The sequence below is a fragment of the Caldimonas taiwanensis NBRC 104434 genome, assembly GCF_001592165.1.
Classification (GTDB): Bacteria; Pseudomonadota; Gammaproteobacteria; order Burkholderiales; family Burkholderiaceae_C; genus Caldimonas; species Caldimonas manganoxidans.
In genome coordinates this window covers 1-54,710 of the sequence record NZ_BCWK01000015.1, presented here as the reverse complement: position 1 = coordinate 54,710, position 54,710 = coordinate 1, and the positions used below count along the sequence as shown (strand labels likewise).

Sequence of the window (54,710 nt, the reverse complement as noted above, 5' to 3'; positions counted from 1 at the left end):
CGCAAAGACGCCTGCGGGTGCACCCGCAAAGCCTCGATGTCCAAGCGGACCCAATGCGCCGTGGCCCCGTCGCGGCCGGGCATCAACAACAAGGGCTGGCCCTCGATGTGACCCACGTGCCACCAGCCCAAGACCTCGTCGATACGGACTTCACAGGGCAAGCCGGGGGCCGAGGCGCATTCGACGACGATCTTGGCGCGGGTGGGGCTGCCATCGGGGGACTGCTGTGGCGCAAGTCGTGCAGCCAAACGCGGTCGGCTCTGGCGCAACGGGAGGACGTCGCCGATGGGCGCCAGCTGCAGCCAGGGATCGACGCTCAAGCCATCGCGCGTGCGATACACCTCGATCAGCTCCGTGGGCAGGGAGGCGCCCAGGCGCTGTTGCAAGGTGGCCAGGCCCAAAGGCGTGGCCGCGTGGCGGGCGGTGGGATCGGTCGGTGACAGTGCCAAGACCAGCTCACCCACGCTCCACTGACGCACCAAGGCTTCGTGCTCTCGTGAGCGCAGCGCCTGCCGTTCGGGTTCGCTCATGAAGGCGGCGCGGCCGACCTGCACCAGCTGCGGGCCAAGGGCCAAAGGCAAGGCCAGCGCGGCCAGATGAAGGGCCGCCACGCCCAGCGCCCAAGGGCCCTTCAGGGGCCGTGACCTCAGCTGGGTGATCAACTCGTCGACCATGCCGATGCGCTGCCGCAGCGAGGCCCGGGCAGGCACCACTCGCTCCAGGGTTTGGAACGCCAGTCGTGCCAGGGCGCGAGCATCGGCGGGCTTGCGCGCGCGGGCCGTGCGGGCATAGAGCCGCTCGAAGCGCATTTGGCGCCACAGACCTCGCCAGCTCAGCGCTTTGAGCAGGATCAGCGCCCAGGCGATGGTCCAGCCGACGAACCACCACAGCGCCAGCAGACCCAGCACGGCCAAGCCTTCCAGCGCGATGCGCACCACCACATGGCGCGCCGGCAGCAGGGCTTCGAGGACGCGCCCGCCATCGAAGGGGTGCAAGGGCAGCAGGTTCAAGGCATTGACCAGCAACAGGAGCCAGCCCAGTTGCACGAGCTCGGGGCGTGCCGGCGGCCAGCCAAGCAGCGCAGCGCCCAGCAGCAAGCCCGGCAGCGGGCCGGCCAGGCTCACGATGACTCGGTGCCAGGCAGGGGGGTGACTCGACTCGCCGAAGGCCACGCCACCGATCAGTGGCAGCATCAGCATCTGCATGTGGCGGTAGCCCAGAGCGCGCAGGGCCAGATAGTGGCCGGCTTCGTGCAGCGCAATGACCACCAGCAGCAGACCCGCGAAGGGCCAGCCCAACAGCCCTCCTCCGAGCACGAGGCACAGCGCGAGGCTCAGGCCGTACAGCGTCCACTGCACCACCGCAGGAGGGCTGTGCTTGGGCCGCGCATGCGTGGCGATGTAGAGCATCAGGCTGCGCTCCAGCGGCGCCGAGGTCTTTCGCGCCGGCGATTGCGGCGGCAGTTGCTGGAGGGTGTGCACCAGGCGCTTGATCTGGCGGGTCAGGAAATACCCCAGAGCCGGCAGCTTGCGCGGTGCGATGCGCAAGGACTCGCCTTCGGGCTCGCACCAACCGGCTTGCACCACAGCCTGCAGGCAGCGCTGCTCATAGGCCCCGAGCCGGGCCTCGATGTCCTCGGGGTCGCCCCAGGGCAGGAAGTCCTGCAAGCCTTCGGCGCGCATCGCATCGAGCTGGGCTGCATACTGGTCTTTCACCGACGGGAAGCTGTCGCCTGCGAGGCGCTGCACTTTGGGATCGGCCGGGAACAAATGCATCGGCACGTTCGAGGTGAGCACCATCGGCCCGTCTTTCAATTCGGCCAGCAAGCTCAGGATGGGCACATTGGGCAACTCCGGCAGGCTGGGGCCGGTCAGCTGCGCGACGATGGGGAAGTGGAAGTGGCGAAATACCCGTATCGGCTGCCAGGGGGTCCATTCGCTGGGGGTGGCCAGCGCTTGCGCCGCATGCGAGAAGCGAAAGCCCAGCTCGGCCAGTTCGGCTTCGATCGGGCTGAACAAGTCCTCGATCGCCGCCTGCAGCCTCGGTGGGGCGGGGCGGCGCCTCAAGTGGCTGGGCAGCCGCAGGCTGGCCAACGCACGGATCCTGGCCACCACCGGCGCCAGCAACCCGATCCCCGCGATGGCCACTGCCAACACTGCCCAACTCATGCTCGCTCCTCGGTGTGGTCCGTGCGCGCTCGTCGATGGCCGCATCAGGCCGGATGCGTCAGCTTCAGATATTCCCACAAGGCTTGGGCCGCGGGCCGCACATGTTTGGCGGCTTCAGGGCGCTCGCGGTAAATCCGCACGTCCATGGTCACTTCATAGAGGGCCGGGTCGGTCGCTGCGCTCACCAGACGTCGGCTACGGGCTTCTTTGCGCACCGAACTGCCAGGCAGGAAGGCCAGCCCATGGCCTTCGAGCGCCATGGCCTTCAGGCCCTCGGCCATGTCGGTCTCGTAAATGGTTTCCAGGTGCAGCGGCACGGGCGAGCGCTGCTTGATCGATTCGACCAGGCGGCCCAGGTAGGCGCCAGCGGCATATCCGAGCAAGGGCACGGGCCGCTGCGGCGTGCCCTGAGTGAGCAGGAACAGCGGCCGACCGTCCGGGCCGGCTTTGGCATATGGTGCCAGCGTCTCCACGCCCAAGGTCAGCATTTCGTAACGCTCCGGGTTGATCTGCAAGGGCTGCGAGGCATGGTGGTAGGCAATCAGCAGATCGCAGCTGCCTTCGGTCAAGCGCAGCACCGCGTCGTGCACGTTGAGGGCGATCAGTCGGCTCTTGATCGGCGCGAAGCGCTCGCGCAGGCGGGTGATCCAATGCGGAAAGAAGGTGAAGGCCAAGGTGTGGGGCACGGCAAACTCGATCAGGTCCTGCCCCGTGGCGCGGTGCGCGCGCATCAGGTTGCGCGTGGCTTGCAGCGTGCCGAGAATCTCCAAGGCCTGCGCCAGAAAAGTTTCTCCGGCCGGCGTCAGTCGCGTCGGGTACGAGGATCGGTCCACCAAGTCCACGCCGATCCATGCCTCCAGCGCTTGGATGCGGCGCGAGAAGGCCGGTTGTGTCACGTGTCGCAACTGTGCCGAGCGCGAGAAGCTGCGTGTCTCGGCCAGGCTCACGAAGTCTTCAAGCCATTTCGTTTCCACGGCGCGCAATGTCCTCGGGGGGGCAAGATCATAGGTCGGTCCGCAGCTTCCAGATCTCGGGGAAAAGCACCACGTCGAGCATCTTGCGCAAGTAAGCCACGCCCGAGGTGCCACCCGTGCCGCGTTTGAAGCCGATCACGCGCTCGACCGTGGTCACATGGCGAAAGCGCCACAAGCGGAAGGCGTCTTCCAGATCGGTGAGTTTTTCGCCGAGCTGGTACAGATCCCAGTGCTGCGCAGGTTGGCGATAGACCTGCAGCCAGGCCTGTTCGACCTGGGCACTTTCCACGTAAGGCTGGGTCCAGTCGCGCTCGACGTGGCTGGCCGGCACTGGCAAGCCGCGCCGCGCCAGCAAGCGCAGCGATTCGTCATACAGGGACGGCGCCCGCCAAGCCGCTTCCACCTCGGCCAGACGGCGCGGGTTGTGGGCATGCGGCTTGAGCATGGCCACGTTCTTGTTGCCCAACGCAAACTCGATGCAGCGGTACTGCCAACTCTGAAAGCCGCTGGAGTTCGACAGATACGGGCGGATGGCCGAATATTCCGGCGGGGTCATCGTGGCCAACACGTCCCACGCATGCACGAGCTGCTCCATGATCTTGCTCACCCGCGCCAGCATCTTGAAGGCCGCAGGCAGTTCGTCACGGGCCACGCAGGCGATGGCCGCGTGCAGCTCGTGCAGCATCAGCTTCATCCACAGCTCGCTGGTTTGATGCTGCACGATGAACAGCATTTCATTGTGGTCGGGCGACAGTGGATGCTGAGCACTGAGGATCTCGTCCAAGTGCAGGTAGTCGCCATAGCTCATGTCTTTGGAGAAATCGAGCTGGGCGCCTTCGGCGCGCACGATGTCTTCGGGTCGCTCAGTCATGGGGACGTTCTCAGGTCACCGCGGCACGCTGATGGAAGCGGGCTTCACGCCATTGCCCGCTGTCCATCACCTGAACCAACTGTTCCACCGCATCCCATACATCGACGAAGCGGGTGTACAGCGGCGTGAAGCCGAAGCGCAGGATGTCGGGCATGCGCGGGTCGCCGGCGCGGAAGTCGCCCACCACCTGTCGACTGATCAGCGCCTGCACGATGGCGTAGCCCCCTTCCGCGCGGGTCAGGCAGACTTGGCTGCCACGATGCTCGGGCTCGCGTGGGGACACCACGGTCAGGCCATGCCCCGCGCAGCGCGCCTCGACGAGTTCCGCAAACAAGGAGGTCAGCGCGATCGACTTCTCGCGCAAGGCTGCCATGCCCCCCAAGGGTTCGGCCGCCAGCACGGTATCCACTCCGCACTCCAGCGCGCTCATGGCGATCACCGCCGGCGTGCCGCACAAGTAGCGCGCGATGCCCGGCGCGGGCTCGTAAGAGGGGCTGAAGCGGAAGGGCTCGGCATGTCCCATCCAGCCCGCCAGCGGTTGCCAGAAGCGCTGCACATGGCGCGGGTGGACCCACACGAAGGCCGGTGCGCCTGGACCGCCATTGAGATATTTATAGCCGCAGCCCACGGCGAAGTCGGCGTCGGCCCCATGCAGGTCCACCGGCACGGCCCCGGCCGAATGCGCCAAGTCCCACACCACGAGGGCGCCGGCAGCGTGCGCCGCGCGCGTGAGCGCCGCCATGTCGTGCATGTGGCCGGTGCGGTAGTTCACGTGCGTCAGCAGCAGCACGGCCACCTCCTCGGTCAGCGCCGCGGGCAGCTCCTCGGCTTCGACGAGCTCGAGCCTCCAGCCGCGTTCGTGGGCCAGGCTTTCGGCGATGTAGAGGTCGGTCGGGAAGTTGCTGCGCTCGGACAGGATCACCCGCCGCTGCGGATGGTCTTGCCCCATGATGTGGCTGGCGGCCATCAGCACCTTGTAGAGGTTCACCGAGGTCGAGTCGGCGGCCACCACCTCGCCGGCGCGCGCGCCGATGAGCCGCGCGATCTTGTCGCCGACGCGCCGCGGCAGGTCGATCCAGCCCGCGGTATTCCAGCTGCGGATCAAATCGCGCCCCCATTCCTCGCGCAGCACCTGCTGCAGCCGCCCAGGCGTGGCACGCGGCAGCACGCCCAGCGAATTGCCGTCGAGGTAGATCCAGCCTTCTGGAATGTCGAACCACTCACGCAAAGGGGCAAGGCGGTCTTGGGCGTCCAGTGCCAGGCAGTCTTGTCGTGTGATCATGTCGGCGTGTCCGGTCAGGGCAGCTCGCGCAGCACGGCGCGCACCGGGCTGGCATCGGCTTCCATCCATTTCAGGGGCAAGGCGATCAGCTCGTAATCGCCCTCGGGCACCTCGTCGAGCACGAGGTTCTCCAACACGCGCAAATCCCGCTTGAGCAGCACCTGGTGGGCGTCCAGGGTTTTGCTCGAAGCCGGGTCCACCGAAGCCGTGTCGATGCCCACGAGCCGCACCCCTTGGTCGGCCAGCCATTCCAGCGTCTGCGGCGCAAAGGCGCTGAAGTCATCGACCCAACGGTCGACCACCGCCCGCGCGCAGGTGCGCACCAGCACGCGCGCCGGCAGCTGCGCTTGCGCATGGGCCAAGTGCTCCGGACGCACCAGCGGCCCCACGCCGATGGCATGGATCACCCGGCACGGGCCCAAGTACGGCGCCAGGTCCAAGGCGCCGATGGGCGCCGCGCCGTTGGCATAGTGCAGCGGCGCATCGGCATGGGCGCCGGCATGCGGCGAGGTGGTGATGCGGCTGACGTTGACCGGACAGCCCGGCCCGAGCGTGGCGCTCCAGACCTGAGCGTAAGGCGTATCCCCGGGAAACACCGGACTGCGCGAATGCAGCGGCGGGGAGATGTCCCACAGGCGTTTCATGGCGAGCGCTTGGCATTGGAGAAGCCGGAATTTCAGCACCGCCGACCGCGGTGTGGTGTCGGTTATTTCCAACGCCACGCCAAATTCTTAGCCGATTCCAGCCAAAGGGGGAAGGCCATGACGAGCGCGAGCGCGTGTGCAAGCCTCGTCCGGCAGCCCCACAGGGGCCAAAGCGCCGAACTCGCGGCATGGCGAGGGCCGCCACTCGTAGATGCCGCAGTGCGCGTTCACGCCCACCTGGCCCACCAGGGCCGCGCAGCGGGGGCGGGCGTGGTCGGTGCCGCGCATGCGGCGGATGGTGTCGGTCACCTCCACCGTCAGCCCGGCGGGCACGCAGCCGCCAGCCTCGTCGAGCTCATCGCGCGCGAAGTCCACGCGGAAGCTGGCGCAGCAGGCGCCACAGCGGGTGCAGGGGTTGTCGGCCACCGCGCCCACCTCGGCATGGTTGCGTTCGTCGTTGTAGTCTGTGGTCATGATCTACCGCGCGCTTGCCGATCTGTTGGTCCTGTTGCACCTGGGCTTCGTCGTGTTCGTGGTGCTGGGCGGCTTTCTGGTGTGGCGCTGGCCTCGCCTGGTCTGGGCCCACCTGCCGGCGGCCGCCTGGGGCGCCTGGATCGAATTGAGCGCAGGCATCTGCCCGCTCACGCCTTTGGAGAACCATCTGCGCCAGGCTGGCGGTCAGGCGGGCTACACCACGTCATTCGTCGAGCACTACGTGATGCCACTGCTGTATCCGGTGGGGCTCACGCCGGCCGTCCAAGCCTGGCTGGGCATCGGCGTGATGGCCATCAACGCGCTGGCTTATGGCCTCTGGGGGTGGCGGCGTCTCAGCCGATCCGACCGAGCAACAGGTACTCCATGAGGACTTTTTGCACGTGCATCCGATTCTCCGCCTCGTCCCAAACGACCGATTGTGGGCCGTCGATGACCTCGGCGGCGACTTCTTCACCGCGGTGCGCCGGCAGGCAGTGCATGAACAGGGCATCGGGCTTGGCCACGGCCATCATCTCGGCGTCCACACACCAGTCGGCGAAGGCTTGGCGGCGTTGTTCGTTCTCGGCTTCGAACCCCATGCTGGTCCACACGTCGGTGGTGACCAGGTCGGCACCGCGGCAGGCATCCATCGGGTCTTTGAAGGTCTTGTAGCAGCTCGCATCGCGGATGCCGGCCACGGCCGGATCGACTTCGTAGCCGCTGGGCGTGCTCACATGCACCGTAAAGCCCAGGACTTCGGCCGCTTGCAGCCAGGTGTTGGCCATGTTGTTGCCATCGCCCACCCAGGCCACCACTTTGCCTTGGATCGAGCCGCGGTGCTCGATGTAGGTGAAGATGTCGGCCAGGATCTGGCAAGGGTGGAATTCGTTGGTCAGCCCGTTGATGACCGGTACGCGCGAATGCGCCGCAAACGCTTCGAGCTTGGCTTGCTCGTAGGTGCGGATCATCACCAAGTCCACCATGCGGCTGATCACGCGCGCGGTGTCTTCGATCGGTTCGGCACGGCCGAGCTGGCTGTCGCCGGTGGTCAGGTGCACCACCGAGCCGCCCATTTGGTACATGCCCGCTTCGAAGCTCACGCGCGTGCGGGTGCTGGCCTTCTCGAAAATCATCGCCAAGGTGCGATCGACGAGCGGCTGGTATTTTTCATAGTTCTTGAAGCGCTTCTTGATCACTGCGGCGCGCTCGAAGAGGTAGGCATATTCCTCGGCGCGGAAGTCCTTGAACTGCAAGTAGTGCTTCATCAGCGAGTCTCCGGGTTTCATGGCCGACCTCATGCTGCAGGGGCCGTCAGAAAGGACTTCACCAGCGGGGCGAGCTTGGCAACGATTTCCTCGGCTTCGGTCTCGGTGAGGATGAGCGGGGGCACGATGCGGATCACCTTGTCGGCCGTCACGCTGATCAGCAAGCCGGCGTCCATTGCCTGGCCGAGCAGGGCGCCGCAGGGGCGGTCCAACTCGATGCCCAGCATCAGGCCCTGTCCGCGGATCTCGACCACGCCGGGCACGGCGCCGAGTTCACGGATGAGGCCGGCTTTGAGCGCCGCGCCCACGCGCGTGGCTTGGTCCAGCAAGCCTTCTTCTTCCATGATGCGCAGCGTTTCGAGGCCAGCGCGCATGGCCAAGGGGTTGCCCCCGAAGGTCGTGCCGTGGTTGCCGGGTTGCAGGACGTGCGCGGCTTTCGGGCCGGCCACCACGGCGCCGATGGGCACGCCCGAGCCCAAGCCCTTGGCCAAGGGCATCACATCGGGCACGATGCCGGCCCACTGATGCGCAAACCATTTGCCGGTGCGGCCGATGCCACACTGCACCTCATCGATCATCAGCAACCAGCCGCGCTCGTCGCACACGCGGCGGACTTGCCTGAGGTATTCGGCACGGGCCGGGTTGACGCCGCCTTCACCCTGAATGGTTTCCAGGAACACCGCCACCACGTTGGGGCGGGTCTTGGCCACGTCTTCCAGAGCGGCCGCATCGTTGAGCGGGATGCGCACGAAGCCCGGCACCAGGGGGCCGAATCCGGCCTGCACCTTGGGGTTGCCGGTGGCCGACAACGTGGCGATCGAGCGGCCGTGGAACGCCTTTTCATAGACCACGATCTCGGGCAGCTCGATGCCCTGGTCGTGCCCGAACTTCCGTGCGATCTTGATCGCGGCCTCGTTGGCCTCGAGACCGGAGTTGCAGAAAAAGACATTCGTCATGCCCGACAGGGCGACCAGCTTGGCGGCCAGCTGCTCCTGCAAGGGCATTTGGTAGTAATTCGAGCAATGGATCAGGCGGGCGACCTGGTCCTGCAGGGCCGCAACGAGCCGTGGATGGGCGTGCCCCAGGGTGTTGACCGCGATGCCGCCCAAGGCGTCGAGGTACTCTCGTCCGTCGGTGTCCCAGACCCGGCAGCCTCGTCCATGCGACAACGCGATCGGCAGCCGACCGTAGGTGTTCATCACATGAGGCATCGACGAGTTTGCGGTCTGGGGAGCGTTCATGGCGTCTTTTGCAAAAGAAAATCGCGGCAGCAAGCCCTGCACCCGCAGGGCCCCCCACCGCGTCGGCCATCCCATTCTAGGGCAGGCGCTGCCCCAGCGGCATGAAAGCCGCACGACAGCTCGGCCGTGCCATCATCGCGGCGGCAGGAATCCGACGGAACCTCGGGCAAGTCTTATATAAGATATCATTCGCAAGACCTGTCGCTGCAGGAACCCGCCTACACTTCTCAGCTCAGCGCGGCCGCCACAAGCGGCATATCGAGAGTCTGTACCGCATGACCCACCCCAAACCCCGTGAGATCTTCATTCAGGGGATCACCCGCGACGGCCGCATCTTCCGTCCCAGCGACTGGGCCGAGCGTCTGGCCGGTGTGATGTCGTGTTTTCGACCGGCCGGGGGGCAGCCGGGCCGCTCAGGGCCTTTGGGGTATTCGCCCTATTGCGTGCCCACCGTGGTGGGGGGCGTCAAGTGCGTGGTGGTCAACGAGGCCATCCGGCAAATCGAGCCCATGGCCTGGGACTTCGTGATGAACTTTGCCCGCGACAACGACCTGCAGATGGTCGAAGCCTGTCTGATTCCCGATCCGCCGGACTCGCCCCGAGACTGAAGGCCCGCAACGCTGGGGATGCCCGCCAGAGGCGCCCCATGGCACGCCCCAGGCATGACCGCCAGCCAGGCATGAAAAAGGGCTCGCCATGCGAGCCCTTTGCGATCTCAACCCGGTTGGCGCTTCAGGCGGCCAGGGCCTTGATCGATGCCGACAGGCGGCTCTTGTGACGAGCGGCCTTGTTCTTGTGGAAGATGCCCTTGTCCGCGATCGAATCGATCACTTTTTGGGCGTGCTTGAACAGTTCGGCGGCGCGGGCCTTGTCGCCGGCCGCCACGGCCTTCTGAACGTTCTTGATGACCGTGCGGAACTTGGACCGCAGTGCCGTGTTCGCGGCGTTGAGTTTGACATTCTGGCGGGCGCGCTTGCGGCCCGACGCGATACGGACGGTCTTCTTGGCTTTGGACGAAGTGGCCATGGACGGATGGATCTGATTCGGGTTGAGCGAAACTCGAAGTATAGCATGGACGAGCCTGCATGCCCATGGTCCGTGCCCAGGGGTGGCCGCATCCCGCAGGAAGGGGCCAGGCATCGCTGCTGCGGCCGTCTGCGGGGCTCTCGACGGTGGGGCTCTCTATAATCGCGGCGCGTTTTCCCGAAGGCGCGCGTCCAGCGCTGCGCTGCTCACATGAATCTGCTGCGCGCCGCTTCCACCGTCTCTTTGCTGACCCTGGCCTCGCGAATCACCGGATTGGTGCGCGAGCTGTTGATGGCGACCATCTTCGGCGCCTCGGCCTGGACCGACGCCTTCAACGTGGCCTTCCGCCTGCCGAACCTGTTGCGCCGCTTGTTTGCCGAAGGGGCGTTCTCCCAGGCCTTCGTACCTCTTTTGGCCGAAAGCCGCGCGCGCCAGGGCGACGAGGCCACCCGATCCTTGGTCGATGCCGTGGCCACGGTGCTGGTCTGGGTCTTGCTGTTGACCTGCGTGCTGGGCGTGGCAGCCGCGCCGGTGCTGGTGTATGCGATCGCTGCCGGGCTGCGGCAGTCGGCCCAAGGTTTCGAGGCGGCGGTCGTGATGACCCGTTGGATGTTTCCCTACATCGGCTTCATGTCGCTGGTGGCGCTGTCCGCCGGCATCCTGAACACCTGGAAGCGTTTTGCGGTGCCGGCGGCCACGCCGGTGTTGCTCAATGTGGCGATGATCGCCGCCGCCTGGGGGCTGACGCCGCGCTTCGAGGCTTGGGGGCTGCCGGGCATTTATGCGATGGCCGCGGGCGTGATGCTGGGCGGCGCGCTGCAACTGGCCGTGCAGGTGCCGGCCTTGGCGCGCATCGGCATGCTGCCACGCTGGTGCGGGCTGGGCACGGCTTGGCGGCATGCCGGGGTGCAGCGCCTGCTGCTGATGATGGCCCCTGCCGTGCTGGGGGTGGCCGTGGCCCAGGTCTCGCTGCTCATCAACACGCAGATCGCCTCCTTTCTCGGCGAGGGCCGGGTGTCTTGGCTCACGTATGCGGATCGCCTGATGGAGTTCCCCACGGCGTTGCTCGGGGTGGCCCTGGGCGTGGTGCTGCTGCCTCAGCTGTCGGCCGCGCAAGCCGTGGGCGATACGCGCCGCTACAGTGAGTTGCTCGACTGGGGCTTGCGTTTGGTGTTGCTGCTGGCATTGCCCAGCGCCGTGGCGCTGTTGGTCTTTGGTCGGCCGCTGGTGTCGGTGCTCTACCACTACGGGGCCTTCGACGATGGCGATTTGCGCCAGACCAGTCTGGCGCTGATGGGCTACGGCGTGGGCTTGGTCGGCCTCATCGGCATCAAAGTGTTGGCGCCGGGCTTTTATGCCCGTCAGGACATCCGCACGCCGGTGCGCATCGCGATCGTGGTGCTCGTGCTCACACAGGCCATGAACCTCGTGTTCGTGCCGTGGGTGGGGCATGCAGGACTGGCCCTGTCGATCGGTGTGGCGGCCTTGATCAATGCCGGCTGGCTGCTGTGGGGCTTGCAGCGCCAGGGGGCCTACGCGCCTCGGCCGGGCTGGCGGCGCTTCGTCGTGCAGGTCATGGCCGGCTGCGCCGTGCTGGGGGTCGGATTGGCCGGCGCCGCCGAGGGGCTGGACTGGGCCGCGCTGCGCGCCACGCCGTGGCTGCGCGTGGGCTGGATGGTGCTGTGCCTGGGTGTGGCGGCCGTGGCGTACTTTGGCACGCTGGCGGCCGTGGGCGTGCAACTGCGTCAGTTCGCCCGGCGGGCTTGAACGCCGCGGCCCTCGTGATGGGAGGGCCTTGGGGGTCGGCGCGGCCGATGCGTCGGCCTACACTTGAGGTCATGCACTATGGCCCTTCGACCGCGCTGGACTACTTCGCGACCTTGGTGGCCGACGATGCCGCCTTTCCCTTGACCGAGGCGGCGCTGTCCTTGGCCCAGGACGAGTTTCCCGATTTGGACGTCCAAGGGGTCTTGGCAGAGATCGACGCACTGGCCGAGCGGCTCAAGCGTCGCTTGCCGGCCGACAGTTCTGCGCTGCATCGCCTGCGCATGCTCAACCATTACTTTTTCGGAGAGTTGGGTTTCGCGGGGAATGTGAATGATTACTACGACCCCTACAACAGCTGTTTGAACATCGTGCTGCAGTCACGCCGCGGCATTCCGATTTCCCTGGCGGTGCTGTACATCGAGCTGGCTCACCAGGTGCGCTTGCCGGCCCAAGGGGTGTCCTTTCCCGGCCATTTCCTCGTGAAGCTGCGCATGTCCGGCGGCGACGTCGTGATCGACCCGTTCAGTGGGGTGTCGCTGTCGCGCGAGGACTTGGAGGAGCGCTTGGCACCGTACAAGCGTCAGCAGGGGTTGATGGGTGAATTCGACCTGCCGCTGGGGCTGTTCCTGCAAGCCGCTTCGGGGCGGGAGGTGATCGCGCGCATGCTGCGCAACCTCAAGGAGATTCATCGCACCCAGGAAGACTGGCCGCGCCTGCTGGCGGTGATGCAGCGTTTGGTGATCCTGCTGCCCGATGCTTTGGACGAGTTGCGCGACCGTGGGCTGGTCTATGCCGAGCTGGGCCGACGCGAGGAGGCCATGGCCGATTTGGCCGATTACGTCCACAAGGCCCAGCAGGCCAGCGACCGCATGGCCATCGCCCAGCGGCTGGAGGCGCTGCGCGGCACGGGGCCGCGCTGGCATTGAGCGGGGGAAGGCGGGGTCAGACCACCTGGGTGGGCGGCTCGTCGCCTTGGCGCGCTTCGATGCGGCCGATGGTGTAGACCGTCTGGCCCTGCTGGCGCAACACCTCGGCCGCGCGGGCTGCCTCGCTGGGCGCCACGACGAGGACGAAGCCGATGCCGCAGTTGAAGGTGCGGTGCATTTCCGATTCGGCCACGGCGCCTTCGCGCTGCAGCCACTGGAAGATTTCGGGCCGCGGCCAAGCATCGCCTTGCAGCACGGCCTTGGTGTGGGCGGGCAGGCAGCGCGGGATGTTTTCCAGCAGACCGCCGCCGGTGATGTGGGCCATGCCCTTGATGCGCACGGTCTTCATGGCCTGGAGTACGGGCTTGACGTACAGGCGCGTGGGGGCCATCACGCGGTCGCGGAAGGGCTGGCCGTCCAAGGTGGCCGGCAGTCCCGCGGGGCCCACGCGCTCGACGATCTTGCGCACCAAGGAGTAGCCGTTCGAATGGACGCCGCTGGAGCTCAGGCCCAGCACCACGTCGCCCGGGGCGATGTCGCGCCCGTCGACGATGCCGCTCTTTTCGACCACCCCGACGCAAAAACCGGCAAGGTCGTACTCGCCCGGGGGGTACATGCCCGGCATCTCGGCGGTTTCACCGCCGATGAGCGCACAGCCCGATTCCTCACAGCCGCGGGCGATGCCGCCCACCACACGGGCGGTGGTGTCCACGTCGAGCTTGCCGCAAGCGAAATAGTCCAGGAAGAACAGCGGTTCGGCGCCTTGCACCAGCACGTCATTGACGCTCATGGCCACCAGATCGATGCCCACGGTGTCGTGCATCCCCCACTCGAACGCCAGTTTGAGCTTGGTGCCCACCCCGTCGGTGCCGGAGACGAGCACGGGCTCGCGGTAACGCTTGGGGATCTCGAACAGGGCGCCGAAGCCCCCAATGCCGCCGAGCACGCCTTCGCGCAGCGTGCGGCGCGCCAGGGGTTTGATGCGTTCGACGAGGGCATCGCCCGCGTCGATGTCGACGCCGGCGTCACGGTAAGACAGGGAGGTGTGGGACATGGTCGGTGCGCGGGCGGCGTCGTGCCGGCCCGATAGAATTTGGGCGGATTTTACCGGCCAGCCCCGACACCGAAGGTGTGGCGCTGGCCGTCTTTGATGTTGGATCCCCTGCGAGTCTGAGATGACCTTGCGTCCTTGCCTGTTGGCGTGTGCGCGTCCATGAGGCAGCTGCCCCTGGGCCTGGGGCCCGCCGACCCCTGCAGTTTCGATAACTTTCACGCGCTCGGCAACGAGGCCGTGGTGGCGCATCTGCGCGCGCTGGCCAACGCGCCGGTGGCCAGCGCGCCGGTCTATCTTTGGGGGGCGCGCGGCACGGGCAAGACCCATTTGCTGCGTGCCTGGACCGAAGCGGTGAGTGCGCCGGGCGGTCGGGTGGGCTGGTTCGATGCGACCACCCCGCTGCCTTGGGAGCACGACGAGGATTGGCGGGGCGTGGTGTTCGATGGCGTGCACGCATTCGACGCGGGCCGCCAGCACGCCGCGTTCGTCTTGTTCGCGCAGGCCACTGCCATGGGGCAGCAGGTCGTGGCCGCCGGCGCCGTGCCGCCGGTGGACTTGGCCGTGCGAGAGGATTTGCGCAGCCGCCTGGGCTGGGGCCCCGTGTTTCAGCTGCAAGCCTTGCCCGAGGAGCATTGCCGCGCGGCCTTGCGGCGCGAGGCCGACCGCCGGGGCATTTTTCTGTCCGACGAAGTGATGAGCTATCTGATGACGCGCTTCGAGCGCGACCTGGGCAGCCTGATGAGTCTGCTCGATCGTCTGGATCGTTTCGCGCTGGCGCAGCAGCGGGGCGTGACCATTCCTTTGCTCAAGCGCATGCTGGCCGAGGAGGCCTTGTGACGCATTTCCGCAATTTGTGCCTGTTCGATCTGGATCACACGTTGTTGCCGATCGATTCAGACCATGCCTTTGGGGAGTTCTTGGTGCGCATCGGCTGGGCCGACGGCGACACCTTCCGGCGTGGCAATGACCACTACTACGCCCAATACCTGGCCGGCCGCCTGAACTTGGACGAATACATCGACTTCAGCACGGCGCCATGGCGCTGCCGCCGACCTGAGGAGCAGCGGGCCGTGCAGCAGCGCTTCGTCGAGGAGGTGGTGCGGCCGATGCTGCATCCGAAGGCTGTGGCGCTGGTGCGTGAGCATCAGGCGCGCGGCGACTTGGTGGCCATCGTGACGGCGACCAACGAGTTCGTCACCACGCCGATTGCGGCGGCCTTCGGCGTGGAGCATCTGTTGGCCGTGCAGTTGGAACGCGATGCAAGCGGTACCATCACGGGCCGCATCCACGGTGTGCCGTCCTACCGTGAAGGCAAGGTGACCCGTGTGGATCAGTGGCTGGCCGGTCTGGGGGCGCACTGGTCGCAGTTCGAGCGCACGAGCTTCTACAGCGATTCGCCCAACGATTTGCCCCTCCTGGAGCGGGCCAGCGACCCGGTGGCGACCAATCCGTCGCCGGCGCTGGAATCCCTGGCCCGCCAGCGGGGCTGGCGCATATTGAAACTTTTCGAATGATCAAAAAGCTGATCGACAAGCTGCTGGGCAAGACCGGCGGCCGGCAGGCCGCCCCCCGGCCGGGCATGCCGGTGCTGGGCCGACGGGTGGAAGTGCCCAAGTCCGTGCACGGCATCGACCCTGCTTGGGTGGACGAGCGCGCCGTGAAGGTGGTGCGCACGCTCACCGAGGCGGGCTACGAGGCTTATATCGTCGGCGGTGCCGTGCGCGACTTGCTGCTGGGCTTGCGTCCCAAGGATTTCGATGTGGCCACCAATGCCACGCCGGAGCAGGTCAAGGCGCTGTTTCGACGTGCTTTCATCGTCGGTCGGCGCTTTCGCATCGTGCATGTGGTGTTCGGCCGCGGGCGCGACCACGAGGTGATCGAGGTCTCGACATTTCGCGCCTATGTCGATGCCGCCTCTGCCGAGCAAGTGCAGGGCAATGAAAAAACATCGAAATCACAGATCGCCGACAAAAACCACGTGGTCGATGCCAGCGGGCGGGTGCTGCGCGACAATGTCTGGGGTCCGCAGATCGAAGACGCCGCGCGCCGCGATTTCACGATCAACGCGATGTACTACGACCCGCAGCGCGAGATCGTGGTCGATTACCACGGCGGCATTGCCGATGTGAAAAAGCGTGTGCTGCGCATGATTGGCGATCCGCCCACCCGCTACCGCGAGGATCCGGTGCGCATCATCCGTGTGGTGCGCTTTGCGGCCAAGCTGGGTTTCGAGATCGAACCCAAAACGCGCGAGCCCATTCAGCGCATGGCCCACCTGCTCGACAATGTGCCGGCCTCGCGCCTGTTCGACGAGATGATCAAGCTGCTGCAGACCGGCCATGCGCTGGCCAGCCTGCAGGAGCTGCGCAAACATGGTTTGCACCGCGGCGTCTTTCCCATTCTCGATGTGGTGCTCGATGAGCAGCAACGGCACGACGGGCGCGAAAAGTTCGTGCAGCTGGCGCTGGCCGACACCGATCGCCGTGTGGCCGAAGGCAAGCCGGTGGCGCCCAGTTTCATGTTGGCCTGCATGCTCTGGCATGACGTGCAGGACCGCTGGCAGCGTCGCCAGGCACAGGGCGAATCGGCCTCCCAGGCCTTGGGGCTGGCCATCGATGAGGTCTTCGATGCCCGCATCGGCGACATTTCCGGCCGCGGCAAGCTGGCGGCGGACATGCGCGAGATCTGGATGATGCAGCCGCGCTTCGAGCGGCGCAGCGGCCATGGCCCCTTCACGCTGGTGCAGCAGCCGCGTTTTCGAGCGGGCTTTGACTTCCTCAGATTGCGTGCAGAGGCTGGCGAGGTCGACCCGGCGCTGGCCCGCTGGTGGGAAGAGTTCTCCCAGGCCGACGAGTCGGGCCGGCACAGCCTGCTGGAGGCGGTGCGCGAGCAGCAGCGCGCCGCCCAGCGCAGCCGGGGCCGCCGCAAGCCGGCGCACTTAGAGGCTCATGGCGATGCGCTGGCCGAAGCGCAGGGCGCTGGTGCGTCGGTGGCGCCTTCGGGCGAGGAGGCTGCGCCAGCGCGCAAGCGCCGGCGTCGCCGTCGCAAGAGCGCTGCCGCAGCAGCCGCCCCGGCGGGCGATGCGTCGCATGAGCCCTGACCGCTGCGTGCGACGCGCCTACGTCGGGTTGGGCGCCAATTTGGGCGATCCTCTGGACAGCTTGCGCCGGGCGGCTGCCGCCTTGCGCGCTCGTGCCGGGGTGTCGGGCTGGGCGGCTTCGCCGATCTACCGCACCCGGCCGCTGGATGCCGACGGCCCGGACTACTTGAATGCGGTCGTCGCCTTCGACACCGCTGAAACCCCGCAATCGCTGCTGCACGCCTTGCAGGCCCTGGAGCGGGCGCATGGGCGCCAGCGTCCCTACCGCAATGCGCCACGCACGCTGGATCTGGATTTGCTGCTGATCGATGCCTTGCAGTTGGAGCAGCCCGAGCTGGTGTTGCCGCACCCTCGCATGCACGAACGCGCATTCGTGCTGGCTCCGCTGGCCGATCTGGCGCCGGGGCTGGTCATCCCCGGGCGGGGAGAGGTGCGTTTACTGTTGGCGAGCCTGCCCGACCAGGGCATCGAACGTCTGGACGACTCCCTGTAAAAAAGAAGGATTGCCATGAACGGTGCGCACGCGTGGACGGTGTCGCTGCAGACCATGGGCCTGCTGACGATTGCCAATGTGTTCATGACTTTTGCCTGGTACGCCCACCTGAAGGACCTGGCGGCCAAGCCCTGGTACATCGCTGCCGTGGCGAGCTGGGGCATCGCGTTGTTCGAATACCTCTTGCAAGTGCCAGCCAACCGCATTGGCTACAGCAGCGGTGTGTTCACGCTGCCGCAGCTCAAGATCATGCAAGAGGTCATCACGCTCACGGTCTTCGTGCCGTTTGCCATGCTCTACATGAAAGTGCCCTTCAAGTGGGACTTCGTCTGGGCGGGGCTGTGCCTGGTGGCCGCCGTCTACTTCATCTTCCGGTCCTGAGGGAGGCGTTCACTGGCTGATTTGCCGCGCGGCTTCGACTTGCAGTTCGAAGTAGTGCTGGAAACCGAAGGCCAGCGTGGCCATCAGCACGGCCGCGCCGATCATCAGCGCCGCGATCACGCCGATGACCACGGCCCAGCCGCTGCGGTGCTCGGGGCCATGCGGATTGAAGCGGGCATTCCACTGGTCGTCCGGGGTCAGCCCGTACAGGATGGCCATCAGCATCGCCTGCGAGACCATCAAGCCCAGCAGCGGGATCAGCAGCCACGACAGGCGATCGTCCTGACCGAAGGTCAGCATGCGCTGCACACCGAACACCCCGAGCGTCGTCGGCACGGGGTGCAGCCAGCCGAGCCAGTCCCGCCATCCGTGCAGGTACAAACGGTGCAGCCCCAGGGAGCCCGCCAGCAGCGCGATCCAGGTGGCCAGGGTCTTGGATTTGTAGGGCCCGGCTGGGGCCAGGGCCGCAGATTCGGGAGGCGTCGTCATGGGGCGCCACTGTACCGCGGACAGGGGCCAGGGCGCGCGCTGCCTTGGGGTGTCCGGCAAGGGGGGCGCCCAAGGCTCGACCGCCTCGGGTCGATCTGGCTATAATTTCGGGTTCCCGACGCTGGCCTAGCCGGGTGGCAGGCGTATCTACGGCGTTGGGGCGGAACATTTACCTACGTTAGGCCGTGTGCACCTTCCGACTGCCCTGAGTGTCTCCAGTGGCCAGGGAATCCGCGCAGGCCGGGTACAAGGACTCAGCATGGTCGTGATTCGTCTTGCCCGTGGCGGCTCCAAGAAGCGCCCCTTCTACAACATCGTGGCGGCCGATGCCCGCAACCGCCGCGACGGCCGGTTCCTCGAGCGCGTGGGCTTTTACAACCCCGTGGCTTCCGGGGCTGCCGAGGCCCTGCGCGTGGCGCATGATCGGGTGGAGTATTGGGTCAGCCATGGCGCCCAGGTCTCGCCCACGGTGGCCCGCCTGATCAAGCAAGCCAAGGCGGCCGCCTGAGCCGCTTGCGGCTGCACAGTCTGCTGCCGCCTGCCCCATGAGTGCCGTGGCCAATGATGATCTGGCATGGCCCTCGGATGCCGTGGAAGTCGGCCGTGTGCTCGATGCCTGGGGGGTCAAAGGCTGGATCAAGGTGTTGCCGTATTCGGCCGATCCGCAGGCCTTGTTCTCTTCCAGGCGCTGGTTCATCGAACCGCCCCAAGGGCCACGTCCGGCGGCGCGGCCGATGCCTCGCTCGTTGCGCATCACCGCGGTGCGTGAGCATGGCGATGCGGTCGTGGCCCAAGCTCGTGAGCTGCCGGACCGCAATGCCGCTGAAGTGCTCAAAGGCGCGCGCATCTTCGTTTCTCGCGCGAGCTTTCCCACGGCCGGCGAGGGAGAGTACTACTGGGTCGATCTCATCGGGCTGGCGGTCGTCAACCGCCAGGGGCAGACCCTGGGCCGCGTGGTCGACTTGATGGACACCGGGGCCCACAGCATCTTGAGGGTGGTGGACGACTCCACCGATGCGCCGACCGAGCGGCTGATCCCCTTCGTGGCGGTGTATGTCGATCAGGTCGATACCGCGGCTGGCCGCATTCTCGTCGACTGGGGCTTGGATTACTGAAGCGCCCGCCCGTCCATGCGCTTCGACGTCATCACGCTGTTTCCGGATCTCTTCCCGCCGTTTCTGACCCAGGGCGTGACCCGCCGCGCCTATGAATCCGGCCAGGTGGATGTGCACCTGTGGCCGCTGCGCGACTTCGCCGAGGACGCCTATCGCCGCGTGGATGACCGCGCCTATGGCGGCGGGCCGGGCATGGTGATGCTGGTGGAGCCCTTGCAGCGGGCGCTGACGGCCGTGCAGCAGCGTCGCAGCGCGCAGGCAGCGCCCCGTGCGCCGGTGGTGTGGTTTTCGCCGGCGGGTCGGCGCATCGATCAGGCGCTGTTGCGCCAGTGGGCGCATGGGCCGGGCGCCATCTTGGTGTGTGGTCGCTACGAGGGCGTGGATCAGCGGTTCATCGACCGTCATGTGGATCTGGAGCTCAGCCTGGGCGACTTCGTGCTGTCCGGCGGCGAGATCGCGGCGCTGGCCCTGCTCGATGGGGTGGCCCGGCTCCAACCCGGGGTGCTGAACGATCCGGCCTCCCATGAGCAAGACAGCTTCAGCGACGGGCTGCTCGATTGCCCGCATTACAGCCGCCCCGAAGTGCTGCACACGCCCGAGGGGCCGCTGGCCGTGCCCGAGGTGTTGCGATCGGGCCATCATGCTCGCATCGCCCAGTGGCGGCGTCAGCAGTCGCTGCGTCTGACGGCCGAGCGCCGCCCCGACCTGATCGCCGCGGCCCGCGCCGCCGGGCGCCTCAGCCCCGAGGACGAGCGCTATTTGGCCTCTCTGGGGCTATAATCACGGGTTTTGGTGATCCTCTGCCGGGCCGGCCCCTTCGATCCAATCGGGGCCTTTACACCGATGAACAACCCCCCCGCGCACGATCCTTGGAGTGACCATGAACCTCATCCAGACGCTCGAGCAAGAAGAGATTGCTCGCCTGAACAAGACCATCCCAGAGTTTGCCCCCGGTGACACCGTGGTGGTCAATGTCAATGTGGTCGAAGGCAACCGCAAGCGCGTGCAGGCGTACGAAGGTGTCGTGATTGCCAAGCGCAACCGCGGCTTGAATTCGAGCTTCATCGTGCGCAAGATCTCCAGCGGGGAGGGCGTGGAGCGCACCTTCCAGCTCTACAGCCCGTTGATCGCCTCGATCGAAGTCAAGCGCCGCGGTGATGTGCGCCGCGCCAAGCTGTACTACCTGCGTCAACGCAGCGGCAAGTCGGCCCGGATCAAAGAGAAGCTGTCCTGATCTGGATCAACGGGTGGCCCCCCAAAGCCCCCTCTGGCAAGCCGCCTGCGCGCATGGTCGCCCAGGCGGCTTTTCCATGATGGCGTCCTCCCATGGCCTTCATTCGTGATCCGCAGGCGTTTCCGGTGGTGGGCGTCGATGCGCACTTGCCCCCGGTGGCCGAGGCCTGTCTGACGCCGCAAGCCCTGCGCGAGCGCTTTGCGCGTCCGCCCGTGTGGACGCCCGAGGTGTTGGTCGAGCGGCGCTTGGTCGCCCGAGAGCCGGCCCACGCGGCCGTGCTGGTGCCCTTGGTGCAGCGCCCGCAAGGCCTGACCGTGCTGCTGACGCAGCGCACCGAGCACTTGAGCGACCATCCCGGGCAGATCAGCTTTCCTGGCGGACGCTGCGAACCCACGGACCGGGATGCAGCCGAGACGGCCTTGCGCGAGGCCGAGGAGGAGGTGGGGCTGGATCGTCGGCATGTGGAGGTCATCGGCCAGTTGCCGGTGTACAAAACGGTCACTGCCTTTTCGGTGACGCCGGTGGTGGCGCTGGTGCAGCCTGTCTTCGAGCTGCGGGTGGACCCCAGCGAAGTGGCCGAAGTGTTCGAGGTGCCACTGGCCTTTCTGATGAGCCCGGCCCACCACCAGCGCCATGCGGTGGAGTTCGCCGGCGAGCGGCGGGAGTTCTTCTCGATGCCCTGGCAGCCGCCCGGCCGCGACCGCCCCTACTTCATTTGGGGCGCCACCGCGGCGATGCTGCGCAACTTCTATCGCTTTCTCGCAGCGTAGCGGCAGTGGGTGGCCGCTATCATGCCGGCCATGAGTTTCTTTTCCGTCCTGCTGGCGCTGCTGCTGGAGCAATTGAAACCGCTGCGCGGCGGCAATCTGATCCATGACACGTTGGTCGGCTGGGTCCATTGGGCCGGCCGCAATTTCGACGCCGGCCGGCCGGTGCATGCCTGGGTGGTGTGGTGCATCACGGTGATCGTGCCTGCGCTGCTGGCCTTTGGGATCTATCTGTCGATGGCCCGGCACAGTTTGCTCGTCGCGCTGGCCTGGAACGTGGTCGTGCTGTATCTGACGCTGGGCTTCCGGCAGTTCAGCCATTACTTCACCGACATCCGTGATGCGCTGGAACGCGGCGACGAGCTGCGTGCCCGCCAGCTGTTCGCCCAGTGGCGCCACATGGACACGAGCGAGCTGCCGCATGCCGAGCTGCTGCGGCACGTGATCGAGCATTCGCTGCTGGCCGCTCATCGCCATGTGTTCGGCGTGTTTTTCTGGTTCATCGTGTTGGCCGCCGTGGGGCTGGGGCCGGCCGGAGCGGTGCTGTACCGCATGGCCGAGTTTTCGAGCCGCTACTGGGCCTACCGCAGCCATACCGTGGGCGTGCCCACCAATCCCAGCTTGATGGCCTTGGCGCAGCGCTTGTTCGATGGGATGGACCATCTGCCGGCGCGGCTGACGGCCTTCGGTTTTGCCGTGGTAGGCAACTTCGAGGATGCCATCGACAGCTGGCGCCGTCATGCCGGGCTGTGGCAGCACACCAGCGACGGCATCATCCTGGCGGCCGCCGCCGGTGCCGTGGGTGTGCGTTTGGGGGGCAGCAGCGCTCCGGGTCTGAGCGTCGATCGCAGCAAGACCTTCGAGGCCGGGGCCCCTGTGGGTGCCACCGAGGCCGAGGGCGACACCGGCGGCCAGCCGCCCGCGCTGGGCCATCTGCGTAGCATCGTCGGCCTGGTGTGGCGCTCGGTGGTCTTGTGGATGTTGTTGCTGGCCTTGTTGACCTTGGCCAACCTGATCGGCTGAGCTGCGGATCACCGGCTTTATGAGGTTTTTGAAGCAATAAACAACTTTTTATTCGTTGTAGCGCAGGTTCGGCTGGCCTCAGCATCTGGGCCATGAACTTTCAGCAATTGCGCTCGGTACGGGAGGCGGCGCGTCGGGGCTTCAACCTGACGGACGTCGCCCAGGCGCTGCACACCTCACAGCCCGGGGTCAGCCGGCAGATCCGCGAACTGGAGGAGGAGTTGGGGCTGCAGATCTTCGTGCGTGCTGGCAAGCGGCTGACAGGGCTCACCCCGGCCGGGCGGCAGGTGCTGCCCATCATCGAGCGCATGCTGCAGGATGCGGACAACCTGCGCCGCGCGGCAGAGGACTTCGTGCAGCAGTCGCGAGGCCGGTTGTCGATTGCAGCCACGCATTCTCAGGCGCGTTACGCACTGCCGCCGGCGGTCAGCGAGTTCCGTCGGCACTTCCCCGAGGTCATGCTCCATCTGCATCAGGGCTCGCCGCGGCAAGTGGCCGAGATGCTGTTGTCGGGCGAGGCCGACATCGGCATTGCCACCGAGGCGTTGGCACTCTACGAGGATTTGGTGGCCCTGCCGTGCTACCGCTGGACGCACTGCCTGCTCGTGCCTCCGGGTCACGAGCTGCTGGAGGGGGGGCCGCTGACGCTGGAGCGCATCGCAGGCTATCCCATCGTGACCTATGACGAGGGCTACACCGGCCGCTCTCACATCGACGAGGCGTTCGCGCGTGCCGGCCTGACACCCAATATCGTGCTGACCGCGATGGATGCCGACGTCATCAAGACCTATGTCGAGCTCGGACTGGGGTTGGGCATCGTGGCCTCCATCGCCTATGACGAAGAGCGCGACCGGCAGTTGCGGGCCATCGATGCGCGCCATCTGTTCGCGATGAACATGACCAAGCTGGCCATCCGTCGCGGCACTTTTCTGCGCGGCTATGTGTATGCCTTCATCGAATCGTTCGCCCCCACGCTCTCCCGCGCTGTGGTCGAGCAAGCGATGGCCGCCGCGCCGGGGGCGAGCTTCGAGATCTGAGTCAGCGGCCGTCTTGCGCCAGGGTCTTCTGGCCCTTGACCCGCTGCTCGACCAGGTACTTCAGCACCAGCGTCACCAGGGCCAGCATCGCCAGCAGCGAGGCCACGGCAAACGCGGCGGCGAACTGGTACTCGTTGTAGAGGATCTCGATGTGCAGCGGCATCGTGTTGGTCTCGCCGCGGATGTGGCCGGACACCACCGAGACCGCTCCGAACTCGCCAAAGGCCCGCGCATTGCACAGGATCACGCCGTACAGCAGCGCCCACTTCACATTGGGCAGGGTCACGCGCCAGAAGATCTGCCCGCCGGAAGCCCCGAGCACGCGGGCGGCTTCTTCCTGTTCCTGGCCCTGCGCCTGCATCAGCGGGATGAGCTCGCGCGCAACGAAGGGGAAGGTCACGAAGACCGTGGCCAGCACGATGCCGGGCACGGCGAAGATCACCTTCAGGTCGTGCTCGCGCAGCCACTCGCCGAACCAGCCTTGCAGACCGAACACCAGCACATAGATCAGGCCCGCGATCACCGGCGACACCGAAAACGGCAGGTCGATGAGCGTGAGCAGCACGTTCTTGCCGCGGAAGTCGAACTTCGCGATGGCCCAGGCGGCGGCCACGCCGAACACCAGGTTCAGCGGCACGGCGATCGCAGCGGTGAGCAGCGTCAGCCGGATGGCCGCACGCGCATCGGGCTCGACCACGGCGGCCGCGGCCACCTCCCAGCCTTTGCGCAAGGCCTCGACGAAGACGGTGACCAGCGGGATGAAGAGGAACAGCGTGAGAAAGCCCAGCGCCACGCCGATCAGCGTCCAGCGCACCCAGGGCGCTTCCTCGGTCGCGCGCCGATGGGTCTTGGGGGTCGAAGCGACCGGGGGGTGCAGGGCAATGGCCGACATACGTGGGGTCTCCTTCAGCTCGCCTGGCCCTGGCGGCGACGCGCCCAGGCCTGCAGCAGGTTGATGCTGAGCAGCAGCACGAAGGCGGCCACCAGCATCACCACGGCGATCGCGGTGGCGCCGGCATAGTCGTACTGCTCGAGCTTGGTGACGATGAGCAGGGGAGTGATCTCCGAGAGCATCGGCATGTTGCCGGCGATGAAGATCACCGAGCCGTACTCGCCCAGAGCGCGCGCAAACGCCAGCGCAAAGCCGGTGAGCAGCGCCGGTGCCACGATGGGCAGGATCACGCGTGAAAAGGTCTGCCAGCGGTTCGCGCCGAGTGTGGCGGCCGCCTCCTCCAGTTCCTGGTGCAGGTCTTCCAGCACCGGCTGCACGGTGCGCACCACGAAGGGCAGGCCGATGAAGGTGAGCGCCACGAACACGCCCAGCGGGGTGAAGGCCACCTGGAAGGGCAGCCACTGGCCGATCCAGCCGGTGTGCGCGTAGAGCGCCGTGAGCGCGATGCCCGCCACCGCGGTGGGCAGGGCAAAGGGCAGGTCCACCAGGGCATCGACCACGCGCTTGCCGGGCAAGGGGTAGCGCACCAGGACCCAGGCGACGATGAAGCCGAATACCGCGTTGACCAGCGCGGCAGCCAGCGAGGCGCCGAAGCTGAGCCGGTAGGAGGCCAGCACGCGCGGGCTGCCGACGGCCTCCCAGAAGGCGTCCCAGGTGAGCGTGAAGGTCTTGAGGAAGGCCGCCGACAGCGGGATGAGCACCACCAGGCTCAGGTAGAGCAGGGTGACGCCCAGCGCCAGGTCGAAACCGGGCAGCACGCTGTGGCGCTTGAGCAGCAGGCGCGAGAAGACCATGGTGACGGCTCAGCGGCGCGTGAAGATCTGGTCGAAGACGCCCCCATCGTTGAAGTGGGTGGCCTGGGCCTTGGTCCAGCCGCCGAAGACCTCGTCAATGGTGAAGAGCGAGACTTTCGCGAACTGCGAGGCGTATTTCTTCGCGACCGCCGGATCGACAGGACGGTAGTAGTGGCGCCCGGCGATGTCCTGGCCCTGTGGCGAGTAGAGGAATTCGAGGTAGGCGGTGGCCACTTCGCGGGTGCCCTTGCGGTCGACCACCTTGTCCACCACGGTCACCGGCGGCTCGGCCAGGATGCTGACCGAGGGGACGACGAGGTCGAACTTGTTCGGCCCCAGCTCCTTGACCGCCAGAAAGGCTTCGTTCTCCCAGGAAAGCAGCACGTCACCGATGCCGCGTTCGGTGAAGGTGGTCAGCGCGCCGCGGGCGCCGGAGTCGAGCACGGGGACGTTCTTGTACAAGGCGGTGACGAACTCGCGCGCCTTGGCCTCGTTGCCGCCGGGCTTCTTCAAGGCGTAGCCCCAGGCGGCCAGATAGTTCCAGCGTGCGCCGCCGGAGGTCTTGGGGTTGGGGGTGACGACGGTGATGCCGGGCTTGACGAGGTCATCCCAGTCCCGAATGCCCTTGGGGTTGCCCTTGCGCACCAGGAAGACGATGGTGGAGGTGTAGGGCGAGCTGTTGTGAGGCAGGCGTTTTTGCCAGTCGGCCGGGATGAGTTGAGCCTTGGCATGCAGCTCGTCGATGTCATAGGCCAGCGCCAGGGTCACGACGTCGGCATCCAGCCCGTCGATGACCGAGCGGGCCTGACGGCCCGAGCCGCCATGGGACTGGCGTACCGTCACGGTGTGGCCGGTCTTGGCCTTCCAGTGGGCGGCGAAGGCCTTGTTGAACTCGGCGTAGAACTCGCGCGTGGGGTCGTAGGAGACGTTGAGCAGGGCCAGGTCCTTGGCGAATGCCGCGGGCATGGCGCCGGCCAAGGCCAGCCCGGCGGCGAACAGGCGAAGACGGTGGAGCAGGTGCATGGAGAATCCTCGATCGAAAGCCATTGGACAATGGCCCCGATGCTAGGAACTCGCCCCTGCAGAGGGAACGAAGCAATGCGACGATGGATATGCGGCCAACGAGGATGGGCCGCAGGACTACCAGCGCGGCTGGCTCAGTTCCTCGTAAATCTCGGTGTAGATCCGGTAGCGGTTCTCAGTGATGTGCCCGGCTTGCACGGCCGCCCGCACGGCGCAGCCGGGTTCGTGGCGATGGGTGCAGTTGTAGAAGCGGCAGCCGGCCACGTGCTCGCGCAGGTCGGGCATGTAGGCCGGCAGTTGGGCGGCATCGAGGTGACGCAGGCCAAATTCCTGGAAACCGGGCGAGTCGATGAGCGCGCTTTGGCGACCTTCGTCCAGCCAGTACCACTGGGTGTGGGTGGTGGTGTGGCGGCCGGAGTTGAGTGCCCGCGAGATCTCGCCCACCTGAGCCTGGGCTTGCGGCACCATCAGGTTGATGAGCGTGCTTTTGCCCGTGCCGGAGGGCCCCATCACGAAGCTGGTGCGACCCTGCAGTTGCGGACCGAGCAGGGCGCGCGCCTCGTCGGGGCGGGCCTGGAGCGACAGTTCCAACACCGGGTAGCCCATCGCGCGGTAGGGGGCCAGGCGTTCACGAGCGGCTCCTGTGTGGGGCAGGTCGGTCTTGTTGAGCACGATGAGCGCCGGGATGCCGGCATGCTCGGCGGCGATCAGCGAGCGGCTGAGCTGGGACTCGCTGAAGACCGGCTCGCTGGCCACCAGCAGCAGCACCTGGTCGAGGTTGGCCGCGAAGGACTTGGTTTTCCATTCGTCCTGCCGGTACAGCAGGTTGCGGCGCGGCTCCAGCCCCTCGATCACGCCTTGGTCGCCAGTGTTGGACAGCGCGGCCTGCCAGCGCACGCGGTCGCCGACCACATAGTCGCTCTTCTTGCCGCGCGGGTGGCAGGTCAGGCGTCTGCCTTCCGGGGTTTCGATGACATAGTGGCGGCCATGGCTGGCCACCACGAGTCCCAGATCGAGTTCGGCGTGTTGAACCAAGGCGGATCAGGCGAGCAAGGCGTCGGCCTTGGCTGCGCAGATGAAGTCGTTGATCGAAATGCCGCCGACGGAGTGGGTGTTGAAGCGTACCTGGCAGCTGTTGTACTTGACCAGCAAGTCGGGATGATGGTCCTCGGTGTGGGCGATCCAGGCCAGTGCGTTCACGAAGGCCAGGGTCTCATGGTAGTTCTTGAAGCCGTAAGTCTTCTCGATGGCGCCGTCTTTGAGCGTCCAGCCTTCGGCCTGACGCAAATAGGCCTGGATCTCGCTGTCACTCATGGCCTGGCCGCCCTCCAGGGGCTTGCATTTTTGGGTCAGCAGTGGGTTCATGGTGTCGAAGCGGTGAGGTTTCGGGTCAGGGCCCGCAGGGCCGCCAGGCGTTGCGCCGCCGGCGGGTGAGAATAGTAAAAGCGCACGTACCAGGGGTCTGGCGTCAGCGTCGAGGCATTGTCCTCGTAGAGCTTGAGCAGCGCACGGGACAGATCCTGCCCGCTGGCCTGGGCACACGCATAGGCATCGGCCTCGTACTCGTGGCGGCGCGAGACGGCGGCCATCCATGGCAAGAGGAAGGTGCCGACCACGGGAGCCACCATCATGAACAAGAGCAGGGCCAGCGCATCATTGGGGGCAGCCAGATTGGGCTGCACGCCCAGGCCGGTGTAGAACCAAGCCTGGCCCGACAGCCAACCCAGCAACGCAAAGCCCAGCAGGCTCAGGCCAAACAGGCCCACCATGCGCTTGAGCACATGGCGGCGCTTGAAGTGGCCCAGTTCGTGCGCCAGCACGGCTTCCACCTCGCCGGGCGAGAGCTTGTTCAGCAGGGTGTCGAAGAACACCACACGCTTGGCGGCGCCAAAGCCGGTGAAATACGCATTGGCGTGGGCGCTGCGCTTGGAGCCGTCCATCACGTACAGGCCCTTGGCGGCAAAGCCGCAGCGCGCCATCAGGCCTTCGACGCGCTGGCGCAAGCCCTCGTCGGCCAGCGGCTCGAAGGTGTTGAACAGCGGGGCGATGAGCGTCGGATAGAGCACCAGCATCAGCAGGTTGAAGCCCACCCAGACGGCCCAGGCCCAGAGCCACGAACTGGGCCCGGCCGCGCCCATCAGCCACAGCACCAGGGCGGCCAGCGGCAGGCCGATCAGGGCGCCGACCAAGGCGGCCTTGACCAAGTCGGCCAGGAACAAGCCCGCGCTCATGCGGTTGAAGCCGAAGCGTTGCTCGATGCGGAAGGTGGCCCAGGCATCGAAGGGCAGGTCCAGCAGCCAGCCGATCACGGCCACCGCGGCCAGCAGGGTCAGTTGGTAGGCGAGGTCGCCCCAGACTGGCTGCACCGCATCGCGCACCATGACGTTGAGCGCATCCAGGCCGCCCAGCAGCGTCCAGCCCAGCAGCACCGCCGCCGCGAAGGCATCGGACAGGAGGCTGAAGCGGGTTTTGGCGATGGTGTAGTCGGCTGCGCGGCGATGGGCTTCGAGGGGGATGGTGGCTTCGAAGCCGGCCGGGACGCGCTCGCGATGGCGCGCCACGTGCCGGATCTGCCGGGACGCGAGCCAGACCTTCACCACCAAGTGAGCGATGAGGACGGCAGCAAAAAGCAGGGCCAGCGTGTCGGATTGCATGGGGCCACAGTGTAGGACGCCGGCAAGACCTTGGCTGAATCACCGAAAATCGCGGCCCAACACGAGGAGCTTTTATGAATGACACCGCCTGCGCTGCCGACACCGTGGCCCTGGCCCACAGCGACACCAATCTGGTCTGGATCGACCTGGAGATGACCGGCTTGTCACCCGAGCGTGATCGCATCATCGAAGTGGCGGTGGTCGTCACGGACGCACAGCTGCAACTGCGCGTGGAAGGCCCGGTCTACGCGATTCACCAGAGCGACGAGGTGCTCGATGCGATGGATGCTTGGAACAAGGGCACCCATGGCCGCTCGGGCCTGATCGACCGGGTCAAGGCGTCGTCGGTGGATGAACGGCAGGCCCAGCATGACGTGATCGAGTTCCTGAAGCGCTATGTGCCGAAGAACACCTCGCCCATGTGCGGCAACTCGATCTGCCAAGACCGCCGCTTCTTGGCCAAGCACATGCCTGAATTGGAAGCGTTTTTCCACTACCGCAACCTGGACGTCAGCACCTTGAAGGAGCTGGCGCGACGTTGGAAGCCCGAAGTGCTGGCAGGCTTCAAGAAAGCCCAGAAGCACACCGCGCTGGCCGACATCCATGAGTCCATCGATGAGCTGCGCTACTACCGGGAGCACTTGCTCAAGGTCTGAGCCTGCTTCGACGCAGGCATCCCCATGCCTGACATGTGGGGCATGCTGCGCGACGTTTCGTGTGTCGTTTTATTGGGCCGAGGCCGATGAGCATCCCGGCGGGACGGTGCCCTCGGCCTTGACCACGGCGGTGGCTCCGATGCGCCTGGCCATGCGTGGCACCGACCGGGCCACGCCGCGCTGCGTGGCCTTGGACGGCGAGATCGGCCGCTCGGTGGCCTGCCGCATCTACGCGCTCAGACCCTCGCCGTGCCGGGAGTTCAACTGGCATGGCGAGCAGGGCGAACCGAACGAGCGCTGCAACCGCGCGCGTCAGCGCCACGGCCTGCCGCCGCTGCCGCCGCCCTAGGGCGACCGGATGTCGCGCGACAGACGCCGGGCCAGCAGCGCCAGCACGATCACGGCCAGGGCCAGCACGGCCCACAGCGCCCAGCGTCGCCAGTCGGCCGCGCTGGCCTGGGCGAGTCGCGCACGCCAGCCCTGGGCAGGGGCGGGTGCGAGGGTCACCGGGCCGGCCACGGCCTGGGGCAGGCGGTACTCTTGGCCGGCTTCGTAATGGGGCAGGAGCTGCGGCAGCGTCAGCGTCGGGGCCACGGGCCCACCGGCCACCAGCCGGAAGGGCGGCTCGCCGCGTGCCGCAAAGACCAGCTGCGGTGGGGTCCAGACGGCAAGGGCCTCCAGGGCGCCGTTGCCCAGTGCCGGGCTGCGCTCTTCCAGGCGCAATCGCCAGTGGCGCGCGGCAGGGGCGGTCCAGCGCACGGGGGGCGATCGCCATTCTTGGCCGTCGCGGTCCAGCCGGAAGGCCGTGAAGCGGGCCACCGGCTGCCAGGCCGCCTCGTCGCGATCGCGTTGTTCGAGCACCAGGCGGGCGACGCTGTTGCGCTGCGGCAGCTCCAGTCGCAGCTCTCGCAGAGGCACGGCACCACCGAGGTCGAGCGACCAGGCGCGCGGCGGACTCGTGCCGGCCTCGGGCTCGAAATGCAGCGGCGTGGTCGCGCTGGCCGCGCTGGCCTCGCGGGTGCGCCACAGGGCTTGCACCCCGGTCAGCCGGGCGGCGGGCTGCAGGCTCAGGCGCAGGTAGCGCAGGGCTGAGGCGGCCGCCGGCCACTCGATGCGGCGCTGCACCAGACGTTCGCCCGAGGCGGCGCCCACCCCCGGCACGTCGAGCAAGGCCGCTTCGGTGACGGTGTGCCATTGCCGCAGGTCGGCGCTGGATTCCACGCCAACGCGCAGGTGGCTGCCTTCGCCGGGCGTCTCCCAGGCCAGTTCGAGTGCGGCGAGCCACTCGGCGCTGCGATGGATGTCCGGGCCGAGGTCGAGCAGCCAGCGCGCGGAGGCGCTGCCTCGGGGGGCGAGCGCGGACGGGCCTTGGATGCGCACGATGGCTCCCTGGGCATCGACCTGCACCTGCACCGCGGTCTGGTCGCGGCCGGCGGTGCCGGGGTCGGGCCATGCGAAGCGGGGCAGTGGGGCGCTGCGTTCGCGTTCCAGCTCGGGCGGCGGCAGGGCCCAGGCCTGGGGCACGACCTCGCCCTGGGCGTTGAGCACCTGCAGGTCGGACCAGTCCGCGCGGCGGGAGGCGCGCAGCAGCTCCAGCGGGATTTCCACCCGCTGCAGGCCTTCGCCGGCCGTCAGTTGCAGGGGCGCTTGGGCCGTGGGCGTGGCCGATGCCACCACCGCCCACAGCCCCGCGGCGGCAGCCGCCCCAACCATGCGTCGCCACCGAGTCATTGGCGGACCTCCCGAACCGAGGCTGCCGGTGGCAGCGGGGACACATAGCCGATCACCAGCATCAGCAGGCCCACGCCGAGGAAGGTGACGATACGGCGCAGCGTGTCGAGGCTGGCGAGATCGACGAAGAAGAGCTTGAGCACGACCACGGCCAACAGGCCGGCGCCGGCCAGCCACAAAGGGCGCGCCACCGCGGGGCCGGCTTTGCGGGTGGCCCAGAGCATGGCCGTCAGCGCCATCAGCGTCCACAAGATGGTCAACGCCATCTGCACGATGTCACTATACAGCGCGCCGTCCAGCCACATCGGCGTGTCGCTCCAATGGTGCAGGCTGCGTACCAGCATGGTGTTGATCCAGGCGAACACGACCGCAGCCGTCACGCCGACCACGGGCCGCTGCCACCACGGGGGCAGCGGGCCGGCGCCGCGCCACAGGCGCCAGGCATACAGCAGCCCCAGCGCATGACCGAGGTCCACCGGGTTGAGCAGGGGGAGGTTGGGCAGTGGCGCCATGTCCGCCGCATGGGTCAGGTTGACCCATGCGCTCCACAGCACCAGCAGCAACAGCCAAGGTGCATGCAGCCCGCGCAGCCACAGGGCAGCCGGTCCGGTGCGGTTCCACAGCACCCAGGCCAGGACCGTGGGCCCCACGATGGGGGCTACCGCGGTCCAGGCCAGGTGCGGGCCGATTTGCATGGAGGCCAGGGCGTGCAGCAGTATTGCGCCTTGCAGCATCGCAAACCAAGCCAGCCACAGACGCTCGGCGAATGTGGCGCGGCCCAGTCCATGGGCGTCGTGCAGGCGGCGCAACAGCCACACACCCACGGCCAGCACGCCGGCCGTGGCCAGCCAGCCGCCCTGATGGATGACATGCTCCCAGGGATACCAGGCGTTGAAGATCCAGCCGGCCACGCCGCCCATGGCCACCAGCGAGGCCCCCGCCCACAGCAGCCGGGCTGGGAGGCGCAGCGCCGGCCAAGCCAGGCGTCGATGGGCCAGTTCGAGTCCAACAGCCGTGGCCAGCCACAGCAGCACGAGTTGCGTGTCCGGGTTGGGCCATGCCCAGTAGGCCTCTTGCACCTCCGACCACAGGCCCGTCAGACACTGCAGCAGGCCCAGCGCCAGCAGGCCCCAGTGCACCGCTTGCCACAGCCCGGCCGGCGGGGTGCGGTTCCACACGGGCAGCGCGGTCTCGTCCGACGCTGGCGCGGGGGCATGGCGGTGTAGCAGCCAGGCGGACACCAGGGCCGATCCGCCCAACATCAGCGTGGACAGCCAGAATGCGTTGGCGAATACAGGGGCCTCGTACGGGCGCACGGAGAAGTCCCAGAACCAGGCTGCGGCCACCAGTTGCAGCAGCAGACCCAGGCCCGTGGCCCACCAGCGCCGCTGGCGCAGGCCGAGCCAGACGATGCCAGCGCCTTGTACGGCCCAGGCGGCGCTGGTCCATGATCCACCCAGTGCCAGCGGGGTGACCAGCAGCAGGAACACCACCCCGAGCGCGAACAGCCCCTCGATGAGCAGCAACAGCCGGCCGCCGCTGCGCTGCCACAGCCAGCGGCCCAGCACCAGGTACACGCCCGAAAGCACGGCGGCCGAGACGGCCAGGCCATAGGGCCAGTGGCTCACGAGACCGGCCTGCAGCCCGAAGGCGACGAGGGGCAGGCCAAAGAGCAGGCCCCCGTCGACCACTGGCAAGCCGCGCGGGGCGTCTTCACGCAGGAGTTGGCGGCTGTACTGCACGCAGATGTACAGGTAAAGCGCGAAATGCGCGATCAGGAAGGGTTCGGTGGTGGCGAAATGCTCGGGCCGCCACGAGCGCCAGCCCCACAGGCTGGCGATGCTGAAGGTGAACACGAAGCCCACCAGGTTGAGCAGCTTCCAGGCCTGGCGCGAGGCGATCCAGGCGATGGCCAGGTTGAGCACCAGGTAATAGCTGAAAAGCGCCACATGGCTGCCCTGCCCGGTGGAGGCCACGACCGGTGCGAGGAAGCCACCGGCAAAGCCCAGCACGGCCAGCGGCAACGCTCGTTGCACGACGGCCATCACCGCCCCGGTGGCCGACAGGGCGAGCAGCAGGGCAAAGGCCAGGCCGGCTGGTACCACACCATAGAGCCGGAAGGCCGCGAAGATGGTGAGATAGAGCACGCCGATGCCCGCTCCCTGCAGGCTCTGACCGTACCCGCGGCGGCGTTCGCGCAGGCGCCAGCCGATGACGGACAACCCCAACCCGCCCAGGGCGACTGCAGCCAGGCGCAGTTCGATGGGCAGCAAGGCATGCTCGGCCGCATAGCGCAGCAAGAAGGCCACGCCGAAGAACAGGTTCAGCACGCCCACGCGCACGATGGTGTTGCCGCCGCGCAGCCAGGCCAAGGCGGTCTGGCCGAGCGAGGTGGTGACGGCCACACTGCGTTCATCGGACGCGGCGGGCAAGGTCCGTGCGGCCGGTGCTTGGGCCGCCGGTGCAGGCGATGACGCGGGCGGCACCTGGGCGGCCCCATCTTTGACCCCATCTTTGACACGGGCCTCTGCGGCGGCCGCAGGAGCGGCCAGGGCTCGTGGGACGGAGGGCGCTGGATGGGGAGCCGGTGGTGTCTCGGAGGGGCGTGGGGGCTTGGCCATGGCGGGCACGGCGCCCGCAGCGGGGGCAGGCTGGGGCTGCTGGAGTTGCTGCTCCAGGGTGCGCACGCGGCGGTGCAGTTGCGCCAGCAGCATCCCGGTCAAGCCCCCCAGGGCCGCCAGGCCGAGGTCGCTGCCCAGGGTCTCGGCCAGGAGCCAAGCGGCCACCACGCCGAACAAGCACCCGATCCACATCATCGGTTCCTCCCTTTGCGTTGCATGTTCTGTGGGCGCCTGCATTGTAGGGAGGGCGGGTGCCAACGCAGGGGGCGCCTGCACCCCATGACAGGGGGGCCGCCGGACGACTCCGGCGGCGCCAGGGCTCGGCCTCAGGCGCGTTGCACCCGCAGCGCGCGGCGTTGGCGCAGCAGCGGTGGGATCACCAGCACGGCGGCGGCCAGCACCCACAGCGAGACGGCCACCGGGCTGGACCACAGGATGTGCAGCTCGCCATTGGTGATGGACAGCGCGCGGCGCAGGTTTTGCTCCATCAAATTGCCCAACACCACGCCCAACACCATCGGTGCCATGGGCAGGCTCATCTTGCGCAAGGCATAGCCGATCACGCCGATGCCCACCATCATCAGCAGGTCGAAGGTGCTGGAACTGAGCGCGTACACGCCGATGAAGCTCACGGCCAGGATGCCGGGCACCAGCAGCCAGCCGGGAATGGACAGCATCGAGGCAAACACGCGCACCATCGGCACGTTCATCACGAACAGCATCACGTTGGCGATGAACAGCGAGGCGATCAAGCCCCACACCAGTGCGGGTTGGGCATCGAAGAGCACCGGACCGGGGGTGATGTTGTAGAGCGTCAGCGCCCCCATCATCACCGCCGTCGTGCCCGAGCCGGGCACGCCCAGCGTGAGCATGGGAATGAAGGAGCCCGTGGCCGCGCTGTTGTTGGCCGCCTCGGGGGCGGCCAGTCCGCGCAAATCGCCCTGGCCGAACTTGGCCTGCGGATCCTTGCCTTCGTGCAGGCGCTTCTCGTTGGCATAGGCCACGGCCGAGGCCACGCTGGCGCCAGCGCCGGGCAGCACGCCGATGCCAAAGCCCAGCAAGGAAGCGCGGATCGTGGACCACCAGGTCAGGCGCAGCTCCTTCAGGTTGAACAGCTTGCGCTCCCCAGGGGGGACTTCGACTTTGTGGCCTGCCAGCAGGTTTTCCAGCATCTGCAGCATCTCGGCGATGGCGAACAGGCCAATCACCACCACCACGAAGTCGATGCCATCGGCCAGCTCCGGCAGGTCGAAGGTGTAGCGGTACACCCCGGAGTTGGCATCCACGCCGACGGTGGAGATGGCCAGACCGATGGCGGCAGCCAACAAGCCTTTGACCGGTTTGTCGCCCAGCAGGCTGCTCAAGGCGCAAAAGGCAAAGACCATCAGGACGAAATACTCTGCCGGACCGAAGGCCAAGGCCCATTGGGCCACCAGGGGCGCGAAGGCCGCCACGCCCAGGATGGCCACGGTCGAGCCGATGAACGAGGCCCAGGCCGACAGCGACAAGGCCACGCTGGCCAGGCCTTGCCGGGCCAGCGGGTAGCCGTCCAGGGTGGTCATCACCGCGGCGGCCTCGCCAGGCACGTTGATCAGGATGGAGGTGATGCGCCCACCGTATTCGGCGCCCACGTAGACGGCCGCCAACAGGATGAGGGCGGTTTCCGGCGGCAAATTCATCGCAAAGGCGATCGGCACCAGCATGGCCACGCCGTTGATCGGCCCCAGGCCGGGCAACACGCCCACGACCGTGCCCAGAAAAGCCCCGATGGCCGCCACCAGCAGGTTCAGCGGAGAAAAGGCCACGCCAAAGCCCAGCCCCAGATGTTGCAGGATGTCCATGTCAGCCCCCGAAGCTCAAGAGTCCCGTGGGCAAGACCACGTCGAAGACCTTGTCGAACAGCAAGTACAGCCCCAGCCCCAGGCCCACGCCGCCGATGGCGCATTGGTGCCAGCGGCCACCGAAGAGGCGGCCGACGAAGACGGCCATCAAGACGGTGGACACGATGAAGCCCAGGCTCACGAAGACCGCTGCATAGCCGGCCACCAGCGCCGCCATCGTGGCAATGCGCGCGTTGGCCCCGCGCGGGTTGGGCTCGGCGCGCTCGCGCCCGCGCACCAGCAGCCACAGCCCGCACAGGGCCATGACGGCTGCCAGCAGCAGCGGAAACGCGCGCGGGCCCACGGGTTCATACGAAAATGGGGCTTCCAGGCCCCAGCCCTGCCAGGTCAGCAAGGCGGCCAGCAGCAGGGCAAAGACGCCCAGCACGCGGTCGTTGAGCATCATGGGAACACTCCAGGAAGTCGGCAGACGAACCCCGTGGCCAGGCTCGCGGCCGGCGCACCGGGGTCGGGGGTGGGATTGGGCGGTCGGGACGGGGTTACTTGGCCAAGCCGAAGTCCTTGACCAGTTCGGCGTAGGCGCGGGTGCGTTCTTTGACGAAACGGTCCAGCTCGGGGCCCGCCATGTCGAACGGGAACAAGCCGCGCTGTTGCTGCAAGGCGGCGTAGCCGGGCGCGCTCATGGCCTTTTTGAAGGCATCGACCCACCATTGGTAGTCGGCATCCGACACCTTGGGGCCGACATAAAAGCCGCGGATGATGGGCCAATCGATCTCGAAGCCTTGCTCCATCGCGGTGGGCACGGCCGCCAAGCGGCCGGGCAGGCGCTTCTTGCTGTAGACGGCCAGCACCCGCACCGGGGCCCCACCCTCCAAGGCTTGGGCGGCTTCCGACGCATCGCCCATTTGCACCTGGATGTGGCCGCCGCGCAGCGCGGTGAGCACCTCGCCGCCGCCTTCGAAGGCCACATACCGCATGCGCTTGTAGTCCACGCCGGCGGCCTTGGCCGTCAGCGCGGCTTTCATCCAGTCTTGGCTGCCGACCGAGCCGCCACCGCCCAGCACGATCTTGCTCGGGTCTTCTTTGAGCGCGGCCATCAGGCCCTTGAGGTCCTTGTAGGGCGAGTCTTCGCGCACCATGGCCACGCCATAGTCGGCACCCACGGCGGCCAGCCAGCGCACGTCGTCCACGGTGTACTTGCCAAACTTGCCTTGCGCCAGGTTCAGCAGCGAGCCGCCGGAGAAGGCGACGATGGTGCCGGCTTCGGCCGGTCGCTGGGTGATGATGTTGTTGTAGGCCACGGCGCCGACGCCGCCGGGCATGTAGGAGATGCGCAGCGGGGTTTTGAGTGCGCCGCTGTCGGCCAGCGCGGTTTGGGCCAAGCGGCAGGTCAGGTCGAAGCCGCCGCCGGGCTGGGCCGGGGCCACGCATTCGGGGCGGGCGGGTTCGGCCTGCGCGAGGGTGCCAATACTCAACACGGTGGTGGCCAGCCAGGCCGCTGCGGTCGATCGAAAGCGGGAGGTCATGGTCTGTCTCCTGAGGGTCATGAAGTAGCGGCCGACAGGGCCGCGGCGAACAGACCAAGGCTAAGAAGTCGCAGCTTTCGGAAGGCTTTCAGCCGCAGGACCAGGACCTAGGGGAAACACCAGGCTGGCGCGCAAGCCCGGTGGGGGGTCGCAGGATTCCAGTCGCAGGTGGGCGCCGTGCACCTGGGCGATGGTGTGCACGATGGCCAGGCCCAGCCCGGCGCCGGTGTGCTGTTTGCCTGCCTGCCCACGCCGAAAGCGCACCCCGGCGCGCTCGATGTCTTGCGCGCTCATGCCGGGGCCTTGGTCTTCCACCTGCAGCACGGCATGGCGCGCGTCCTGGAGCACATGCAGGGTCACGGCACGGCCAGCGGGTGTGTAGCGGATGGCGTTGTCCACCAGGTTGATCAGCGCTTCGCGCAGCAGCCACTCGCTGCCGCCGACGACCACGGGCGTTTGGGGGGCTTCCACGCCAAAGTCGAGTCGCTTGGCGCGTGCGTGGGGCACGAGCTGACGCGCGACGCCTTGCGCCAGCGCCACCAGATCCACCGGCTCCATGGCCAGCCCGCCTTCGGCCAGCGAGGCTTCGCGGGCGCGCGCCAAGGCCAGCATCTGGTTGGCCATGCGCACGGCGCGGTCCAGGCCTTCATGCATGGCCTGCAAGGCGCGGCGCACCTCGGCCGGGTCGGTCTCGCGCAGCGCAAAGTCCACCTGGGTGCGCAGCACGCTCAAAGGGGTGCGCAACTGATGCGAGGCATCGTCGAGGAACTGGCGCTGGGTGCGCGCCATGTCGGCATAGCGAGCCATGTGCCGATTCACCGCCGCCACCAAGGGGCGCACTTCCGAGGGCAGGTCTGCGTCGTCGATGGGGCGCAGGTCATCGGCCGGTCGGGCTTCGAGTTCACGTTGCAGGCGTGTCAGCGGCCGCAGCGTCATCACGATGCCGCTGATCAACAGCACCATGCTCATGGCGATGCCCAACAGATCGCGCTCGATCGAGCGGCGCAACACGTGGTGCAAAAACACCTCTCGCGTGCCCAGGCTTTCGGCCACTTGCACGATGATGCGGGTGTGGGGGTTGTTCGGCAGCGGGGGCGAGGCCAGACGGGCCATCGCGGCCACCCGCACCGGCGTGTCTTCGTGCATGGCGTAATAAAAACGCGGCTCGCCCGTGATCAAGGGCTCACGCGGCAGCGGCAAGAACGGACTGCCGATTTCGGCCAGGCCGTCTTCGGTCGAGACGCGGAAGTACACCCGCGCGTCGGTGGTCAGCTCGAAGAACTCCAGCAGCAAAAACGGCTGCTCCACGGCCAAGCCGCCGCTGGCGGTGGACACATTGAGGTCGATGGCGCGCAACGCGCCGGCCAGCGCCCGATCGTAGGCGGCATCCACCTGGTCGCGCAGCCATTGGTTGGAGAACCACAAGCTGGCCCCCATGATGAACGCCAAGCCGGGCACCAGCCACCACAACAGGGCCGATTTGAGACTGCGAACGCGTTTCACGGTGCATCGGCTTCCAGGCAATAGCCCAGGCCGCGCAAGGTGACGATGTGCACGCCCGTGCCGGCCAGCTTTTTGCGCAAGCGGTGGACATAGACCTCGATGGCTTCCAGGTTCACATCGGCCTCGTCGGCGAAGACGCGATCGAGGATGTGCTGCTTGCTCAAAGGCTCGCCACTTTTTTGGATCAGGGCGCGCAAGACGGCATGCTCGCGCGGAGACAGCGGCAGCACCTCTGCGCCCACCGTGAAGCGTTGCGAGGCGGCGTCGAAGTGCAGCGGCCCACAGGCCAGACGCGGATGCTCCTTGCCGCGGGCTCGCCGCACCAGGGCCAGCAGCCGGGCTTCGAGTTCTTCGACCATGAAGGGCTTGGGCAAGAAATCGTCGGCGCCTTCGTGCAAGGTGCCCACCCGCTCGGCCAGCGAGTCGCGCGCGGTGAGCACCAGCACCGGGGTGCGGTCGTCGCGCTCACGCATGCGGGCGATCACCCCGCGGCCGTCCAGTCCGGGCAGCCCCAGGTCGAGCACCACGGCGTCGAAGCTCTCGGTGGACAAGCGGCGGTCGGCCAGCACGCCGTCATGCGCCCAATCGACGACGATGCCGGCATGCTGGGCCAGCGTCTTGGCCAACCAGCGGGCCAGTTCGGGCTCGTCTTCCACCAGCAGGATGCGCATGGGTCTGTGTCTCCTGCGCCGCAGTGTGTCACAGCCAGCGGGCGCGCCAGGCCTCCACCAGGGCGGCCAACAGGCTGGGCAGATCGCGTCCCTGGGCCGACAGGCCCAACACGCGGGCGGCGGCCCCCACTGCGGACAGAGGGTCGCTGGTGTCCAGCGCTCGAGCCCCGGTTTGCTTCGACAGCTTTTCCCCGCTGGGCCCCAGCACCAGCGGCGTGTGCAGGTAGCGCGGGGTGGGCAGACCCAGCAGGCGCTGCAAGTGGATTTGACGCGCCGTGTTGTCGGCCAGGTCCTCGCCGCGCACGACATGGGTGATGCCTTGCTCGCCATCGTCCACCACCACGGCCAGCTGATAGGCCCACAGGCCATCGGCCCGCTTGAGCACGAAGTCGCCCACCGCACGGCTCAGATCCTGATGATGGGGTCCCAGACGGCGGTCGGTCCAGTCGATCTGGACCCCCAGGCCACTGGCATGCACGGTGCGCAGCCGCCAGGCCCGTGGTGGTTTGCCTGCCAAACCGCCGCGGCAGGTGCCCGGGTAGACGCGCTCGCCATGGCGGGCATGCGCCAGGCCTTGCGCGGCCAAGGTCTGTTCGATCTCCTTGCGGCTGCAGCCGCAGGGATAGCACCAGCCAGCGGCTTTCAGCCGATCGAGCGCCTGCTCGTACAAGTGCTGGCGCCGAGATTGCCACACCGGCGGGGCATCGGGCACGAGGCCGCAGCGGGCGAGTTGCGCGAGGATGAGGTCATCGGCGCCAGGCACGCAGCGAGGCGCATCGATGTCCTCGATGCGCACCAGCCAGCGCCCGCCATGAGCACGGGCGTCGAGCCAGCTGGCCAAGGCGGCCACCAGGGATCCGGCATGCAAGGGGCCAGTGGGCGAGGGCGCAAAGCGCCCGACATAGGGCGCGCTCATGCGAGCATCGCCGCGCCGTGGTGGCGCTGCAGCAAGGCGCTGCGGGTGGCAGGCCGGTCCAGTTGCTCGAGCCACCAGCGCAGTCCCAGCCCTAGGCCCTGCCGGTTGGCGGGGTCGCAACCCAGGCCCGGCGGACAGCGCCAGGCGTAGTACATGGCCGGGGGATGGCGGGGGCGCGCCACGGCCTTGACCACCAGGCGGCCGGCCTGGACCTGCGGGCTCACCAGGCCGCGCGGCAGAAACCCACAGCCCAACCCGCGCAGAATGGCTTCCAGCTTGGCCGGCACGCTGGGGACGGTCAGCACATCCTGACCCGGCAACAGGTTGATCGTCATCGGGGCCAGACGCTGGGCCGTGTCGGCCACGGCAACAGCCCGATGGCGCTCCAACTGGGCATCGGTGATCGGCTCGGTGGCGCCGGCCAGCGGATGGTGCGGCGCCACGACGAAGTCCATCTCTATGCGTCCGAGCGGCAGCATGGCGATGCCGGCCACCGGTGCGGGCTCGCCGACCACGCCCAGGGCCAGGTCGGCTTGGCCCTGCACCAGGGCTTCCCAGGTGCCGGCCAGCACCTCGCTGCGCAGGCGCAGGCGCGGGCCCGGCCCCGCGGGGGGATTGATGGCGTAAAAGGCTTCACACAAGTCGAACACCGTCGGGCTCGACAAGATGCTGTCCACCACGATACTGAGCTGGGGCTCCCAGCCCGAAGCCACTCGGCGCACCCGGTGGGCCACGGCATCGATGGCTTGCAGCAAGCGTTGCCCCTCGGCCAACAGCTCTTGACCGGCCGGGGTGAGCTGAGCCTGGCGGGAGCGACGGTCGAACAGCAGCACGTCCAGCGCCTGTTCGAGCTGACGCACGCTGTAGGTCAATGCCGAGGGCACCTTGCCGAGCTCGCGTGCGGCCGCAGCAAAGCTGCCGCTGCGCGCGATCGCCTCGATCATGGCCAGCGCTTCGGGGGTCAGGGCATTGCGTCGGTCGTTCATCGACTCGGGTTCCAATGCTTGGAATGATGCCATCGAGGCGGCACGCACGCGCCGTTCATGCCCTGGGTCGGGCCGGGCAGTCGGTTGCCGCGCGCTGGGCTACAGTGCCGCCCATGAACGCCGTACTCGACATCATCACCTTGCTACCCTGGGCCGACTGGCTGGCCCTGGCCTGGTTCTTCGCGGCTTGGGTGGCCTATGCGCTGTTTGCTCGCCATCGGGGCCAAACGGAAATGACCGTGCTGGGGGTGACCAACCGGCTGCGCCGCCAATGGATGCTGCAGACCACCCATCGCGACGTGCGCGTGATCGATGGCATCGTGATCCAGAGCCTGTCCAGCAGCCCGTCATTTTTCGCATCCACCACCATCCTGATCATCGGCGGCTTGCTGGCCGTGCTGGGAACCAGCGAGAAGGCCACCGAGCTGGTGGCCGAGATTCCCTTTGCGGCGCGCACCTCGGTGCTGGTGTTCGACCTGAAGGTCTTGGTGCTCACGGGCGTGTTCGTGTTCGCGTTTTTTCGCTTCACCTGGTCGCTGCGTCAATACACCTTCGGGGCCTTGATGATCGCCTCGGCGCCCGACTATCGCGAGTTCGCCAAAGATGAAGCCGCACGCCAGGAGTTCGCGCAGCGGGCCGGTCGTGTCGTGGGGCTGGCGGCCGAAACCTTCAACGACGGTTTGCGGGCCTACTACATGGCGTTTGCACTGATCGGCTGGTTTTTCTCACCCCTGGTGTTTGCGGTGCTCACCGCCGGCGTGATCTGGGTCTTGTACCAGCGCGAATTCCGCTCCGACGTGCTGGCCGTGCTCAAGTCTTGAGGGGTTGCAGGTCCGCAGCCAGCACCTGGCGCTCGTCGAAGACGAAGCAGCCGCCGTGGAAATGGCGCGAGCCCATCAGCTCGAAGTATTTCAAAATGCCACCATCGAGCTGGTAGATGTGCTCCAGCCCGCACTCACGCAGGTAGAGCGCGGCTTTTTCGCAGCGAATACCGCCGGTACAAAAGCTGACCACCGTTTTGCCGACGAGCTCGTCTCGATGGGCCTGCAGCGCCTTGGGAAAGTCGCTGAACTTTGCCAGCCGCCAATCGATCGCCCCGTCGAACGTGCCGTGGTCCACCTCGAAGGCATTGCGGGTGTCCAGCGTCACCACCGGGCGCCCCTGGTCATCGTGGCCTGTCTCCAGCCAGCGAGCCAGCGTGGGGGCATCCACCGCTGGGGCGCGGCCTTGGTGCGGACGGATGGTGGGTTGGTTCATGCGGATGATTTCGCGCTTGACCTTCACCTTCAGCCGCCGGAAGGGCACGCCGTCCGACAGGCTTTCCTTGGGGTTCAGGTCTGCGAAGCGGTCGTCCGAGCGCAGCCATTGCACGAAGTCGCGCACGGCCTGCACGGGGCCGGCCAGAAAGAGGTTGATGCCCTCCTCGGCCAGCAGCACGGTGCCGCGCAGCCCCAGACCGCTGGCATGCGCGTGGATGCGCTCGCGCAGGCGCTGGCAGTCGTCCAACGCGACGAAGCGATAAGCCGAAATGTTCAGTATGGAGCTCACGGCGCCGGATTGTAGGCAGGCGGCTGCCTAAAATGACCCGCATGGCCTTCATCCACCTGCGCACCCACACCGAATACTCCGTCGTCGATGGCACTTTGCGCATCGATGACATGGTCCAGGCCGCCGTGTCCGATGGACAAGCCGCAGTCGCGATCACGGACTTGTCCAACCTCTTTGGCGCGATCAAGTTCTACAAAGCCGCCCGTGAGGCGGGTGTCAAACCCATCCTCGGGGCCGACGTGTGGATCGAGCCGCTGGCTGGCCTGGGTCATGATCGCCAGCCCAGCCGACTGTTGCTGCTGATCCAGAACCGTCAGGGCTATCTGAATCTGTGCGAGTTGCTGGCGCGCGGCTGGACCCGCAACGTGCAGCGCGCGCAGGCGTGGCTGCGCTGGGAGTGGCTGGAGTCCCTGGGCGAAGGGCTCATCGCGCTGTCCGGGGCCGACCAAGGCTTGGTCGGTCAGGCCTTGCTGGCTGGCGACCTGCCGCGCGCCAAAGCGGCTGCGCAACGTCTGGCTGCGCTGTTTCCCGCGCGCTTCTATCTGGAGCTGCAACGTGCCGGCTTGCCCGGCCATGAAGCCCATGTGCGTTCAGCAGTGCCTCTGGCAGCCGAGTTGGGACTGCCGGTGGTGGCCACCCATCCGGTGCAGTTCCTCAGCCCGGAGGATTTCGAGGCGCACGAAGCCCGCGTGTGCATCGCCGAAGGCGAAACGCTCACCAACCCAAGGCGCATCAAACGCTTCACGCGAGAGCAGTATTTCAAGACCCAGGCCGAGATGGAAGCCTTGTTCGCCGACATTCCCTCGGCGCTGGCCAACTCGGTGGAGATTGCCAAGCGTTGCAACCTGAGTTTGGTGCTGGGCAAGCCGCAGCTGCCCGACTTCCCCATCCCCGAGGGGCTGACGATGGCGCAGTACTTCCGGCAGGTCTCGCTCGCCGGACTGGAAGAACGGTTGGCCCACCTCTACCCGGATGAGACCGAGCGACAGCGGCAACGCCCGGCCTATGTGCAACGACTCGACTTCGAGATCGACACCATCTTGAAGATGGGTTTTCCGGGCTACTTTCTCATCGTGGCCGATTTCATCAACTGGGCCAAGAACAACGGCTGCCCGGTCGGTCCGGGGCGCGGCTCGGGGGCCGGGTCGCTGGTGGCCTATGCGTTGAAAATCACCGACCTCGACCCGCTGCGCTACAACCTGCTGTTCGAGCGCTTCCTGAACCCCGAACGTGTGTCGATGCCCGACTTCGACATCGACTTCTGCCAGGCCAACCGTGACCGCGTCATCGACTACGTGAAGGATCGCTACGGACGCGAGGCGGTCTCACAAATCGCCACCTTCGGCACCATGGCCGCCAAAGCTGCGCTGCGCGACGTGGGCCGCGTGCTGGGCATGGGCTACGGCCATGTGGACGGCATCGCCAAGCTCGTGCCGGCCCCGCCGGGCAAGACCGTCACGCTCAAGCGCCCTGGCGACAAGCCCGACCCGAACCTGATCTATGCCCGCAAGGAAGCGCCCGAGCTGGAAGAGCGCGAGAAGAACGAAGAAGAAGTGGCCGAACTGCTGGCCTTGGCCGAACGGGTCGAAGGCCTGGTGCGCAACATCGGCATGCATGCCGGCGGCGTGCTGATCGCCCCGGGCAAGATCACCGATTTTTGTCCGCTGTACATGCAGCCAGGCAGCGATGCGGCGGTGTCGCAATACGACAAAGACGATGTGGAAGCCATCGGTCTGGTCAAGTTCGACTTCCTGGGCCTGGCCACGCTGACCATCCTGGAGATGGCCAAGGAATTCATCGTCGCGCGCCATCCCGACCAGAAGGATTTCGATTTCGCCAAGATCCCGTTGGACGACAAGGCCGCCTACGAGCTGCTGTCCGAAGGCAAGACGGTGGCCGTGTTCCAGCTGGAATCGCGTGGCATGCAGGGCATGCTGCGTGATGCCAAGCCCAGCGTGTTCGAAGACATCATTGCGCTGGTGGCCTTGTACCGACCGGGGCCGATGGATCTCATCCCCTCGTTCTGCGCGCGCAAGCACGGGCGCGAGCCGGTGGAGTATCCCCACCCGCTGATGGAAAGCGTGCTCAAGGAGACCTACGGCATCATGGTCTACCAAGAGCAGGTGATGCAGGTGGCTCAGATCGTCGGCGGCTACTCGCTCGGTGGCGCCGACTTGCTGCGCCGTGCCATGGGCAAGAAAAAGCCCGAGGAGATGGCCAAACACCGCGTCATCTTCGCCGAGGGGGCGGCCAAGAACGGCATCGACGCGGCCAAGGCCAACGAGATTTTCGACTTGATGGAGAAGTTCGCCGGCTACGGCTTCAACAAGTCGCATGCTGCGGCCTACGCGCTGCTGGCCTATCACACCGCTTGGCTCAAAGTGCATTACCCGGCCGAGTTTTTCGCGGCCAACATGAGCGTGTCCATCGACGACACCGACAAGCTCAAAGTCTTCTTCGACGACGCGGTGCAGAACTTTGGCATCAGTTTCGAGATGCCTGATGTCAACACCGGCGTCTACCGCTTCGAGCCCATCGGGGATCGCCGCGTGCGCTATGGCCTGGGCGCCATCAAGGGCACGGGCCAAGGCGCCATCGAGGCCATCGTCCAGGCCCGGCAGGCCGGCGGGCGTTTCAAGAGCTTTTTCGATTTCTGCGCGCGCGTGGATCGGTCACGCATCAACAAGCGCGTGGTCGAGGCCCTCATCAAAGCCGGGGCCTTCGATGGCATCGAGCCCAACCGCGCCGCCTTGCTGGCCAGCGTGTCCCTGGGCTTCGAATATGCCGACACCCAGGCTGCCCATGCCGACCAAGGCGGCTTGTTCGACTTTGGCGACACCCATGGTTCGTCCATGCAGGAACCCGAGCTCGTGAATGTCGAGCCATGGAGCATCAAGGCGCGTCTGATGCACGAAAAGCCGGCCATCGGCTTTTATCTGTCGGGCCACCTGTTCGATGAATACGCCCCCGAAGTGCGCCGCTTCGTACGGCAACGCATCGCCGACGTGCAAGACAGCCGCGAGCCCCAATTGCTCGCGGGCATCGTCAGCGAGCTGCGCGTGGTCAACGGCCAGCGCGGCCGGGTGGCGATTTTCAAGCTCGACGACAAGACCGAGGTCATCGAGGCCGTGGTCAACGAGGAATTGCTCGAAGCCCACCGTGAATGGCTGCAGGACGACGAACTGCTCATCGTGCAAGGCAAGGTCCAGCCCGACCGTTTCTCCGGCGGGCTGCGCCTGAACGTGCAGCAGGTCTGGGATCTGGCGGCCGCGCGCTGCCGTTTCGGCCGCTACCTGCGCGTGGCCGTCAACGGTCAGGCCTTGCCCGTGCGTGAACTGCTACAAGCCCATCCACCGCGACGCCTGCTCACCGAACATGGCGAGCTGGTGCAAGGGCTGTCGGTGCGCCTGGCCGTGCACCGCCCGCGGGCCTATGGCGAGATCGACCTGGGCGATGCCGCGCGCTTCTATCCCACTGACGAAGCCCTCGAGCACTGGCGACGCGGAGCCCATGAAGGGCAGGCGAGCATCGTGTATGACTGAGCCCACGCCTCCACGCAGCCGCGGTGTTTGTAACCCTTTGTAAGGGTCGGCAGCTGCGCCCCGCGGTTTGGGCGACGGAGTGTCAGAAATTGATGCACATCTGGCAACGTTTCCCATTTTCGGGCCAACAATCCCGCTAGGATGAGAATTCCGTTCCATCAGGGAGCCTTGGGGGCGCTTCGGCCCCGGGCTTCAAGGAGTCGTTCCTCATGAAAGCACGTCCTGGCCTGGCGGCCGCCGTCCTGGCTGCCGCCCCTGTCTTGGCCGCAGCCGGCAGCACCAGCGTGGGGGTGTCGGTCAGCATCCACGAGCCGGGCTTCTACGGTCGCGTCGACATCGGTCATGGGCCGCCGCCGGCGGTGATTTATCCGCAACCGGTCCTCATTGCGCCGCCGGCCGTGGTGGTGCCTCAGCGGCCCATTTACCTGCGGGTGCCGCCGGGGCATGCGAAGCATTGGCACAAGCACTGCCACGAATACAACGCTTGCAGCACCCCGGTGTACTTCGTGAAGTACGACGAGGACCGTGAGCGCCGCTACTGGGAAGAGAAGAAGAAGCACAAGCACAAGGGCGGCCACGAGCACAAGGGCGGGCACGGCCGGCCCGACCACCCGGGGCGCGGCCGCGACTGAGTTCGCGCGGCGGACGCCGGGGCCTGCGTGCACGCGCGGCCCCGGCCGCCCTACACTGCGGTGCATGAGGTCAAGTTCCCTGGCCGGCCTCGTGCTGATGGGCGGTGGCGCCCGTGCGGCCTATCAAGTCGGCGTGCTGCAAGCCATGGCGGGCCTGCTGCAAGAACGCAACGCGGCTCGCCGCACTCCCTTTCCCATCGTGGTGGGCACCTCGGCCGGTGCCATCAATGCCAGCGCGCTGGCCTGCGGGGCGGCCGATTTCGTGGCTGCGGTCGAAGAGTTGGCCGCGGTGTGGTCGCAGCTGCGGGTCGAGCAGGTGTTTCGGGCCGATTCCCTCGGGGTCATTCGTAGCGGGGCGCGCTGGCTGACGCTGCTTTCGCTGGGCTGGTTGCTGACCCGCTGGTGGCGCCAGCGTCCCCGCAGCCTGCTGGACAACCGGCCGCTGGCCGCGCTGTTGCATCGCCGTCTGGACCTGCGTCGCATCGACTGGGCCTTGCGTCATCATCATTTGCATGCCCTGGCCGTGACGGCGTCGAGCTATTCCTCGGGCCAGCATGTCACCTTCTACCAGGCCTGCCGTCCGATCGAGCCCTGGTCCCGCTCGCAGCGCCTGGCCGAATCCACACGCCTGACGCACTCGCATCTGCTGGCCTCTGCGGCCATTCCCTTCGTCTTTCCGGCGGTGCCTTTGCAGGTGCAGGGGCAGCGGGAATACTTCGGCGATGGCTCAATGCGCCAGACCGCCCCCATCTCGCCGGCCGTGCACCTCGGGGCGCAGCGCATCCTCGTGATTGGCGCAGGGCGCCTGCAGGAGCCCCCGGGGCCGCGGGCCGTCTGTGGCGACTATCCTTCGCTGGCCCAGATCGCCGGCCATGCGCTGTCGAACATCTTTCTCGATGCGCTGGCGGTGGATGTGGAGCGCGCGCGCCGCATCAATCACACACTGTCCTTGCTCAGCCCCGAGGCCCGTGAGCGCACCAGCCTGCGTCCCTTGGACCTGCTGGTGATCGCTCCAAGCCAGCGCCTGGACGATCTGGCCGCCGGCCACGTGGCCGAGCTGCCCGCTCCGATCCGCGCCTTGCTGCGGGCCTTGGGCGTGCACAGCGATGGGCAGTCGCCAGGGGAAGGGGCGGCACTGGTCAGCTACCTATTGTTTGAACCGGGCTATGTGCACGCGCTGATGGAACTGGGCCGCCAGGACACACTGGCGCGTCGCGCCGAGGTGGAGCATTTCCTCGGGCTGGCGGGCGCGCAGGCCTCCGAGGCGGCGACTTGAACTCGGCCGTCGGGGGCAGATCAACGCGCGGCGGCCCGAGCCGGCGGGTCCAGCCGGCGCCCAAGGGCCTGATGTTGAGCCAGGCTCACGCCATTGACCGTCAGTCCTTGGGCCGACCACTGACGCGCCTTGCGCTCGCCCACGCCGGGCATGCGATCGATGAAGTCGTCCCAATCGCGAAACGGCGAGCGGCGCCGTTCCGTGACGATGCGCTCGGCCAACTTCGGGCCGATGCCCTTGACCGACTGCAAGCCGGTGGCATCGAGCCGGTTGACGTCGCCCACGGCATGGGCGCCAGGGGAAAGCAGGGTCAAGCAAAGCGCCATCAGCGCGCCAGTCCAGCCAGTGCGCATGCCATCCTCCCGAAGTGGTCGCCGCCGGTCCGTGCCGGCGCGTACCGGACAAAGTCTAAGGAGGGAAGACCTTGGCGTCTTCCCGCGAAAAGGGGGGGCACGCCAGGCGCAGCGAGTCTCTGGTGCGCGTCGCGCCGCGGGGGCAGGGCGGTTCACTCCCGCCAATGCTCGGCCACCCAGGGCGCGGGGCGGGCATAGCGGCGCCAGCGCCACGGGGTGCCGACGATCGCGTCAGGCGGGTTGATCGTGCCATGGAACACCAAGACCCGCGCATCGGCGGGCGCTTGCGGCTGGCGCCAATAGTTGCTGGGCCAGCGGGGCAGGCAATGGTACTTGTAGCTCGCGCACCACTGGCGCGGCCAATAGGCCAACAGGCCGCGCTCGTGCAGATAGGCCGAGAGATAGGCCTGTTCATTGCGGTAGCGGCGGCGGATGTCGGCCTGATGGGCGCGGAAGTGAGACAGCACCCCTCCCAGTTGGCCCAGCCGGAAACGGTACACCGAAGAGTTGCCCGTGATGCGCCAAGGGCGCTTCCAGTCGTGAATGATCAGGAACTCGCCGGGGTGCTCGAAGAAGGCATCGAGCGAACCGACGATCACCACATCGACATCCAGGAACAGGGCCGTGCCTCTCAGCCCGTACAGGTCCGGCTCGAAGGTGGTGAGCTTTTTCCAGCCGCGCTCGGGAATGCCTGCGGGCAGCGCCAGCTCCGGGATGGGGTGACATTCCACCTCGGTCCGCAGCCCCCGCGGGTCGTCGGTGAGGCAGACGAAGCGGAAATCCCCGCTCAGGTGACGGCGCACCATCCCATAGAGCCGGTTGACGTACTCAGGACCGTACTTCGTGCCCCACTTCATGCACAGGATCACGCGGTCCGAGTCGCGCGGGCTGGGGCGAGCGGGTTCAGTCATAGTTCATCGAGATGGCGCGGCGGGTAGCTGTCCCAGCTGTGGCAGCCGGGGCATTGCCAGAAGTAGTGCTGGGCCTCGAAGCCACACGCGGCGCAGCGGTAGCGTTGCAGCGGACGGGCGGTGGCGGCCAGCACTTTGTGCATCGACTGCAGCTCCTGCGGGCTCAAGACGTCTTGTCGGTGCAGGCATTCCTCCACCAGTCCGGCCGCGGCGCCCACCGATGCCTGACGCTCCAGATGCTCGGCCAGCCGCCGGCGCCGTGCCGCCGGATCGGCATCGAGTTGCAGCAGCGCGCGCAGCAGGGCCGTGCTGGGCTGCTGGTCGTACAGCGTCTGCAATCGGCGCAGTGCCTGCGGTGCTTGGCCGGCGGCCTGGGCGCTGGTGGCGTAAGCCTGGGCCACCAGCGCGAAACGCTCTGGCTGCACGGCCATCAGATCCCCCCAGGTGGCCAGGGCTTCCTCATGTCGCCCCTGGCGGGCCAGGCGCTCGCCTTGCATCACGATGGGCCGCGCCGCATGCGCGGCCGCTTGACGTGCGCGGGCCAGGGCCTGCTCGGCCGCGGCACTGTCTCCGCGCGCATCGGCTTCATGGGCCAGTTCGCAATGGTAGTGGGCGATGCGCTGCGCGAAGGAGCCCGTGGCGGCGGCCTCGAGCTTGGTGGCCGTCTCGATGGCGGCGGGCCAGTCCCGCGAGCGTTCGTACAGCGCCAGCAGCGCCAGCCGGGCTTCGGTGGCGAAGGCGGTGTTCTCGAGCGCCCGATAGGCTGCCTCGGCCCGATCGAACAGACCGGCTTTCATGAAATCCTGGGCCAAGGCGTATTGGGCGCGCTCGCGCTCGGCACGCGGCAAGTCCGCGCGGCTGAGCAAGTGTTCGTGCACGCGCACCGCGCGCTCGTATTCCCCCCGGCGACGGAAGAGATTGCCCAAGGCGAAATGCAGGTCCGTGGTGTCCGGATCGTGCTGGACGGCCTCGATGAAGGCATCGATGGCCTTGTCCTGCTGCTCATTGAGCAGCAGGTTCAGGCCCTTGAAATAGGCTTTGGGTGAGGATTGCTGCTCACGACGCCATTGGCGTAGATCCAGACGAGAGGCCAGCCAACCCAGGCCAAAGGCCAGGGGCAGCCCCAGCAGCAACCACTGGTAGTCAAATTCCATCGCGCGGCGGATGGTTCAGGCGCAGGCTCTCGGCCGTGGCCGACGAGTGGGCAGAAGGCGCCGCTGAGGCCGGCTCGGCAGCCACCGGACGCGAGGCCCGCGCTGCCCGGCGCTGGCGCCACCAACTCGGCACCATCGCCAGCACGCCGAACACGCAGCCCAGCACGAAGGCCGCAAGCACGACGAGCACCATCGGGGCGCGTGTCTCGTGGCCGAAAAACCATTTCAGTTCCACCTCGTGCTGGTTGTTGAGCGCGAAGGCGAACAGAACGAAGAAGAGGAAGGCTCGGAACAGCCAGGTCAGGGCTCGCATCGGCGAGATTCTATCGGCGCCGCAGCGGCCGCCGCCAAGGTCTCAAACGGCCGTGGACTCTTGGGGGGTGGGCGTATCCGGGGCGTCGATCGGCTGGCGGTCCACGGCCTCACGCAGGGCTTTGCCGGGCTTGAAGTGCGGCACGAGTTTTTCGGGGATCAGCACCTGCTCGCCCGAGCGCGGGTTGCGACCCATGCGCGGCGGGCGGCGGTTGATCGAGAAGCTGCCGAAGCCGCGGATCTCGATGCGGTGGCCGCGTGCCAGGGCCTCGGCCATGGCGTCGAGCATGGTCTTGACCGCAAACTCGGTGTCGCGATGGGTGAGCTGGCTGAAACGCTCGGCCAACTGGTTCACGAGATCGGATCGGGTCATGGTGCGCTCGTCCTGGGTGCACGGGCTCGAGGCTGGGATGAAGGGCAGCGATGCCGGCGGCCCCTCACCACAACCCCGCGGGGTTGCGTGCGGCGTCCTGGCGGGCCAGCCAGGACGCCGACCTTGGCATCAGCCGTTGTTGCTGTTTTGGGTGTCGAGCTTGGCCTTGAGCAGGGCGCCCAGGCTGGTCGTGCCGGCATTGCCGGCGCTCTCGGCCGACAGGCGCTGCAGCGCTTCTTGCTGCTCGGCGCTGTCCTTGGCCTTGATCGACAGCTGGATGCTGCGGGCCTTGCGGTCGACATTGATGATGAGCGCGGTGACTTCGTCGCCTTCCTTCAACACGTTGCGGGCGTCTTCCACACGGTCGCGGGAAATTTCCGAGGCCCGCAGGTAACCCACCACATCGTCGGCGAGCTGGATCTCGGCGCCGCGGGCGTCCACGCTCTTGACCGTGCCGGTGACGGTCGCACCACGGTCATGCACCGCGGTGTAGTTGCTGAACGGATCGGCATCGAGTTGCTTGATGCCCAGCGAAATGCGCTCGCGCTCCACGTCGATGGCCAGCACGACGGCTTCGACTTCCTGGCCTTTCTTGTAGTTGCGCACGGCGGTTTCGCCCGGCTCGTTCCACGACAGGTCGGACAGATGCACCAGCCCATCGATGCCGGAGGCCAGGCCGATGAAGACGCCAAAGTCGGTGATCGACTTGACAGGCCCCTTGACCTTGTCGCCACGCTTGTAATTCTGAGCAAACTCTTCCCAGGGATTGGGCTTGCACTGCTTCATGCCCAAGGAGATGCGACGCTTGTCCTCGTCGATCTCCAGGACCATGACCTCGACTTCGTCGCCCAGCGCGACGATCTTGCTGGGGGCGACGTTCTTGTTGGTCCAATCCATTTCGGAGACGTGCACCAGGCCTTCGATGCCCGGCTCGATCTCGACGAAGGCGCCGTAGTCGGCGATGTTGGTGATCTTGCCGAACAGGCGGGTGCCAGCCGGGTAGCGGCGCGCCACGCCCACCCAGGGATCGTCGCCCAATTGCTTCAGGCCCAGCGAGACACGGTTCTTCTCGGCGTCGAACTTCAGCACCTTGGCGCGCACTTCTTGGCCGACACTGACCACTTCGGACGGATGGCGCACACGACGCCAGGCCATGTCGGTGATGTGCAGCAGACCGTCGATGCCGCCCAGGTCGACGAAAGCGCCGTACTCGGTGATGTTCTTGACCACGCCATCGACGATGGCGCCTTCGTGCAAGGTCTCGAGCAGCTTGGCGCGTTCTTCGCCCATCGACGCCTCGATGACCGCGCGGCGGCTGAGCACCACGTTGTTGCGCTTGCGGTCGAGCTTGATGACCTTGAACTCCATCGTCTTGCCCTCGTACGGGCTCATGTCCTTGACCGGACGGGTGTCGATCAGGGAGCCCGGCAGGAAGGCGCGGATGCCGTTGACCAGCACGGTCAGGCCGCCCTTGACCTTGCCGGAGACGGTGCCCGTGACGAAGTCGCCCGACTCGAGGGCGCGCTCCAGCTGCAGCCAAGAGGCCAGACGCTTGGCCTTGTCGCGCGACAGAATGGTGTCGCCATAGCCGTTTTCGACGGCGTCGATGGCCACTGCCACGAAGTCGCCGACTTGGACTTCGAGTTCGCCTTGGTCGTTCTTGAATTCCTCGATGGGGATGTAAGCCTCGGACTTGAGCCCGGCGTTCACGACGACGAAGTTGTAGTCGATACGAACGACTTCGGCGGTGATCACTTCGCCAGCGCGCATTTCCGAGCGCTTGAGAGACTCTTCGAACAGAGCGGCGAAGGATTCCTGGCCTTGAGAGGCGGCAGCAGCGGTTTCAGACATGAAAAGATTCCTGGTGCCGACCTGCGACCGGCAAAGCGCGGCCGGGACGGCCGCGGGTTGGGTTGACGAATCCGGCCTTCCAGCGTGCCTGCACGGCACAGGAGGGAGAAAACCGGGCCCACCACCCTGGCCGGCTCGCAGGACCGGTCAGGGTTTTTGGCCGTTCACTTAAACGGCCGGCGCTGTGCCCACCACACCAACACCTGCTGCACCGAAGCCTCGATGGAAAGTGCTGAGTTGTCGAGCAACTGCGCATCTTGTGCAGGCCTCAATGGCGCTGTGCGGCGACTCTGGTCTCGCGCATCGCGCGCCTTCAAGTCCTGCAAAAGGGTATCAAGGTTAGCAGAAATTCCCTTGGAAATCAATTGCTTATGCCGTCGCTGGGCGCGTGTTTCGGCGCTGGCGGTGAGGAAGACCTTCAAGGTGGCATCCGGGAAAATCACGGTGCCCATGTCGCGGCCGTCGGCCACCAGGCCCGGCAGACGGCGAAACTCGAGTTGGCGCTGGCGCAGGGCGTCGCGCACGGCCGCATGGGCCGAGATCTGCGAGGCCAGGGCCCCGATGTCTTCGCGGCGCACGGCCTCGCTCACGTCACGGTCCCCCAGCCAGATGCGGCCCGGCTCGAAGCGCAGCGGCAACTGGGCGGCCAAGGCGGCCAGCGCGGCTTCGTCTTGCGCGTCCAGGCCGGCTTCCTGGGCCGCCAAGGCCGCGGCTCGGTACAGCGCGCCCGAGTCGAGCAGGTGATACCCCAGGGCTTTGGCCACTTCGGCGGCCAAAGTGCCCTTGCCCGAGGCGGTCGGGCCATCGATCGTCAGCACGGGGATGTCGGCCACCTCGGCGCGGGCCACGCTGAACAGCGTTTCGAAGTAATCGGGGAAGGTCTTGGCCACACAGCGCGGCTCCAGGATGCGCAAGGGCTGCGGCGCCGACAGGCCATCGATCAGACCATGGAAGGCCGCCAGCGAAAAGCACATGGCCACCCGGTGGTCGTCATAGGTGTGGATCGCCGCGGCACGCACTTGGCGCAGCGGGTACACCGTGAGGCTGTCGGCGGCCTCGATCACCTCGGCGCCAAGCTTGCGCAGCTCGGTGGCCATGGCGGCAATGCGGTCGGTTTCCTTCACGCGCCAGCTGGCGATGTTGCGCAAGGTGGACGGGCCATCGGCATACAAGGCCATGATGGCCAAGGTCATTGCCGCATCCGGGATGTGATTGCAGTCCAGGTCTATCGCTCGCAGCGGCCAGCGGCCGCGGTGGACTTCGAGCCAATTCGGGCCCTGTTGCACGACGGCCCCCATGGCCTGCGCGGCGTCGACGAAGCGAATGTCGCCTTGGATGGAGTGGGCTCCCACCCCTTCGATGCGCACGGGCGCCTGCGCAGAGGCCGCCAGCGCGCCCAGCGCGATGAAGTACGAGGCCGAGGAGGCGTCGGCCTCGACGTGGATCTCGCCAGGGGACCGATAGGTCGCCCCTTGGGCGATGGTGAAGGCGCGCCAGCCCTCACGCTGCACTTGCACGCCAAAGCGCGCCAGCAGCTGCAGCGTGATCTCGAT

Annotated in this window: 56 protein-coding genes (1 of these 56 running past the window's edge); 22 read left to right on the top strand and 34 right to left on the bottom strand. The window is 67.0% G+C overall.

Annotated features, from left to right (window positions below; genetic code table 11):
• From CTA01S_RS12530 to CTA01S_RS12505, 6 genes are all read right to left on the bottom strand, one after another.
• Nucleotides 1-2,168, bottom strand: partial view of a site-2 protease family protein gene (locus tag CTA01S_RS12530; RefSeq protein WP_019560136.1) — the 5' portion only. Its footprint begins 64 nt before the window's first position; the window shows 2,168 of its 2,232 coding nt (coding positions 1-2,168); the start codon lies at nt 2,166-2,168; its stop codon lies off the left edge, out of view.
• A 44-nt stretch (nt 2,169-2,212) separates the two neighbouring features.
• Nucleotides 2,213-3,142, bottom strand: coding sequence for a LysR family transcriptional regulator (locus CTA01S_RS12525; protein WP_019560135.1), 930 nt, complete (start codon nt 3,140-3,142; stop codon nt 2,213-2,215).
• A 28-nt stretch (nt 3,143-3,170) separates the two neighbouring features.
• Nucleotides 3,171-4,013, bottom strand: a complete 843-nt coding sequence (kynA, locus tag CTA01S_RS12520) for a tryptophan 2,3-dioxygenase (protein WP_062196016.1) — start codon at nt 4,011-4,013, stop codon at nt 3,171-3,173.
• Between the two features lie 10 nt (nt 4,014-4,023).
• Entirely contained in the window at nt 4,024-5,295 is a 1,272-nt protein-coding gene (gene kynU, locus CTA01S_RS12515; protein ID WP_062196008.1) for a kynureninase, read from the bottom strand.
• Nucleotides 5,296-5,309: 14 nt separating this feature from the next.
• The gene (gene kynB / locus CTA01S_RS12510) at nt 5,310-5,939 is read right to left on the bottom strand and encodes an arylformamidase (RefSeq protein ID WP_062196005.1); all 630 of its coding nucleotides are present in this window, start codon (nt 5,937-5,939) and stop codon (nt 5,310-5,312) included.
• An 87-nt stretch (nt 5,940-6,026) separates the two neighbouring features.
• Nucleotides 6,027-6,413 carry a YkgJ family cysteine cluster protein gene (locus tag CTA01S_RS12505; protein ID WP_062196003.1) on the bottom strand — a complete coding sequence of 129 codons (387 nt, stop codon included), beginning with the start codon at nt 6,411-6,413 and terminating at the stop codon, nt 6,027-6,029.
• Between CTA01S_RS12505 and CTA01S_RS12500 the strand changes: the two genes are divergently transcribed.
• Nucleotides 6,412-6,801, top strand: coding sequence for a DUF2784 domain-containing protein (locus CTA01S_RS12500; protein WP_062196001.1), 390 nt, complete (start codon nt 6,412-6,414; stop codon nt 6,799-6,801). The two genes, CTA01S_RS12505 and CTA01S_RS12500, sit on opposite strands and share 2 nt — an antisense overlap.
• Here CTA01S_RS12500 and argF read toward each other — a convergent pair.
• Nucleotides 6,767-7,699: an ornithine carbamoyltransferase gene (gene argF / locus CTA01S_RS12495; RefSeq protein ID WP_019560129.1), complete on the bottom strand. Its 933-nt coding sequence runs from the start codon at nt 7,697-7,699 to the stop codon at nt 6,767-6,769. The genes CTA01S_RS12500 and argF overlap by 35 nt on opposite strands.
• An 8-nt stretch (nt 7,700-7,707) precedes the next feature.
• Complete coding sequence (locus CTA01S_RS12490) at nt 7,708-8,919, bottom strand: acetylornithine transaminase (RefSeq protein WP_062196039.1); 1,212 nt, start codon at nt 8,917-8,919, stop codon at nt 7,708-7,710.
• 275 nt (nt 8,920-9,194) lie between these two features.
• On the opposite strand from CTA01S_RS12490, the gene CTA01S_RS12485 reads away from it, so the two are divergent.
• A complete protein-coding gene (locus tag CTA01S_RS12485; protein ID WP_019560127.1) occupies nt 9,195-9,527 on the top strand; it encodes a DUF3579 domain-containing protein in 333 nt (110 codons plus the stop codon).
• Between the two features lie 124 nt (nt 9,528-9,651).
• Here the strand turns inward: CTA01S_RS12485 and rpsT are convergent, their stop codons facing one another.
• Complete coding sequence (rpsT, locus tag CTA01S_RS12480; protein WP_019560126.1) at nt 9,652-9,945, bottom strand: 30S ribosomal protein S20; 294 nt, start codon at nt 9,943-9,945, stop codon at nt 9,652-9,654.
• Nucleotides 9,946-10,155: 210 nt separating this feature from the next.
• On the opposite strand from rpsT, the gene murJ reads away from it, so the two are divergent.
• Together murJ and CTA01S_RS12470 are read left to right on the top strand one after the other, a co-directional pair.
• The gene (murJ, locus tag CTA01S_RS12475; RefSeq protein WP_062195998.1) at nt 10,156-11,712 is read left to right on the top strand and encodes a murein biosynthesis integral membrane protein MurJ; all 1,557 of its coding nucleotides are present in this window, start codon (nt 10,156-10,158) and stop codon (nt 11,710-11,712) included.
• A gap of 71 nt (nt 11,713-11,783) precedes the next feature.
• The gene (locus CTA01S_RS12470) at nt 11,784-12,638 is read left to right on the top strand and encodes a SirB1 family protein (protein WP_019560124.1); all 855 of its coding nucleotides are present in this window, start codon (nt 11,784-11,786) and stop codon (nt 12,636-12,638) included.
• Between the two features lie 16 nt (nt 12,639-12,654).
• Here CTA01S_RS12470 and purM read toward each other — a convergent pair whose 3' ends face one another.
• Complete coding sequence (gene purM, locus CTA01S_RS12465) at nt 12,655-13,692, bottom strand: phosphoribosylformylglycinamidine cyclo-ligase (protein WP_062195995.1); 1,038 nt, start codon at nt 13,690-13,692, stop codon at nt 12,655-12,657.
• 159 nt (nt 13,693-13,851) lie between these two features.
• On the opposite strand from purM, the gene hda reads away from it, so the two are divergent.
• Genes hda through CTA01S_RS12440 form a run of 5 tightly spaced genes read left to right on the top strand, consistent with a single transcriptional unit; the run spans nt 13,852 to nt 17,666 of the window.
• Nucleotides 13,852-14,529, top strand: coding sequence for a DnaA regulatory inactivator Hda (gene hda, locus CTA01S_RS12460; RefSeq protein ID WP_019560122.1), 678 nt, complete (start codon nt 13,852-13,854; stop codon nt 14,527-14,529).
• Nucleotides 14,526-15,206 (top strand): histidinol-phosphatase, encoded by a 681-nt coding sequence (locus tag CTA01S_RS12455; protein WP_062195993.1) that lies wholly within the window; start codon nt 14,526-14,528, stop codon nt 15,204-15,206. Before hda ends, CTA01S_RS12455 begins: the two co-directional genes overlap by 4 nt.
• A complete protein-coding gene (gene pcnB / locus CTA01S_RS12450; protein WP_062195990.1) occupies nt 15,203-16,792 on the top strand; it encodes a polynucleotide adenylyltransferase PcnB in 1,590 nt (529 codons plus the stop codon). Before CTA01S_RS12455 ends, pcnB begins: the two co-directional genes overlap by 4 nt.
• Nucleotides 16,782-17,285 carry a 2-amino-4-hydroxy-6-hydroxymethyldihydropteridine diphosphokinase gene (gene folK / locus CTA01S_RS12445; RefSeq protein ID WP_062195988.1) on the top strand — a complete coding sequence of 168 codons (504 nt, stop codon included), beginning with the start codon at nt 16,782-16,784 and terminating at the stop codon, nt 17,283-17,285. The genes pcnB and folK overlap by 11 nt, the downstream gene beginning before the upstream one ends.
• A gap of 15 nt (nt 17,286-17,300) precedes the next feature.
• The gene (locus tag CTA01S_RS12440; RefSeq protein WP_019560118.1) at nt 17,301-17,666 is read left to right on the top strand and encodes a DMT family protein; all 366 of its coding nucleotides are present in this window, start codon (nt 17,301-17,303) and stop codon (nt 17,664-17,666) included.
• A 9-nt stretch (nt 17,667-17,675) separates the two neighbouring features.
• Here CTA01S_RS12440 and CTA01S_RS12435 read toward each other — a convergent pair whose 3' ends face one another.
• Complete coding sequence (locus CTA01S_RS12435) at nt 17,676-18,155, bottom strand: TM2 domain-containing protein (protein ID WP_062195985.1); 480 nt, start codon at nt 18,153-18,155, stop codon at nt 17,676-17,678.
• Between the two features lie 259 nt (nt 18,156-18,414).
• On the opposite strand from CTA01S_RS12435, the gene rpsP reads away from it, so the two are divergent.
• The 7 genes from rpsP (at nt 18,415) to CTA01S_RS12400 (ending at nt 23,331) form a co-directional block, all read left to right on the top strand.
• Nucleotides 18,415-18,663: a 30S ribosomal protein S16 gene (gene rpsP / locus CTA01S_RS12430; RefSeq protein WP_019560116.1), complete on the top strand. Its 249-nt coding sequence runs from the start codon at nt 18,415-18,417 to the stop codon at nt 18,661-18,663.
• A 37-nt stretch (nt 18,664-18,700) separates the two neighbouring features.
• Nucleotides 18,701-19,270, top strand: a complete 570-nt coding sequence (gene rimM / locus CTA01S_RS12425; RefSeq protein WP_062195982.1) for a ribosome maturation factor RimM — start codon at nt 18,701-18,703, stop codon at nt 19,268-19,270.
• A gap of 15 nt (nt 19,271-19,285) precedes the next feature.
• Nucleotides 19,286-20,050, top strand: a complete 765-nt coding sequence (trmD, locus tag CTA01S_RS12420) for a tRNA (guanosine(37)-N1)-methyltransferase TrmD (RefSeq protein ID WP_019560114.1) — start codon at nt 19,286-19,288, stop codon at nt 20,048-20,050.
• 100 nt (nt 20,051-20,150) lie between these two features.
• The gene (rplS, locus tag CTA01S_RS12415) at nt 20,151-20,504 is read left to right on the top strand and encodes a 50S ribosomal protein L19 (RefSeq protein ID WP_019560113.1); all 354 of its coding nucleotides are present in this window, start codon (nt 20,151-20,153) and stop codon (nt 20,502-20,504) included.
• A 92-nt stretch (nt 20,505-20,596) separates the two neighbouring features.
• Nucleotides 20,597-21,274, top strand: coding sequence for a CoA pyrophosphatase (locus CTA01S_RS12410; protein WP_019560112.1), 678 nt, complete (start codon nt 20,597-20,599; stop codon nt 21,272-21,274).
• Between the two features lie 30 nt (nt 21,275-21,304).
• The gene (locus tag CTA01S_RS12405; RefSeq protein WP_026330046.1) at nt 21,305-22,294 is read left to right on the top strand and encodes a CobD/CbiB family protein; all 990 of its coding nucleotides are present in this window, start codon (nt 21,305-21,307) and stop codon (nt 22,292-22,294) included.
• 92 nt (nt 22,295-22,386) lie between these two features.
• Nucleotides 22,387-23,331: a CysB family HTH-type transcriptional regulator gene (locus CTA01S_RS12400; RefSeq protein WP_019560110.1), complete on the top strand. Its 945-nt coding sequence runs from the start codon at nt 22,387-22,389 to the stop codon at nt 23,329-23,331.
• A 1-nt stretch (nt 23,332) separates the two neighbouring features.
• Here the strand turns inward: CTA01S_RS12400 and cysW are convergent, their stop codons facing one another.
• From cysW to CTA01S_RS12370, 6 genes are all read right to left on the bottom strand, one after another.
• Nucleotides 23,333-24,223 (bottom strand): sulfate ABC transporter permease subunit CysW, encoded by an 891-nt coding sequence (gene cysW, locus CTA01S_RS12395; protein ID WP_062195980.1) that lies wholly within the window; start codon nt 24,221-24,223, stop codon nt 23,333-23,335.
• A 14-nt stretch (nt 24,224-24,237) separates the two neighbouring features.
• The gene (cysT, locus tag CTA01S_RS12390) at nt 24,238-25,077 is read right to left on the bottom strand and encodes a sulfate ABC transporter permease subunit CysT (protein WP_062195978.1); all 840 of its coding nucleotides are present in this window, start codon (nt 25,075-25,077) and stop codon (nt 24,238-24,240) included.
• A 9-nt stretch (nt 25,078-25,086) separates the two neighbouring features.
• On the bottom strand, nt 25,087-26,100 hold the full coding sequence (locus CTA01S_RS12385) for a sulfate ABC transporter substrate-binding protein (RefSeq protein WP_062196037.1): 1,014 nt from the start codon (nt 26,098-26,100) through the stop codon (nt 25,087-25,089).
• A 117-nt stretch (nt 26,101-26,217) separates the two neighbouring features.
• Nucleotides 26,218-27,135, bottom strand: a complete 918-nt coding sequence (gene rsgA / locus CTA01S_RS12380; RefSeq protein WP_062195976.1) for a ribosome small subunit-dependent GTPase A — start codon at nt 27,133-27,135, stop codon at nt 26,218-26,220.
• Between the two features lie 6 nt (nt 27,136-27,141).
• Entirely contained in the window at nt 27,142-27,465 is a 324-nt protein-coding gene (locus CTA01S_RS12375; RefSeq protein ID WP_019560105.1) for a 4a-hydroxytetrahydrobiopterin dehydratase, read from the bottom strand.
• A complete protein-coding gene (locus CTA01S_RS12370) occupies nt 27,462-28,754 on the bottom strand; it encodes a M48 family metallopeptidase (protein WP_062195973.1) in 1,293 nt (430 codons plus the stop codon). The genes CTA01S_RS12375 and CTA01S_RS12370 overlap by 4 nt, the downstream gene beginning before the upstream one ends.
• 74 nt (nt 28,755-28,828) lie before the next feature.
• Between CTA01S_RS12370 and orn the strand changes: the two genes are divergently transcribed.
• Nucleotides 28,829-29,410 (top strand): oligoribonuclease, encoded by a 582-nt coding sequence (gene orn / locus CTA01S_RS12365; protein ID WP_019560103.1) that lies wholly within the window; start codon nt 28,829-28,831, stop codon nt 29,408-29,410.
• A complete protein-coding gene (locus CTA01S_RS12360) occupies nt 29,358-29,759 on the top strand; it encodes a YkgJ family cysteine cluster protein (RefSeq protein WP_310731997.1) in 402 nt (133 codons plus the stop codon). Before orn ends, CTA01S_RS12360 begins: the two co-directional genes overlap by 53 nt.
• Here the strand turns inward: CTA01S_RS12360 and CTA01S_RS12355 are convergent.
• The 9 genes from CTA01S_RS12355 to CTA01S_RS12315 form a co-directional block, all read right to left on the bottom strand.
• Nucleotides 29,756-31,123, bottom strand: coding sequence for a DUF3999 family protein (locus tag CTA01S_RS12355; RefSeq protein ID WP_062195970.1), 1,368 nt, complete (start codon nt 31,121-31,123; stop codon nt 29,756-29,758). The two genes, CTA01S_RS12360 and CTA01S_RS12355, sit on opposite strands and share 4 nt — an antisense overlap.
• Before the next feature lie 14 nt (nt 31,124-31,137).
• Nucleotides 31,138-33,957 (bottom strand): DUF2339 domain-containing protein, encoded by a 2,820-nt coding sequence (locus CTA01S_RS12350; RefSeq protein ID WP_062195968.1) that lies wholly within the window; start codon nt 33,955-33,957, stop codon nt 31,138-31,140.
• A 131-nt stretch (nt 33,958-34,088) separates the two neighbouring features.
• Nucleotides 34,089-35,603 (bottom strand): tripartite tricarboxylate transporter permease, encoded by a 1,515-nt coding sequence (locus tag CTA01S_RS12345; protein ID WP_019560099.1) that lies wholly within the window; start codon nt 35,601-35,603, stop codon nt 34,089-34,091.
• 1 nt (nt 35,604) lies between these two features.
• Nucleotides 35,605-36,048, bottom strand: coding sequence for a tripartite tricarboxylate transporter TctB family protein (locus CTA01S_RS12340; protein ID WP_062195966.1), 444 nt, complete (start codon nt 36,046-36,048; stop codon nt 35,605-35,607).
• Between the two features lie 94 nt (nt 36,049-36,142).
• Nucleotides 36,143-37,129 (bottom strand): Bug family tripartite tricarboxylate transporter substrate binding protein, encoded by a 987-nt coding sequence (locus CTA01S_RS12335; RefSeq protein WP_062195964.1) that lies wholly within the window; start codon nt 37,127-37,129, stop codon nt 36,143-36,145.
• Nucleotides 37,130-37,189: 60 nt separating this feature from the next.
• A complete protein-coding gene (locus CTA01S_RS12330; protein WP_062196034.1) occupies nt 37,190-38,566 on the bottom strand; it encodes a sensor histidine kinase in 1,377 nt (458 codons plus the stop codon).
• A 62-nt stretch (nt 38,567-38,628) separates the two neighbouring features.
• Nucleotides 38,629-39,303 (bottom strand): response regulator, encoded by a 675-nt coding sequence (locus CTA01S_RS12325; RefSeq protein ID WP_019560095.1) that lies wholly within the window; start codon nt 39,301-39,303, stop codon nt 38,629-38,631.
• 28 nt (nt 39,304-39,331) lie between these two features.
• On the bottom strand, nt 39,332-40,219 hold the full coding sequence (gene gluQRS, locus CTA01S_RS12320; RefSeq protein WP_062195962.1) for a tRNA glutamyl-Q(34) synthetase GluQRS: 888 nt from the start codon (nt 40,217-40,219) through the stop codon (nt 39,332-39,334).
• Nucleotides 40,216-41,205 (bottom strand): LysR substrate-binding domain-containing protein, encoded by a 990-nt coding sequence (locus CTA01S_RS12315; RefSeq protein ID WP_062195960.1) that lies wholly within the window; start codon nt 41,203-41,205, stop codon nt 40,216-40,218. Before CTA01S_RS12315 ends, gluQRS begins: the two co-directional genes overlap by 4 nt.
• A 113-nt stretch (nt 41,206-41,318) precedes the next feature.
• Between CTA01S_RS12315 and CTA01S_RS12310 the strand changes: the two genes are divergently transcribed.
• Nucleotides 41,319-42,026, top strand: a complete 708-nt coding sequence (locus CTA01S_RS12310) for a DUF599 domain-containing protein (RefSeq protein ID WP_062195958.1) — start codon at nt 41,319-41,321, stop codon at nt 42,024-42,026.
• On the opposite strand, the gene CTA01S_RS12305 is transcribed toward CTA01S_RS12310, so the two are convergent.
• The gene (locus CTA01S_RS12305; RefSeq protein ID WP_062195955.1) at nt 42,016-42,753 is read right to left on the bottom strand and encodes a sulfurtransferase; all 738 of its coding nucleotides are present in this window, start codon (nt 42,751-42,753) and stop codon (nt 42,016-42,018) included. The two genes, CTA01S_RS12310 and CTA01S_RS12305, sit on opposite strands and share 11 nt — an antisense overlap.
• Nucleotides 42,754-42,794: 41 nt before the next feature.
• Here CTA01S_RS12305 and dnaE point away from each other — a divergent pair, with 41 nt between their 5' ends.
• The 3 genes from dnaE to CTA01S_RS12290 all read left to right on the top strand — a co-directional run bounded on the left by dnaE (nt 42,795) and on the right by CTA01S_RS12290 (nt 48,203).
• On the top strand, nt 42,795-46,295 hold the full coding sequence (gene dnaE, locus CTA01S_RS12300; RefSeq protein ID WP_062195952.1) for a DNA polymerase III subunit alpha: 3,501 nt from the start codon (nt 42,795-42,797) through the stop codon (nt 46,293-46,295).
• A gap of 209 nt (nt 46,296-46,504) precedes the next feature.
• Complete coding sequence (locus CTA01S_RS12295; protein WP_019560089.1) at nt 46,505-46,927, top strand: hypothetical protein; 423 nt, start codon at nt 46,505-46,507, stop codon at nt 46,925-46,927.
• Nucleotides 46,928-46,991: 64 nt separating this feature from the next.
• Entirely contained in the window at nt 46,992-48,203 is a 1,212-nt protein-coding gene (locus CTA01S_RS12290) for a patatin-like phospholipase family protein (RefSeq protein WP_062195950.1), read from the top strand.
• A gap of 20 nt (nt 48,204-48,223) precedes the next feature.
• Here the strand turns inward: CTA01S_RS12290 and CTA01S_RS12285 are convergent, their stop codons facing one another.
• From CTA01S_RS12285 to cmk, 7 genes are all read right to left on the bottom strand, one after another.
• Nucleotides 48,224-48,517, bottom strand: coding sequence for a ComEA family DNA-binding protein (locus CTA01S_RS12285; protein WP_169452416.1), 294 nt, complete (start codon nt 48,515-48,517; stop codon nt 48,224-48,226).
• 191 nt (nt 48,518-48,708) lie between these two features.
• Nucleotides 48,709-49,467, bottom strand: a complete 759-nt coding sequence (locus tag CTA01S_RS12280) for a hypothetical protein (protein WP_062195945.1) — start codon at nt 49,465-49,467, stop codon at nt 48,709-48,711.
• The gene (gene lapB, locus CTA01S_RS12275; RefSeq protein WP_062195943.1) at nt 49,464-50,621 is read right to left on the bottom strand and encodes a lipopolysaccharide assembly protein LapB; all 1,158 of its coding nucleotides are present in this window, start codon (nt 50,619-50,621) and stop codon (nt 49,464-49,466) included. Before lapB ends, CTA01S_RS12280 begins: the two co-directional genes overlap by 4 nt.
• Entirely contained in the window at nt 50,611-50,934 is a 324-nt protein-coding gene (locus tag CTA01S_RS12270; protein WP_062195941.1) for a lipopolysaccharide assembly protein LapA domain-containing protein, read from the bottom strand. The genes lapB and CTA01S_RS12270 overlap by 11 nt, the downstream gene beginning before the upstream one ends.
• A gap of 42 nt (nt 50,935-50,976) precedes the next feature.
• Nucleotides 50,977-51,345, bottom strand: a complete 369-nt coding sequence (locus tag CTA01S_RS12265) for an integration host factor subunit beta (RefSeq protein WP_259370078.1) — start codon at nt 51,343-51,345, stop codon at nt 50,977-50,979.
• Nucleotides 51,346-51,435: 90 nt separating this feature from the next.
• Nucleotides 51,436-53,157, bottom strand: coding sequence for a 30S ribosomal protein S1 (rpsA, locus tag CTA01S_RS12260; RefSeq protein WP_019560082.1), 1,722 nt, complete (start codon nt 53,155-53,157; stop codon nt 51,436-51,438).
• 164 nt (nt 53,158-53,321) lie between these two features.
• A partial coding sequence (gene cmk / locus CTA01S_RS12255) for a (d)CMP kinase (RefSeq protein WP_062195939.1) occupies nt 53,322-54,710 on the bottom strand: 1,389 nt, incomplete at its 5' end.

Excerpts from the sequence above, each read along its gene's own strand:
- CTA01S_RS12310 (WP_062195958.1), top strand. The coding sequence starts at position 41,319 with ATGAACGCCGTACTCGACATCATCACCTTGCTACCCTGGGCCGACTGG.
- CTA01S_RS12370 (WP_062195973.1), bottom strand. The coding sequence starts at position 28,754 with ATGCAATCCGACACGCTGGCCCTGCTTTTTGCTGCCGTCCTCATCGCT.
- CTA01S_RS12405 (WP_026330046.1), top strand. The coding sequence starts at position 21,305 with ATGAGTTTCTTTTCCGTCCTGCTGGCGCTGCTGCTGGAGCAATTGAAA.
- CTA01S_RS12505 (WP_062196003.1), bottom strand. The coding sequence starts at position 6,413 with ATGACCACAGACTACAACGACGAACGCAACCATGCCGAGGTGGGCGCG.
- pcnB (WP_062195990.1), top strand. The coding sequence starts at position 15,203 with ATGATCAAAAAGCTGATCGACAAGCTGCTGGGCAAGACCGGCGGCCGG.
- CTA01S_RS12435 (WP_062195985.1), bottom strand. The coding sequence starts at position 18,155 with ATGACGACGCCTCCCGAATCTGCGGCCCTGGCCCCAGCCGGGCCCTAC.
- CTA01S_RS12400 (WP_019560110.1), top strand. The coding sequence starts at position 22,387 with ATGAACTTTCAGCAATTGCGCTCGGTACGGGAGGCGGCGCGTCGGGGC.
- CTA01S_RS12500 (WP_062196001.1), top strand. The coding sequence starts at position 6,412 with ATGATCTACCGCGCGCTTGCCGATCTGTTGGTCCTGTTGCACCTGGGC.
- rplS (WP_019560113.1), top strand. The coding sequence starts at position 20,151 with ATGAACCTCATCCAGACGCTCGAGCAAGAAGAGATTGCTCGCCTGAAC.
- CTA01S_RS12410 (WP_019560112.1), top strand. The coding sequence starts at position 20,597 with ATGGCCTTCATTCGTGATCCGCAGGCGTTTCCGGTGGTGGGCGTCGAT.
- CTA01S_RS12280 (WP_062195945.1), bottom strand. The coding sequence starts at position 49,467 with ATGACTGAACCCGCTCGCCCCAGCCCGCGCGACTCGGACCGCGTGATC.
- CTA01S_RS12440 (WP_019560118.1), top strand. The coding sequence starts at position 17,301 with ATGAACGGTGCGCACGCGTGGACGGTGTCGCTGCAGACCATGGGCCTG.
- rpsA (WP_019560082.1), bottom strand. The coding sequence starts at position 53,157 with ATGTCTGAAACCGCTGCTGCCGCCTCTCAAGGCCAGGAATCCTTCGCC.
- lapB (WP_062195943.1), bottom strand. The coding sequence starts at position 50,621 with ATGGAATTTGACTACCAGTGGTTGCTGCTGGGGCTGCCCCTGGCCTTT.
- CTA01S_RS12335 (WP_062195964.1), bottom strand. The coding sequence starts at position 37,129 with ATGACCTCCCGCTTTCGATCGACCGCAGCGGCCTGGCTGGCCACCACC.
- CTA01S_RS12295 (WP_019560089.1), top strand. The coding sequence starts at position 46,505 with ATGAAAGCACGTCCTGGCCTGGCGGCCGCCGTCCTGGCTGCCGCCCCT.
- kynU (WP_062196008.1), bottom strand. The coding sequence starts at position 5,295 with ATGATCACACGACAAGACTGCCTGGCACTGGACGCCCAAGACCGCCTT.
- CTA01S_RS12470 (WP_019560124.1), top strand. The coding sequence starts at position 11,784 with ATGCACTATGGCCCTTCGACCGCGCTGGACTACTTCGCGACCTTGGTG.
- rpsT (WP_019560126.1), bottom strand. The coding sequence starts at position 9,945 with ATGGCCACTTCGTCCAAAGCCAAGAAGACCGTCCGTATCGCGTCGGGC.
- folK (WP_062195988.1), top strand. The coding sequence starts at position 16,782 with ATGAGCCCTGACCGCTGCGTGCGACGCGCCTACGTCGGGTTGGGCGCC.
- trmD (WP_019560114.1), top strand. The coding sequence starts at position 19,286 with ATGCGCTTCGACGTCATCACGCTGTTTCCGGATCTCTTCCCGCCGTTT.
- CTA01S_RS12350 (WP_062195968.1), bottom strand. The coding sequence starts at position 33,957 with ATGATGTGGATCGGGTGCTTGTTCGGCGTGGTGGCCGCTTGGCTCCTG.
- argF (WP_019560129.1), bottom strand. The coding sequence starts at position 7,699 with ATGAAACCCGGAGACTCGCTGATGAAGCACTACTTGCAGTTCAAGGAC.
- CTA01S_RS12270 (WP_062195941.1), bottom strand. The coding sequence starts at position 50,934 with ATGCGAGCCCTGACCTGGCTGTTCCGAGCCTTCCTCTTCTTCGTTCTG.
- cysT (WP_062195978.1), bottom strand. The coding sequence starts at position 25,077 with ATGGTCTTCTCGCGCCTGCTGCTCAAGCGCCACAGCGTGCTGCCCGGT.
- purM (WP_062195995.1), bottom strand. The coding sequence starts at position 13,692 with ATGTCCCACACCTCCCTGTCTTACCGTGACGCCGGCGTCGACATCGAC.
- CTA01S_RS12340 (WP_062195966.1), bottom strand. The coding sequence starts at position 36,048 with ATGATGCTCAACGACCGCGTGCTGGGCGTCTTTGCCCTGCTGCTGGCC.
- CTA01S_RS12345 (WP_019560099.1), bottom strand. The coding sequence starts at position 35,603 with ATGGACATCCTGCAACATCTGGGGCTGGGCTTTGGCGTGGCCTTTTCT.
- CTA01S_RS12315 (WP_062195960.1), bottom strand. The coding sequence starts at position 41,205 with ATGAACGACCGACGCAATGCCCTGACCCCCGAAGCGCTGGCCATGATC.
- murJ (WP_062195998.1), top strand. The coding sequence starts at position 10,156 with ATGAATCTGCTGCGCGCCGCTTCCACCGTCTCTTTGCTGACCCTGGCC.
- CTA01S_RS12290 (WP_062195950.1), top strand. The coding sequence starts at position 46,992 with ATGAGGTCAAGTTCCCTGGCCGGCCTCGTGCTGATGGGCGGTGGCGCC.
- gluQRS (WP_062195962.1), bottom strand. The coding sequence starts at position 40,219 with ATGAGCGCGCCCTATGTCGGGCGCTTTGCGCCCTCGCCCACTGGCCCC.
- rpsP (WP_019560116.1), top strand. The coding sequence starts at position 18,415 with ATGGTCGTGATTCGTCTTGCCCGTGGCGGCTCCAAGAAGCGCCCCTTC.
- CTA01S_RS12485 (WP_019560127.1), top strand. The coding sequence starts at position 9,195 with ATGACCCACCCCAAACCCCGTGAGATCTTCATTCAGGGGATCACCCGC.
- CTA01S_RS12360 (WP_310731997.1), top strand. The coding sequence starts at position 29,358 with ATGAGTCCATCGATGAGCTGCGCTACTACCGGGAGCACTTGCTCAAGG.
- CTA01S_RS12325 (WP_019560095.1), bottom strand. The coding sequence starts at position 39,303 with ATGCGCATCCTGCTGGTGGAAGACGAGCCCGAACTGGCCCGCTGGTTG.
- dnaE (WP_062195952.1), top strand. The coding sequence starts at position 42,795 with ATGGCCTTCATCCACCTGCGCACCCACACCGAATACTCCGTCGTCGAT.
- cysW (WP_062195980.1), bottom strand. The coding sequence starts at position 24,223 with ATGTCGGCCATTGCCCTGCACCCCCCGGTCGCTTCGACCCCCAAGACC.
- CTA01S_RS12375 (WP_019560105.1), bottom strand. The coding sequence starts at position 27,465 with ATGAACCCACTGCTGACCCAAAAATGCAAGCCCCTGGAGGGCGGCCAG.
- orn (WP_019560103.1), top strand. The coding sequence starts at position 28,829 with ATGAATGACACCGCCTGCGCTGCCGACACCGTGGCCCTGGCCCACAGC.
- CTA01S_RS12490 (WP_062196039.1), bottom strand. The coding sequence starts at position 8,919 with ATGAACGCTCCCCAGACCGCAAACTCGTCGATGCCTCATGTGATGAAC.
- CTA01S_RS12385 (WP_062196037.1), bottom strand. The coding sequence starts at position 26,100 with ATGCACCTGCTCCACCGTCTTCGCCTGTTCGCCGCCGGGCTGGCCTTG.
- rimM (WP_062195982.1), top strand. The coding sequence starts at position 18,701 with ATGAGTGCCGTGGCCAATGATGATCTGGCATGGCCCTCGGATGCCGTG.
- CTA01S_RS12330 (WP_062196034.1), bottom strand. The coding sequence starts at position 38,566 with ATGGGGGCCAGCTTGTGGTTCTCCAACCAATGGCTGCGCGACCAGGTG.
- CTA01S_RS12355 (WP_062195970.1), bottom strand. The coding sequence starts at position 31,123 with ATGGTTGGGGCGGCTGCCGCCGCGGGGCTGTGGGCGGTGGTGGCATCG.
- hda (WP_019560122.1), top strand. The coding sequence starts at position 13,852 with ATGAGGCAGCTGCCCCTGGGCCTGGGGCCCGCCGACCCCTGCAGTTTC.
- kynB (WP_062196005.1), bottom strand. The coding sequence starts at position 5,939 with ATGAAACGCCTGTGGGACATCTCCCCGCCGCTGCATTCGCGCAGTCCG.
- kynA (WP_062196016.1), bottom strand. The coding sequence starts at position 4,013 with ATGACTGAGCGACCCGAAGACATCGTGCGCGCCGAAGGCGCCCAGCTC.